Here is a 56148-nt window from a genome sequence, read left to right on the forward strand (position 1 = left end):
ATTCCTGGGGGCCGGTCTCACGGATTCAGGTTAATGTAAAACTTGGACTTTTAGTACCAGGCGCGCAGACCCATTACCAAGGCAGTTGTTGACTCATCATCATCGTAATTACGTTCGTAGCTAACCCCCACGTATGGGCTTAGCTCCCTCATCAGGTCGTAGCGCAGACGAAGACCGATCTCACTACTGTTAAAACCGCGGTCAATGTCGTACTCGGGAACATCCTGGAACGATGCTGAGAGCTCCAGTCGTGGTTGCAGGATCAATCGCTGAGTGAGTAGCATTTCATATTCGAATTCGGTGCTTGCGCTGACATCACCCTCGTCACTGACGAATAACGCAGTGTCGGTTTCCATCATCAAAGGTGCCAGCCCCTGAAAGCCAACGACCGCGAAGCGTCGATCAGGGTCCGGATTGAAGCTTTGACGCACGCCCGTCTGCAAGTTCCAGAACGGGCTTATCGCGCGACTATAGAGCAACTGGAGATCGCTGCTTTCGGTGTAATGACCCCCTGGTTTCTGCACACCCTACGCCGTTAATGCGGGGTGTGCTCGGGGTGCCACGTAGTCCAGAGACTGATGTGGCCGCTCTTCGTTGTAGTACCGGATCCAGCGATTGATCACGACCCTGGCTTGGCCCAGCGATTCGAAACGGTGAAGCCAGATGCACTCCTCCTTCAAGGATCGGAAAAAACGCTCGACAAGCCCGTTCTGTTCCGGTGTATACGGTGTCGTGAATTCCTGCGTGAGGCCATAGGCTTTCACCGTGCCCGTGTAGTGGCGACTGCTAAAGACGAGCCCGTTATCGGAGCGAAGTGCGAGTGGCTGCTGAACGCGCCCCAGTGCCCCCAGTCGATAAATCAATGCTTCTTCCAGGGCAGCCTCCGCTGTCTTGCTGCTGCCATTGTCCGATAATCGCCAACCGAGGATCTCACGCGTGCAACAGTCGATGATGACCGCCAGGCTGGCCCGCCGATCCTTACCGCACCACACGTGAGTGAGATCCGTGGCCCAACGCTCATCGGGTCGTGAGGTGATCGACGGCAAGCGTCTGGCGCGAGGTCGGAAGCCTTGCGGCCGCTTGCGCACCTGCCAGCCTTTGAGTTGCAGGATGCGCTGGATCGGCTTGCGGTTCTCGCCCAGTACACACGCTAGCCGGCGATAGCCGTAGCTCGGGAAGCGTTCCAGCGTCAGCTTCACCCGGGCCGTCAGATCCGTATTAACGACACGCTGCCGCGCCTTGGGCCGGTAATACAGACTGCGCCGAGGAAAACCCAGCCAGCGGCAAAGTTTGGCCAGTGAGACCACTTGGCCTTCCTGGGCCATTTCCGCCTGCAGCGACCTTACGAGTTCTCGTCCTCGTCGAGCAGGCGACGCCACTTTTTTAGTGCGTAGATCTGCAAGTGGGCCTCGCCCAGCGCCTCCTTGGTTTCCCGCAGGTCGGACTCGTATTGCTCGCGGATATCCTTGGGGCGGGCCTTGAACCCGTTTTCCATGTTGCGCTGGGCTTCATCGATCCAGCCTTCGACCTCGGAGACGGTGAGGTCATGCTGTCGCGCGACCTCCGCGACCGTGGTCTTGCCCTTGAAGATGTCCATGACGACGGACGCTTTGCGCTTCGCGGTCCACCGCTTGATGGGGGTATCGTCGCTCATTCTGTCCTCCTGATGACTGCACTATAGCCTGTGCAGCTCTGGAGGGGGTCACTTCAAGGTGACGGTTCCTTTCATCCCGGCTTCGTAATGACCGGGAAGGAAGCACGCGTACTCGATGACGTCGCCCTGCTCGGGTGCGGTCCAGATCAGTGTCTCGGTCTCGCCCGGCGCTATGGTGACGGCTGCGCTTTGGGTCTCACCGTGATCCATCATGCCGTTGTGATGATCGCCCATCATCTTATCGCTGCCTTCAGCGCCGTGATGGTCTCCGCCCTGTTGCATCATTTCTCGATGCATCTGCTGCATGCGGCCGCTGCCGATAGAAAATTCGTGGGGAATCATGGATACGTTTTCGATCCGAAAACGTACCGTCTTACCGGGTTCAATCTGCAGTTTGTCGGCGTCGAACCACATGCTTCCGGCCTGAATATCGATAGTTCGGCTGGGCGCGGGCTCACTTTGGTGTGACTGACCGTGGCCGGTATCTGCCAAGGCTGAGGCGCTGACGGCAGTCAAGGTGAAAAGCAAAAACAGGAATTTCATCAAAAAGCTCCGCTGTTATGAGAAAGGATATTTAAAAATGATGTTTTCGCCCGCTGATCGAGGCCGGCGGATACCAAAACCAGATTGCCGGGTGCCAGAATCAACCTGCCGATATCGGCAGGGTCATGAACACTTGAGTTTCGTTATCGTCGAACTGATGCACGTTCAAGGCCCGAGCCTGATCGCCGGGCATCCCCGGTGTGCCAGCCGGCATGCCGGGCAGGGCTATACCGCGAACGCTTGGACGTTCGGCAAAAAGCCGATCGAGCGCTGCGCCGGGGACATGGCCCTCGACAACGTAGCCCCCCATCTCGAGGGTGTGGCAGCTCCCGAGTCCATGAGGAAGGTCAAGGCGTTCTTTGATTTCGCCGAGGTTGGTGGTTTCCACGACTTTGACATCGACACCACGTTCCTTCAGATAATCGCCGTAAGCGGCACAGCAACCGCAGGAAGGGCTTTTATAGAGTGTCGCCTGGTCGGGCAGTGAAGCGTGGGCCACTTGGGCACCCAGCATGAATGTTGCGGATAACAACAATGCGATGTTTCTGCTTGGCATGACGAATCTCCGGAGCGTTCATGAGCCTTCGCCAACAGTAAACGTGGGTAAGCTGAAAAGAGGCTGAATGGATCCGCCAAAACGAGAAAAGTATCTTCACGGTGCCGAGCCAGGGTGTAACGTGATTTCGACCCGCAGCCCGCCCAGTCGTGAACGGCCATAGGTCACACGACCGCCGTAGCGTTCGGTGAGCTGTGACAGAATGGAGAGCCCCAGGCCGTGGCCACGATGTTGTTCATCAAGCCTGACGCCTCGCTGGCCCAGGCGCTCGAGCATGATATCCGGAACCCCCGGGCCATCATCCTCGAGCCTTAGGCAACAGGGCTTGGGAAGTAGCGTAAGCTCGACGCGTTGGCGCGCCCATTTACCGGCATTGTCGAGCACGATACCGAGCATCTCCATGCCGTCCTGACGCTCCAGCGGTATCCGGAAATCGACGACGGCGGTGTCATCGAGAACGAAGATGCGATCGGGGTAGAGGGTACGAAACATTTCCAGCATGGAAATGACTTCTGCCATGCCGGTATGTTGCTGTCCTGTAGACTGGCCGGCGATACGCGAATGGCGTAGTTCGCTCTCCAGTTTTTCATCGATGTCGTCGAGACGAGCCAGAATCTGCTTACGACGTTGATCATCCAGGGCTCGTTTTGAGCGAAGGGCTTGCATGACCGCCGTTAGTGGCGTCCTGATCGCGTGAGAAAGGTTGGCCAGTGACTCCCGCGAGCGCTGCTGACGACGTTCATGTTCGTCGAGAAGGGTATTGAGTTGAGCGATGGGGGCTTTCAGCTCGGAGACGGTTTTGATGTCCAGGCGGCGGCGCTCGCCGCGTTGCAGCTCGATGAGCTGGCGCGATAGCCGACCGAACGGGCGTAAAGCATGATTGACCGCGAACAGGTTGAGCAGTATCAACAGCAACAGCAGCACCATGGCCGCTGCACCGATCCACCAGTGAAGGCGTGTCAGTCCTCGCTCGATGCCGGCGAAGTCTTCGCCGACCGTCAATGTGGCGGGTTCGCCGGCAAGCATCAATCCGGTTCGCCACAGCAGCAGTCGATGATCGCGCCACTGCAAGAGTTGCGCGCCTTCTGTATCCCCGGTCGGCAATGTCTCGAGCGCATCGTGAGTCGCGTAGACACGGCCGTTGGTCCGCAACTGATAGAAGTGGTGAAAGGTTTCGGCGGGGCTGGAATCAGGTGGCAGCGACAGGGCACTCGGGCCCTCGAGGCGCAATCGGCGCACGACCAGTTCGGATTCCTGCTGTAAGCGATCGGCGAGAAAATTCCGTGCCAACTGGTCCAGCAGCAGTCCGTGCAGTACCCAGGTACTCCCGACGACGATCAGCGCCGCAATGCCCAGGCTACCCAGCAACCGGAGGCGTAGGCTTCGCCGGCTAAACCGAGACAAGCATGTACCCCTCACCACGGCGCGTCACGATGCGCTCACGTCCGAGCCGATGACGTAGTCTGCCGATATAGACCTCGACGAGATTGGGAGTCGCAGCATCCTGCTCGAGCGCGTAGAGTTGTTCGAGCAAGTGTCGCTTGGAGTGAACGCGATCAGGGTGGCGCATCAGGTAGCGCAGAAGCCGAAATTCGGTGGAGGTGAGTGTTTGCCACTCCTGGTGATCCAGACTGAACTGCTGGCGTGCCTCATCGAGCCGAAGATTGTTGATCTCCAGAAGGGAGGAAAAATGACTACCTCGACGACGCAACAAGGCCTCCAGGCGCGCCAGCAACTCTTCCTCATGATAAGGCTTGGTGAGGTAGTCGTCGGCGCCGGCGCGAAGCCCTTCGACCTTATCCATCCAGCTATCTCTTGCGGTCAGAATCAGTATCGGCACAGACCACTTAGCGTCCCGCCAGTCGGAGAGGAGACTCAGCCCGGAGCCGTCCGGCAAACCAAGGTCCAGAATGACCAGCGTGTACTCCTCGCTAGCCGAGAGCGCAGACGCCGATCGGCTACTAGGTGAAATGTCGGTGCGGTAGCCAGCATCATCCAGAAGCTCTGCCAAACTTTCCGCCAACAGCTCATCATCTTCTACCAGTAATATTCTCATGGCTCATCGAGAGACTGAATCTGTTTGCCGAAGATACAGCCGGTTCCTGAATGGTTCCTGAAAATCCGGAAGGCGCCGGATATCGTGATTTATCCCAATTCGGTGTTCATTCAACTGACGCCTCCCCGAAGCCACATCTCAGGCATTTCGATCGACCGTTTTTTGCGTGACGGTGGCAGGATCATCGCTTCACCTGGAATGCCACGGTGCCACAGGGTAAGCCCCACAAAGAGCACAATACATGCAAAGAATGCCGCCATAACGTCATCCAGCACGATACCCAAGCCGCCACCGATGGCTTCGCTATAGCCAATGGGCAATAGCTTAGTGACATCGAACAGCCGATATAACACGAACGCCACTTCCATCGTCCAGGCACGGCGCGCCACCGTGATTCCGAGCATGGCGATCGGAAACGCCAGGTACTCATCGGCGACGATCTGGGAGAGATCTCCGCCGCCGAGCCAGATTGAAGCCCAATGACAAATTGGCACTGCCGTGACCAGCAGTACCGACAGAATGACAACCCGGCGTTGCGGCGAGTGATGTGTCAGCCACCAGGCCAACGGCACACCGATCAGCGACCCGATTGTCCCCGGTGCCCAGGATATCCATCCCAGGCCAAAGCCGGTCGCTACCAGCAAGACCGCATTCTCTATCAACATCTGTCTAATCCATGAGAGGAGGGGGTTGGCTTGCGATCAGGAGCAAGACTTGCTAAAACGAAAGTCGATATCGATCTTCGTTTTCGGTAGACCGGAAGTCAATACAATGAAGCATCATCACTTGCTCGTGGGCCTGGTCAGACTACACGTCCTTCACCATGCCGCCGAGCATGAAATCAACGGACAATGGATGATCGATGAGCTGGCGCGTCACGGCTATCGACTGAGCCCCGGCACTCTTTATCCCATGCTGCACTCGATGGAGAACAGGGGATACCTGATCTCCCGCGAAGCGCATCAGGGTAGCGTTCGCCGTAAGTTCTATCGCGCGACCGATCTAGGTCGAGAAGGGCTTGAAACGGCCAAACGCCAGCTGAGAGAGCTGACCGGCGAGGCCTTAAAAGACGACAGTCCCTTGTAAGAGAGCCATGGCAAGGAGCCCGGATGGAGAATCAGACACCACGCCCTGCCGGACTTATTAGAGAGGTCTTCGCGGCCTTTCTGTTGCTGGGCTTGACTTCCTTTGGTGGTCCCATCGCTCACCTGGGTTACTTTCGCAGCGAGTTCTTCCGCATGACCCGATGCCGCTGGCTGCGTGACGGCCGACTCTGCCTCGCACCTTGGCTATTGTTGACCTACTTTATCCAGGGAGCTAAATGAGGACGCTTATTCAGTTTGCGTTCAGGTCAGCCGCCTACCCTTCGATAAAGGGCTGGTTATCAGCGAAGGGACTGGGACCCGCGGTCATTGTCTCTGGCCCAGGTTCGTTTGAATCAGCGACGCGAGGGATCCGCATGGAGCTGTTCGCTCTTCTCATCATTCTGATCGTGGTACTGGGCGCCGGGCTGCTGGTGCAGTGGCTGCCCATGCGTCACCAGCCTCGGCCCAGCTGGTCCCAGCGCGTGCCGTTTCTGGGCGGGGGGACGCCCGACAGTCACGCCTGGAGCCGCTACCACATTCGCTACTACTCCATGACGCTGCTGTTGATCGCCTTCGAGATGGAGATGATGTTCATGTACCCGTGGGCGGTCGTGTTCGTCGAGAATGGCATGAAGGCGATGATGGAGATGGGCATGTTTCTCGCCATCCTGTCGGTGGGCATCGTCTATGCCTGGCGTGAGGGGGTGTTCAAGTGGCAGTGAGCTGGCTGCACAAGTTCGCCGCGCGTGGCCGCGTTCCCGTGTTTCCCGTGCTGGGCAAGCAGGGTGATGGCGCGCTGCGGCATCTCGCGCTTTCTCCGCAAATCGAACTGGTCGATTCGCCGCGCCACGCCAGTGTGTTGCTGGTGGCGGGGGAGATTCCGGCCGACCGCTTCGAGCCCCTGCGTCGGGTGCATGACCAATTGCCATACCCTTTCACGACGCTGTGGTTTCGCAGCGAACCCTGGCCTCATCTGGAACGCGTGACCCGTATCGACGATCTCGACGACCTGCCCGGCGCACTGGTCACGGCGCATCGCGAATTGATGGAAGGCTGCCGCGGCAGTACCCATCGTCTCCTGCCGGATGAGCCGCCCAACCCCTGGGAAGGCGAGGGCGACTTTGGCCAGGGCGGCGAAGGCATGATGGGCGGGGTGCCCTACGGGCGGCCCATGGCCATGAACATGGCAGACGACATCCGCGACGGGTTGACGCTGGATTCACTGACGTTCCGGCTGGGGCCGTTCTTTTGCGCGTTTCCGCCCGGCATGGCGGCGGAGATCACCCTGCAGGGGGATCTCGTGCAGACATGGCAAACGCAGTTGGCGCCGTATCCACAGCCTCTCGACGAGGTCTTTTTCGACGCGCTCGAGCGCCCCGTCCCCATTGCGGAGGTCGAGCTTGCCCGGGGCCGCCATCATCTGCAGCGGCTGTTTCATGCGTTACACCTGGCGGGCCTGGAAGGCGTGAGCCTGCGGGCCTTGCGCCTGGCGCATGGATTGTCGACGTCGAGCACCCTCGATGGATTGCGCCGCGCGCTATCACGTAGTGGCTTCTTTCGACTGACTGCGGGCGGCGGCGTGCTCGGCCCCGAGCAGGCACGCATGGTCGGCGGGCCCGCCGCCCGAGCTGCCGGAATGGCTGATGATCTGCGCTCGGAGGATGCCGGCTATCGACGGCTGGGGTTCTCTCCCGTCTGCCAGGCCGAAGGCGATACCCATGCTCGCTGGCGGCAGCTTCTGGACGAAATCGACCAATCCCTCCATCTGGCCCGTCTGGCCGAACGCGACAGGGTACACACGGAGCGGACAGGCAGCGTCGAGACACCGCGTGGCCCCTGGTCGGCGCGGCGGCCGGCGGATGCGAGCGCGCTCTTCGACGAGCTGTTACCCGGGCTGGAGTGGGGCGATGCCCTGGCGGCGGTCGCCAGTCTGGATGTCGCGGGGTTGACCGATCAACCTGTAGGCACACGGCCATCCGGAGAGTCCCGGGCGGCAGAGGGAGGCACCGGAAGCGATGTTTAGTGAGCTATTTCTGCCGGTTCTCATGGTGATCTTCATGCTGGTTATCGGCGGTTATGCCGTCGCCGTGCTCGATCGCCTGGTTGCCAGTGCGCTTGGCACTCCTCAGGCCGGGCGTGTCTGGCTGGCGCCGATGTCACGCGGCGCCTGGTTGCTGACCCAGCACGCCAATGCCACCGAAGCGCCGGATTGGCGGGCCTGGCGGCTGGCACCGGCCCTGTATCTGGCGTTGGCGGCGAGCGGGCTGGCGGTGGTGCCATGGTCGGCCTCGCTGGTCGCCACGGACCTGGTCACCAGCGTGGTGCTGTGGGGCAGCGTGGAAGCGCTGGCGACCGTCGTCATCTTCTTGCATGGCTGGTCGGCGAATTCGTTACTGGCCTTGATCGGCGGGTACCGCTATGTGGCGCTGGGGCTCTCCTACATCCTGATCAGCATGTTCGTGCTGATCGGCGTGGCATTGCCGGCCGAATCGCTGCAGTTCACCCAGGTGGTGGCTTCGCAGGAAGGCCTGTGGAATGTCATCCGCCAGCCACTGGGACTGCCGCTGTTTCTCATCGTCGGCCTGGGCATGACCTTCTGGGGGCCGCTGAATCTGGCCGATTCGACGGATCTTGCCGGCGGCACGGCCTCGGAGATCTCGGGGCCGCCACGGCTGGTCTGGGACATGGCCCGGGCGGGCATGCTGGTCGCGTTCAGCGGCGTGGCAGCGACTGTCTTCCTGGGGGGCTGGCTGGGGCCCTGGCTGCCCGGCCCGGTATGGATGTCCCTCAAGATGCTGGCGGTATTGAGCGTGCTGCTGTTGCTCGGGCGGCTACTGCCGCGACTGGCGCCGGAGCGCTGCGTCACCTTGATGTGGGTCGTGTTGCTGCCGCTGTCGTTCATCGATCTGGTGTGGGCCGGGATAGGAGCGCTGTTGTGATGGAGAGCATGAATCACGGCCTCGGTGTCGATATCGCGTTTCTGCTGCTGGCCACGCTGGCGGTGGTCACCGGGTGGCGCGTGTTTCGCACCGATTCGATGGTACGGGCCTCCTTCTTTCTGCTGGTGTCGTTCATCGCCGTGGGCGTGATCATGATCCTGTTGGCGGCGGAATACCTGGGCGTCGCCATGTTCTTCATGATGGCCGTGGAAATGACGGTCATGGCGCTGTTCATGGTCATGTTCATGATGAACCCGGCCGGCCTGAATCCCATGAACATGGTTCACCAGGAACGTATCGCCATCGGGGCCGGCGTCGCCGGTTTCCTGGTACTGGGCGCCATGGCTCTGTTGGCGACCTTTCCCGACCAGCCGGTGCCGGCAAGCCTCGATCCCGTCAGGTCACTGGGCAACGAAATGCTCGGTGACTCGATGCTGATTTTCGAATCGGCGGGTCTCGTGCTGCTGACCACCATGATCGGCGTGGTGGTGCTGTCGAGCCATCGCGGGCGCTATGGCGCGGCGGCGGAGGGCTCGATGCCGCCGGGGCTGGAACCGGGCGGCGACCCGGCAGGCAAGCCCGAGGAGGACGAAGAGGGCGAGGGTGGGCATCACCATCATCACCATCACCACTGAGCGGGACAGACAGGCAGGGAGGCTTGCATGACACTCACCACACTTTTGCTATTGGCAGCGGCACTGATCGGTATCGGGATCTATGGTGCGCTTTCCCAGCAGTCGTTCGTGATGCTGATGATGGGACTGGAGCTGATCCTCAACGGGGTCATGCTGGCGGCGGTGGCGTTCTGGGCCTTCAGCGGGGCCGGGGCGCCGGAAGGGCAATTGCTGACGATCATCGTCATGGCGGTGATGGCCATCGAGATGGCGATGGGATTTGCCCTGGTGGTCGCGGTCTTCCGCGGTAAGCAGGCCGACGTGACCGAATCGCTGACCGGGCTGAAGCACTGATGCTGTGGTTCGTTCCTCTCTTGCCCTTGCTGGCTGCCCCTGTCATCTATGGGCTCGGCAAGCGTTGGCTGGGCGACGACAGGGGCCGTGCCGCGCTGGCGCTGGCGGGGGTGGCGATCACGGTCGCTACCTTGCTGCTCGCGAGCGTTGCGGTCACGGCGGACTGGGGCGGCACCTATCGCTGGAGTTCCCTGATCGTCCTGTCGATCGGGATGACGCCCGCGAGCGCCGTGTTCGCCATCGTCGTGCCACTGATCGCCGCGCCGATCATCGTCTACAGCGCCTACCATGAAGCATCGTCTGTCAGTGACGGGGGGACGGCGCGCTCGCCCGTCGGATTGGTGGCGCTGCTGACGGCGTTCGTCGGGGCGATGGAGCTGCTCGTCCTGGCCGAGGATTTCGTCACCCTGCTGATCGCGTGGGAACTGGTCGGGGCATGTTCGTGGGCGTTGATCGCCCATGAGTGGCAGAAGACTGGCAACCTGAGGGATGCCGCCTGGGCGTTCCTGGTGACTCGCTTCGGGGATCTGGGGTTGTACATTGCCGCGGCAGCGGTGTTTGCCGGCACGGGTTCGTTTGCCTTTGACGAACTGTCCCGGCTCGATGGGTGGCTGCTGGACGTGTTCGTTGCCGGCGCCGTACTGGCCGCTGCCGCGAAATCCGCCCAGGTGCCGTTCTCTCCCTGGCTGTTTGCCGCCATGTCCGGGCCGACACCGGTGTCGGCATTGCTCCATGCGGCGACCATGGTCGCGGCGGGGATCTACCTGGTGATTCGGCTGCATACGGAGTTGTCCGCCGTTGCCTGGTTCGGACCGGTCGCGATCGCATTAGGCTTGGCCACCGCCCTGTCAGGGGGCATCGTGGCCTGTCTTCAGGGCCATGCCAAGAAGCTGCTGGCCGCCTCGACGTCGGCCCAGTATGGCCTGATGTGGCTGGCGGCAGGGGCGGGCTTCCCCGGTATCGCCCTGGTGCACTTCGTCACGCATGCATTCACGAAAGCGGCCCTGTTTCTGGCTGCCGGCATCGCCGAGCGCCATGTCGGCAGCTACTCGCTGAATGCGATGCGCCTGGGCCGCCTGCTCCCGGGCGTCGCAGCAGCCGCCATGGTGGCCAGCTTGGCGCTGGCGGGCGTCGTTCCGCTGAGTGCGGCGTGGAGCAAGGAGAAGATCGTCACGGCCGCCGGCCATCAGGCGTCCTGGCTGGCCGTGATCGCCGCCGTGGCGGGAGGCCTCAGCGCGTTGTATGCCACACGCTTTCAGCTGCTGGCATTCGGGCGGGGGCGGCATGACCACACGAGCGCGGCTTCCTCCCGGTCCGGGCACTCCCGGGCGGAGGGCATCTCGCTCTACCTGCTGGCGGCAGGCACGCTGGCGCTGTCGCTCCTCTGGTGGCCCGGTGTTGGAAATAGTCTCGCTGATTTGTTGTCTGTGCACTTTCCCAAGACCAGGCTGTGGGAACTCATCCTGTCGCTACTGCTGGTGGCGCTGGGCGTGGGCCTCGGCACCTGGGCGGTGCGTCGTGAGATGGCGGGGGCGGGCCGACATGGCGCCATGAGAGCCAGCATGGCGGACTGGCTGGGCCTGCCCACGTTGACGGCGCGAGGTGCGGATGCCGTGATGATGTTCAGCCATGGCCTGGCACGTTTCGACGATCGCGCTGTGGATGCCGGGATCCGTGGCAGTGCCCGCTTCGGTGTGTGGCTGGCCAGGCTGGGAGAACGGCGTGGCGAAGGCGCGTTCGATGGCGCCACGAGCCAGCTCGCGAAGGGCGTCGACTGGGCGGGGCAAGTGGCACGCCGGGCGCACACCGGGCAGATGCATCACTACTACACCGGTATCGCGGCAGGACTCGCCGCGATCCTGATCATCCTGAGCATAGGAGCGCTCCTTTGATTTTGACTGCAGCCTTGGGGCTTCCCATGCTGGGGGCCCTCGCACTCGCCGTTTCAAGCCGTTGGACCGAGACCACGGCTCGTCGATTTGTCATTGCGGTCTCGGTGTTGCCGGTGCTGTTGCTGGCTTGGGCATGGCGACAGTTCGATCCGCAAGGTGCGCTATTCCAGTTCGTCGAGGAGGTACCCTGGGTACCCAGCCTAGGCATGGGCTACAGGTTGGGCGTGGATGGCATTGCGCTGGCTGTCGCGACGATGAGCGCCCTGGTTTTCTCGGCGAGTATCGCCTACCCCGTGGACACGAAGCATCAGCCTCGCCAGTACTACGCCTGGATGCTCTTCCTGCAGTCCGTGTCACTGGGTGTCTTCCTGGCGCTGGATCTGCTGCTCTTCTATGTCTTCTTCGATCTGAGCCTGGTGGGGATGTTCTTCCTGATCGGCCGCTGGGGGCATGGCCAGGCGCAGCTCGCCGCGTTCAAGTTCTTTCTATACACCTTCTTTGGCTCGCTATTGCTGCTGCTGGCGATCATCGGGCTTTACCTGTCGGTCGAACCGCATACCTTCGACATGCGTGTGCTTATCGAACAGCAGCCACTGGCCGGTACCGGGCTCTACGCCGGGCTGGTATTTCTGGCACTGATGCTGGGCTTTGCGATCAAGACGCCGATGGTGCCCGTGCATACCTGGCTGCCGCAGGCGCATGTCGATGCACCGGGGCCGGTCTCGGCAATATTGGCGGGTGTGCTGCTCAAGATGGGCACCTACGGGATCATCCGCATTCCGTTCGCCATGATGGCGGAGACGTTCGCTCGCTATGCCCTGGTCATCGCCGTGCTCGCCGTCGTTTCGATACTCTACGGCGCCCTGGTCGCGCTCGCACAGCGTAATCTCAAGCGACGCATCGCCTACACCTCGATCAACCACATGGGCTACACGGTACTGGGGATCGCCGTAGCCGCCGCGGTGCTAAGCGATGACACTGTCGCCCGGCAAATAGCGCTGACCGGGGCAACGGTGCAAATGGTCGCGCATGGTCTGATCACTGGCACGCTATTCCTGATCTGTGGCTCATTCTGGCAGCGCACCGAGGAGTACGACCTGGACAGCTACGGTGGATTGCTTCGTCAGGCTCCGTGGTTGACCGCTTTCGCCGTGCTCGCATCGTTTGCCAGTCTGGGCCTGCCTGGCCTGGCCGGCTTCGTGGCGGAATTCCATATCTTTGTCGGCACCTTTGGTGTCTATCCATGGCTCGCCGTCATCGGCGTGCTGGGCATCCTGGTGACGGCAGCATTGTTCCTGCAGATGCTGCAGAAGGTGTTCTTCGGGGCGATGCCGGAGCGCTGGGCGCAGTTCGAGGATCTGCGTCCCCTCGAGTGGGGCGTGCTCGCGGTGTTGTCGGCAGGCTTCGTGATCATCGGCGTGGCGCCGGCGTTTCTGCTGACACTGGTCGAGGCATCGGCGAAGCTGTTGATGGGAGGCCGCTGATGCCTATCGGTGACGTATTGCCGGAAATCAGCCTGACGCTGGGCGCCGTGGCGATCGTCCTGTTCGCCAGCTTCGTCCGTCAGCGGCAGCATCACTGGGCAGCTGTGCTGGCCCTGCTCGCTATCGGTCTCGGTGCGGGGCTGACCGTCGCGCAATGGGGCGGGGCGCCGCGGCTGACGTTTTCCGGTGTCTGGGCCCTGGATGGCGTGGCGCTCGCCAGCAAGCTGGTCGTGCTGGGCGCCGGAGCGCTGGTCGTCGCGATGTCGCCGGAATGGATGCGGACCGATCGCCGCCATGGCGAGTACTACGCGCTGGTGCTGTTCGCTCTGCTGGGCGTCATCATGATGGCCTCGGCCAGCGACACCATGGAGCTGGTGTTGGGCGTACTGCTGTCCTCGGTGGCGAGTTACCCGCTGGCCGCCTATCACCGTGGATGGGCGCCCGCGCTGGAAGCCGGCATGAAGTATTTCCTGATCGGCGCCTTGACCAATACGTTGCTGACGATCGGGGTGGTGGTGCTGTTCGGCCTGACCGGCAGTACCGGGTATCCGGACATCACCCAGGCGCTTGTCACGGACAGCGATCGCCTGGCGCTGACCATTGCCACGGCCTGCGTCGTGCTGGGCCTGACCTTCAAGCTGGCGGCGTTTCCGGCTCACGCCTGGATGCCGGACGTGGCGCAGGGCTCGCCAGTACCGGCGGCGGCCTTCTTGACTGTCATTCCCAAGGTCGGTGCCGCAGTGGCGCTGGCCCGTTTCGTCTCCCTGCTGCCGCCGGACGTCGCCTGGCGGGCGATCGTGGCATTGATCTCCGTCGCCACCATGACGCTGGGTAACGTGGCCGCGTTGCGACAGACGGACGTGCGCCGCCTGCTGGGCTGGTCATCGGTTTCCCAGTCCGGCTATGCCCTGATGGCCATCGTGGTGCTGGGTGTCAGCGATCAGGCCCTGCCGGCACTGGTGTTCTTCCTGGCGAGCTATGCCACGGCCAACCTGGCTGCCTTCGCCGTGGTCACGCACCTGCGGGGACGTACCGCACTGGACGATTACCGGGGGCTGGCCCGGCACGCACCGATCGCGGCCATGATACTGATCGTGTCGCTGTTGTCCCTGGTGGGCATCCCGCCGCTGGTGGGATTCTTCGGCAAGCTGATGCTGTTTCGCGTCACGATCGAGGGCGGTTACGCCTGGCTGGCGCTCGTGGCGGTGATCAACACCGTCGTCTCGCTGTTCTACTACCTGCGCATCGTCGCGCCGATGATGTTCGGCAGCGCCCGATCTACCGTGCATGTGCTTTCAGGTCCCTGGGCAAGCTTCACAATGATCGTAGCTGGTCTACTGTTAATCGTCGGGGGGCTTGGTGCGGAAGCGCTCTCGCTGTTTACAGGATCGATACGCTTTGCCCTGTAGGCCCCGGCGGGCCTGGCCCGCCGGATCCACGTCAATGGAGTGATACTGAGAAAGGAGTCGTCCATGTCACCCGCTCAAGGTTCGACGATCGAAACGCCGGACAACCTGCATACCAAGGAGTGGCTGCGCACGTACCAGCGGATCCGTGCCGCCACCGAGGCCATCTGTGCGCCTCTGCACAAGGAAGACTACATGGTGCAGAGCATGCCGGACGTCAGCCCGCCGAAATGGCACATCGCTCATGTCAGCTGGTTCTTCGAAGCCTTCATCCTGAAACCGTTCCTGCCCGCCTACCAGACCCTCGACCCCGCGTACGATCACCTCTTCAACTCCTATTACGTGACCCACGGCACGCCGTTCCCCCGGCCCGAACGCGGCATGATCTCGCGGCCGACCGTGGACGATGTCTATCGCTATCGCGCGCACATCGACCGGGCCATGGAAGCGCTGCTCAGCGATCCACCTCAGGAACATCTCCAGGAGATTCTCCGACGTCTCGAGCTGGGCCTGCCGCACGAGCAGCAGCATCAGGAGCTGCTGCTGATGGATATCAAGCACATCCTGGCCCAGAACCCGTTGTGCCCGGCCTACCGGGACGACCTGGCGCCGACGCCCGCGCATGACGTCGCTGCGCTCGGCTGGCATGCCTACCCGGCCGGCGTCCGGTACATCGGCCATGACGACACCGAGGAGGGTTTTGCCTATGACAACGAGATGGGGCGCCACCGCCAGTTCGTCGAGGCATTCCAGATCGCCGACCGTCCGGTGACCAACGGCGAGTTCCTCGCGTTCATGCAGGCGGGGGGATACGACAAGCCCGAGCACTGGCTGTCGGACGGCTGGGCCACGGTCAAGGCCGAAGACTGGCAGGCGCCGCTCTACTGGGTCGAACGCGACGGTGTCTGGCACCACTACACCCTGGGCGGCCTGGTACCGGTCGACATGAACGCACCGGTGTGCCATGTCAGCTTCTTTGAGGCCGATGCCTATGCGCAGTGGGCCGGCGCCCGCCTGCCCACCGAGGCCGAGTGGGAGACGGTGGCCCATGATGCCGTCATTCAGGACGACTTCGGGCAGGGGAACTTAGTCGGGCAGGGGAACTTAGTCGAGCAGGGGAACTTCGTCGAGCAGGACCATCTGCAGCCGGTCGCCGCCGCCGGGACCACCGGCGCGCCGAGCCAGATGTTCGGCGATGTCTGGGAGTGGACGGGCAGCGCCTATCGCCCCTATCCGGGGTTTCGCAAGTTGCCGGGCAGCCTGGGGGAATACAACGGCAAGTTCATGTCCGGCCAGATGGTGTTGCGAGGCGGCTGCTGTGCGACGCCGGCCGATCATATCCGCGCCACCTATCGCAACTTCTTCCCGCCTCATGCCCGCTGGGCATTTTCCGGTTTCCGTCTTGCCAAGGGAGCCTCTGAGTAACGCCGTATTACCCAGCGGAATAATCAATCAGAGATTCCAAGGAGAGCTGATCATGACCCTGGCCGTACGATTCCATGACATGCATACGACCCCTGCCAAGACGTCGCTTCGCGACGAGATCTTGACGGGATTCAGCGCCGACCAGAAGTTCGCCTCGCCAAAGTTCTTCTACGATCAGCGGGGCTCCGAGCTGTTCGATCGGATCTGCGCACAGCCGGAGTATTATCCGACACGAACCGAGGAGTCGATCCTGGCTGACGCCGCCGAGGACATCGCAAGCATCGCCGGGAATGACGCGACGTTGATCGAACTCGGCAGCGGGGCAAGCCGCAAGGTTCGGCTGCTTCTGGAAGCCATGCGACCGTCGAGCTATCTCGGCATCGATATCTCCCGGGACTTCCTGCTCGAAAGCACGCGCCGTCTGGCTGCCGACTATCCATGGCTCGAGGTGCACGCCGCCTGTGCCGACTTCTCTTGCAACATGGCCTTGCCGGAGGGGCTGTGCTGCGAACGGCCGGTCGGCTTCTTCCCGGGATCGAGCATCGGCAACTTCGACCCGCAGGCCGCCGAGGATTTCCTGCGCGGCTTGCACTCCCTGCTGCCCGTTGGCAGCGGGTTGCTGATAGGTGTCGACCTGATCAAGGACAAGACGACACTCGAAGCCGCCTACAACGATGCGGCAGGCGTGACGGCAGCTTTCAACCTGAACTTGCTGGATCGCCTGCGCGAGGAGCTGAACACCGAAATCGACCCCGGGCATTTTGCCCATCGGGCCTTCTTCAACGAGGCGCAATCCCGCATCGAGATGCACTTGGTCAGCCAGTTACCCCAGGTCGTTGCGATCGAGGGCGAGCGCTTCCATTTCCTGGAGGGCGAGACGATCCATACCGAAAACTCCTACAAGTACACGGTCGAAGGCTTTCAGGCACTGACGGAGCGCGCGGGATTCAAGGCGCGCGCCTGCTGGACCGACGATGAGGACCTGTTTAGCGTCCACTATCTGGAGCGCTGCTGAGTCGTACTGCTGGCGAGACAGGGCGGGCAGCCCGAGGGAGCATGAGCTGTCGGCTCGTTTACGATGAGCAACAAAATCCTACGGATACTTAGGCTAGATCATTATCCCTAATCATAATTTGGCTTTATCCTGTCGTCTTCCATTGGATGGATGCTCGCCAGGAATTCAGACAGGAATGCTCTGATGCCATGGATTCACGGAGTTTGCGAGACCGTGATAGCCAAGCACCTATGGTCGTGCTTACTGAGGGCCCCGGCGCTTGCGCCTGGACCCTCTTTCATTTTTCGTTGCTCTCCCGTTCTGCCGCTCTCCTTCATTCCGCGCCCGCCTGCACGATTCCACCATGCTTCTGCTCTTCGTTGATGGCTCGGCAGCCAATGCTATCTGGCGGTCACGGATAGCAGGTGCCTCGGTTATATCCAGATGGCATAGAGAGAATTTTGCGTCGACTTTTATATTTCAAAATGATCTAACGTTATATCTAATTTGGCGTTACTCTAGGGACATGTCTTCCTAAAGGAGTCGCCATGAACACTTTCGCTCTCTCCCGCGGTGATAGGGAACGCGGCCGGCCCGCTGTCGCTGGTTTCTTCGACCCTCGTACCTTCAGTATCCAGTACGTCGTCAGCGATCCCGCCACGCGGCGCTGTGCGATTATCGACCCTGTGCTTGATTACGACGAGAAGTCCGGCGCCACCGCGACTCATCATGCCGACGAGCTGCTGGCGTATATCGAGCGCGAAGGGCTCGAGGTCGAATGGATTCTGGATACCCACCCGCACGCGGATCACTTTTCCGCCGCACGCTATCTGCACGAGAAAACCGGCGCGCCCACCGCCATCGGCCGGCCGGTGACCCAGGTGCAGGCGCTGTGGAAGGCGATCTACAACTGGCCGGACCTGAGGGATGACGGCAGCCAGTGGGATCATCTGTTCGACGAAGGAGATACCTTCAAGCTGGGCGAGATCGATTGTCGCGTGATGCACTCGCCGGGGCATACGCTGGCCTCGATCACCTACGTGATCGGCGATGCCGCCTTCGTTCACGACACCCTGTTCCAGCCCGATTTCGGCACCGCCCGCGCCGACTTCCCCGGCGGTGACGCCCATCAGCTATGGCATTCGATCCAGGCGATCCTCGTGCTGCCCGACGAGACGCGCCTGTTCACCGGCCACGACTACATGCCCGACGGCCGCGAGCCGCAGTGGGAAAGCACCGTGCGCGAGCAGCGCGAGCATAACAAGCACCGGCTCGGCGAGAGCAGCGAGGCCGAGTACGTCGAGCTGCGCAACCGCCGCGACAGCGAATTGCCGATGCCGAAGCTGATCCTGCACGCGTTGCAGGTCAATATTCTCGGCGGACGTCTCCCCGAGCCGGAGAATAACGGCAAGCGCTATCTGAAGATTCCTCTCAATGCGCTGGAAGGCGCCGCGTGGGAGTGAGGGGAACCTCAGATCACTGCACGGTTCGGACAACGAGGCCGACGAGTCATGAATCAGCAGCACAGAGCCGGGCTGGCACGCTGGCTTCCGATCCTCGACTGGGGGCGGCGCTACAACGGCGAGTTGCTGGGCGAGGATCTGCTGGCGGCCACCATCGTGGCGCTGATGCTGATCCCGCAGGCGCTGGCCTACGCCATGCTGGCGGGGCTCCCGCCGGTAGTGGGGCTGTATGCGAGCCTCGTGCCGCTGGTCGTCTATACCCTGCTGGGGAGTAGCGCGACGCTCTCGGTCGGCCCGATGGCGGTCGTGTCGTTGATGACGGCATCGGCGCTGTCGCAAGTTGCCGAATCGGGCTCGTCGGATTACATCGCCGCGGCCCTGGTGCTGGCGCTGCTCTCCGGGGCCATTCTCCTGATCATGGGGCTCTGCCGGCTGGGTTTTCTGGTCAACTTCCTGAGCCACCCGGTGATGACGGGATTCGTCAGCGCCTCGGGCGTGCTGATCGCGGCGAGTCAGCTCAAGCAGCTGCTCGGTGTCGAGCTCTCAGGTTCGACGCTGCCGGCGCTGTTGTCCCGGCTACCTTCGGCGCTGGGCGATGTCAGCCTGCCGACAGTGGTCATCGGGCTGGGGTCGCTCCTGCTGCTGTGGCTGATACGGCGGTGGGGCAAGCCCGCGCTGGAACGCTGCCGCGTGCCGGCCAGGGCGGCGGGCGTGCTGGTCAAGCTGGCGCCCATCGCCACCATCGTGCTGGCGGCGCTGGTGGCCAGTGCGGCGGGGTGGTTGGGCCGCGACGTGGCCGTCATCGGCGAGATTCCCGCCGGGCTGCCACCGCTGACCCTGCCCGACTGGGAGCCGGAGCTGTGGCGTTCGCTGATCGGCTTGGCAGTACTGATCAGCATCGTCGGCTACGTGGAATCGGTCTCGGTGGCCCAGGCGCTGGCGGTGCGCCGTGGCGAGCGCGTCGATCCGGACCAGGAACTGATCGGGCTCGGCGGGGCCAATCTGGCGGCGGCTTTCACCGGCGGCATGCCGATCACCGGCGGCTTCTCCCGCTCCGTGGTCAACTTCGATGCCGGCGCCCGTACCCCGGCCTCCAGCGCCTTCACCGCCGTGGGCATCGCGCTGGCCATGCTGTTCCTGTCGCCGTGGCTGCGGGAGCTGCCGATGGCGACGCTGGCGGCGACCATCGTCATCGCCACCGTCTCGCTGATCGATCTGGCGGCGTTCAGGCGCGTCTGGCGCTATGCTCGCGGCGAGGGCATCGCGATGTCGGCGACCGCGCTGGCGACGCTGATGCTGGGCGTGGACGTGGGCATCCTGGTCGGCGTCGCCATGTCGCTGGCGCTGCATCTGTATGGCACCAGTCGGCCGCACAGCGCGGAAGTCGGCCGCATTCCCGGCACCGAGCATTTTCGCAACGTCCGCCGCCATGCCGTGGAGACCGACGCTGGTGTCGCCATTCTGCGCGTCGACGAGAGTCTCTATTTCGCCAACGTTCGCCATCTGGAAGACCTGGTCACGGCGGTGGTCAATCGCGATCCGCCGCCAAGGGATCTGGTGCTGGCCTGCCAGGCGATCAACGTCATCGACGCGACGGCGCTGGAGAGTCTCGAGGCGCTCAATCGGCGCCTGCGGGAGCGGCACATCGGACTGCATCTGGCCGAGGTGAAAGGGCCGGTGATGGACCGATTGAGGCGTACCGAGCTGCTCGAGACGCTCAATGGCCGCGTCTTCCTGAGCACCTTCGATGCCTGGTGCGAACTGCATGGCCGCGGGACGGCACCATTGAGCCACCCGTGTATCGAATCGCCGGCACCCGGTCATTCGGTGACCGCCGGTTGAAGACATCAGCGTTACCACCAAGCAAGACGAGGAAATCATGGATATCAAATCACTTGATAGTCGATTGAGCGTCACGGCGCAGCCCCGGCTCGATGAGCTCGAGCAACTCGCTGCCCAGGGGTTTGGCACGATTCTCTCCAACCGCCCACGGGGCGAAAGCGAGGACCAGCCGGACCCTGATGACCTGAAAGCCAAGGCGCAATCCTTGGGCATGGCCTGGCATGAGATTCCGGTCAAGCCGGGTGAATACTCCCAGGCCGATATCGAGAACTTCGCCCATGTCTTGAACAGCGCCCCTGGCCGCGTGCTTGGCTTCTGCCGTTCGGGCAAGCGCGTGGCGCATCTCTGGGCCCTGTCACAGTCGGCGCATCGCCCCGTACCGGAACTCATCGAGGCTGCCCGAGCCGCCGGTTACGATCTTGAGCCCCTGCGCGAGCGCCTCGAGCAGCAGGCAAGCCAGGCGCACTCAGGGCACTAAGCACGCCCGAGACCGGCAAGCACGCGATGCCAGACAGGGCCGTTCACCATTTTTTCGAAAAGCCACATTTTCTTGAAAAACCACATTTTCTTGAAAAGCCAATGGCTTCATGGAGCTACACATGGATATAGGGGCAAGTCTTTCAGGGTTGGTGGGCGGCATCCTTATTGGCCTGTCTGCCATCTGGCTGATGGGGTCACTGGGCCGTATTGCCGGCATCAGTGGCATTCTCTCGGGGCTTCTGCTGGAGCGCCCCCGGGGCGATTCAGCCTGGCGGCTGGCTTTCCTGCTGGGCCTGGTTAGCGGCCCTATGGTGCTCATGCTGCTGGGCGGGGAACTCGGCAATGTGGCCGGAGCCCCTGACGAGGTCATCGGCACGCCGGCGGGCGGTGTCGGGTCAATGGTGATCGCGGGTCTCCTGGTCGGCGTAGGTACAGGCATCGGCAGTGGCTGTACCAGTGGTCATGGCGTGTGTGGCCTGGCCCGGCTATCTCCCCGCTCGCTGGTCGCCACCCTGACTTTCCTGGGAGTCGCCATGGTGACCGTCTTTATCATGCGTCATGTGCTTGGGGGATGAACATGAAAACGCTCATGGGATATATCGCTGGGCTCCTGTTCGGGCTAGGCCTGGCGATCGGCGGCATGACCGACCCAGCCCGCGTCCTCGACTTCCTGGATATCCTTGGCGACTGGGATCCGACGCTAATGTTTGTCCTGGGTGGCGCCGTGGTCACCACCTTCATCGGTTATCGGCTTGTATTGCGCCGCTCACAACCGTTGTTCGCCCCGGCCTTTCAAGTACCTACCAGACGGGATCTGGACGGAAAGCTGATCGGCGGGGCGGCCCTGTTCGGCGTCGGTTGGGGGTTATCCGGCTACTGCCCCGGACCGGCGTTCGCCTCGTTCGCCGGGCTGAGCGCGCCCCTCATGGCCATGCTGGTTGCGATGGTGGTAGGCTGGTGGCTGGCCCGAGTTGTCTCGCGCGGAGAAAGGAAAAATGCTTACAGACCTCAGCAATAAGCTCAGCAATAAGCTCAACACAACGCGATAGTCCCACCCACCCAAATAGGGAGCATAACATGCACTCTACTTCACGATTTATGACTGCTGCCTTGGTTGCCATGCTGGGGAGTTCCTTGGCCGGTACAAGTGCACTGGCGGCGGAGATGTCCTTCAAGACGCCCGTGATCGACGGCGTGGGCCAGATTCGCTCCCAACCTGCACAGGACCTGACTTACCAACCAGACGTTGACAAGGACTACAAGGCGGTCTTCAACCTGACCCGAGCTGCCAGCGAGCCGGATCAGATCAGCCACGGACTGCAACAAGTCGCGAGAGCCGTGAACCTTTACGCCGAGGCTAATGTGCCTCTGGAGCGGCTGGACTTCGTTGTCGTCATCTCGGGTAAAGCAACGCCCATCGTCCTCGACAACGAGCATTACCGGGCGAAGTTCGGTGTAGACAACCCTAACCTGCCAGTCATCGAGCAGCTGTCCAAAGTGGGCGTCGACGTCGCCGTATGTAGCCAAGCCTTGGCCATACTTGGCTATCCTGACAGCGGCGTTGATGAGCATGTAAGGCTGGCGCTGTCAGCGCTAACAACCGTAATCGAACTGCAACAGGAAGGTTATGCCCTTGTTCCGTTGTGATTGAAGCAATGTTTGCAAGCCGCGCTCGCGACTATGCTTTGCGCAGCGAAATCACAAGGCGAACACAAGGGCAAAGCAAAAGCGACTGTGGCAGAGCGTTCTCTCCCCGGCTTATGCCGGGGAGTTGCCTGCTCAGTCTCGATAGTCATGCTGGACAAGTGGCTGTGTGGGGGCAGGCCTCCCAACCTGAATTAGACAGCTCACGGTGTCATCGTTGCTTTTGAGTGCAAGATCTGAATTGACCGAGGACTAAGCAATGCACGAAATGATGGGAGGAGGAATGGCGTGGGGATCGGGATTGTTATGGTGGTTGACCGCCATTTTCCTGATTCTCGCCATTGCCGTTGCCTTAAAATATCTCTTCAAGAAATGAGGCGAATGGGCTGGTTGGGCCTGCTTGTCTTGCCATTCGTGCTGCAGGGCGGCGCTTATAGATTGGTTCCAAGTTTTAAGAGCGGGGGATTAATGCTGACTTTAGCGGGGTGGGCTACGCCACCATGGTGCTGGTGATGACGGCCACTCCGCTGGCCATGGGCGTCGTTCTACCGGAACTTATTGATACCAGTTCACCAGGCTTTTGTCGGCAATGACTCGTTATCGACCCCTGCACGCCACGTGACGAAGCATGGGCTGGATGATGAAAGCCTGGTCCGGTGTCGATGTTTCTTTTTTTGGCGCGAGATTGAGTTGCAAGTGACAGCTGTGTTGGCTCGACACATGCCCCTGTTTTCTCGCGTTATTTCCAGGAGCGACAATTTATGAAGTTGACGCGCCGGTCTTTTCTGACTGCGACAGCCCTAGCAGGAGGCGTTGCGTTGGCTGGCCCATTCGCATGGCGGCTGGCAAACGCCACCGAGCCCAGGGAACTGAAGATTCCCGAGCTAATCGATGCCCGCAATCACGGCCAAGCGGTTTCACTGAGGGTACAACCCGGAAAGACATCGTTTTTCCCTGGGCGAGAAAGCGAAACGCTTGGCTATAACGGGAGCTATCTTGGCCCGACGCTGCGTGTCCACCGTGGCGATGACGTGGAGGTCGCTGTTACCAACGCGCTTAGCGAAGATACCACCGTTCATTGGCACGGCCTGCTGATTCCCGGCGAGCTTGATGGAGGCCCTCACCAGACGATACCCACCGGGGCCACCTGGCAACCCGTGCTCCCCATCCGTCAGCCTGCGGCAACCCTCTGGTATCACTCGCATGCCCATGGTCGCACGGCGGAGCAGGTCTATGCCGGGCTGGCCGGCCTCATGATCGTCACCGATGACGAGGAAAAGGCCCTGGGGCTGCCTTCGGAGTATGGTGTCGATGATATCCCCTTGATAGTGCAGGACCGCCAATTCGAGGACGGCTCCCTCGTGCTTCCGCAGGGCATGATGACGATGATGCACGGACGCCGAGGCGACACCTTGATGGTAAACGGAACGATCAATCCGTTTGCTCGGGTTCCACGTCGGCTGGTTCGTCTTCGGCTGGTCAATGGCGCCAATGCCAGGTTCTTCGATCTGGCATTCACGGATGGCCGACCATTTCACTGGATGGCTTCCGAAGGCGGCTTGCTTGAGAGGCCGGTCGAGTTGCGCTCGCTACGCCTGGCGCCCGGCGAGCGCGCCGAAATCCTCGTTGACTTCTCTGATGGCCGGCCCGTTACCCTGGCAACCGGGCCGGACAGCAATGTCCCGATGATGCGCATGATGGCACGTACAGCCGACTTGATCGGGGTTGGAAGAGATGCCGTCGTCAGATTCGAGCCTCAGGGAGCGGAAACCTCCGTCGCCAAGGTGCCCGAGCAGCTGTTGACCCATGAGCGCCTCGATGCATCGACGGCCATACGGCGACGCCGTTTCGAAATGACCATGGGCATGGGCATGGGCATGGGCATGGGCATGGGAAGCATGATGGGCGGCGGATCGGGAGGATTCGGCATCAATGGGCGCTCGTTCGACATGGGGCGGGTCGATGAACGCGTCGCCCTCGGGGACACCGAAATCTGGGAAGTCTCCGGCGCGATGATGGCACATCCGTTCCACATTCATGGTGTGCACTTTACCGTTCTGAGCCGAAACGGCTCGCCCCCGGATATCCGAGACCAAGGGCTGAGGGACACGATCGTGGCCCAGGAACCCGTCGAGTTGCTCGTGAAATTTTCACAGCCGGCGGAAACCGCTCCCTTCATGTACCACTGTCATATCCTCGAACACGAGGATAACGGGATGATGGGCCAGTTCTCTGTCAGTTAAACCAATTGGCTCAGGGCTGCCCGATACTGGGCGGCTTATGGGTCTCGGCTGGTAGCGCCGTACCTTGTGATGATGCCTGGTATGGGGGCGGGGGTTGCCGCCTCCGGAACGAAGCATCCCAATGTCGAACGAATCAAGAGTGTCGTGGGTCACTCCGTGTTCGGCCTCGGCATGTATCTGACGGCGGTTGGCTTCAATGCACTGTAGAAATGAGAGATGGTTGCCATGTACGTGAATGCCGATTTTGCACAGCGAGCCTCTATCACGTCCGAGCAGTACCAGTGGGTGGCCTCGCCCCAGGGTGGCGTCGAACGGATGATGCTCGATCGACTGGGCGCCGAGAAGGCCCGCGCCACCAGCTTGGTGCGCTATGCGCCCGGCTCACGTTTTCCGCCCCATGAGCACCCCGGCGGTGAAGAGATCCTGGTGCTCTCCGGTACCTTCTCCGACGAGATGGGCAACTATCCCGCCGGCTGGTACCTGCGCAATCCGCCGGGCTCATCCCATCAGCCCTTCAGCCGCGAGGGGGCCACCATCTTCGTCAAGCTATGGCAGATGCCGCCTGATGAGACGCGGCAGGTCCGCGTCGATACCGGTGACCCCGCCGCCTGGCGGCGCGAGGAGGAGGGGCGCGAGGTCTGCCCGCTGTTCTCCAGCGCCGGCGAGCGGGTTTGCCTGCAGCGCCTGGCGCCAAGGCAGGTCCTGCCCCTGGAGACCGCCCGGGGCGCCGAGCTGCTAGTGCTGTCGGGTGAGATGCGCCTCGACGGCCAGGCTTATCGCGAGGGGAGCTGGGTGCGCCTGCCCGTGGGGGAGTCGCCGGAGATCGCCGCCGGCGACGCGGGGGTTACCTGCTACCTCAAGGCCGGTCACCTAGCCACCGTGACCGAGGCGAGGTAGGCATGCAGACGACGCGCTTTGCCATCGTCGGCGGTGGTCTCGGCGGCCTCTACGCCGCCTTCCTGCTGGAGCGGTTGGGCATTCGCGACTACATGCTGCTGGAAGCGCGGGACCGCCTGGGTGGCCGGATCGCCTCGGCATCCTGGCACTCGGCTTTGGGGTCGGCCGGAGCCAACGATATCGATCGCTTCGACCTAGGCCCGGCCTGGTTCTGGCCTGACTTTCAGCCGCAGCTTGACCGGCTGATACGAGACCTTGGCCTGGCGCGCTTCGAGCAGCATGACGCTGGCGACATGCTGATAGAGCGCTCCCCCCATGGTCAGCCGATGCGGATACCCGGCGTCGCCAATGTGCCGGCCTCGATGCGTCTTGTCGGCAGCATGAGCTCGCTGACCGAGGCCCTGCATCGTCGTCTGGACGATACGCGACTTTTCACCGGCCAAGCGGTGCGACGAATGCGTATCGACGGAGCGTTTGTCGAGCTGGAAAGCCTCGATGCCAGCGGGCACGCCACTCGCTGGCGTGCCGAGCATGTGCTGCTGGGGATACCGCCGCGCCTTATCCAAGAGGCCATCACATTCACGCCGCCCCTTCCGCCAACACTCCACCGACAGTGGCGCGATACGGCCACCTGGATGGCGCCGCACGCCAAGTACCTGGTGCTCTTCGAGGCGCCGTTTTGGCGTGAGCAGGGCCTGTCTGGTGAAGCGCGCAGTGCGGGTGGCCCCTTGGGCGAGATCCATGATGCTTCCGTGCCCGGCGGACACGCCGCACTGTTCGGCTTCTTTGGTGTGCCGGCCAAGGCCCGCGGAAGCGTGCCCGAAATGACGCTACGCGCCCACTGCCGTGAACAGCTCGTGCGCCTGTTCGGCCCTGAAGCGGCATCCCCCAGCCGGGAGATCATCAAGGACTGGGCGCGGGAGCCCTACACGACCACCGCCGGTGACCTGGAAGGCGATGGCCAGCATGTCGCCGCTCCTGCCGCCACACCGGCATCCGGCCCCTGGCAAGGCCGCCTGAGAGGTATCGCCAGCGAATGGTCAGCGCAGTTTCCCGGCTATGTCGCCGGCGCCATCGAGGCGGCGAGCCTCGGCGTGCAGGCAATCGCTGCTCCTGATAAGGAGTGAGCCATGAAGATGACGTATCGTGCCATGCAAGTCTCCGGCCTCGGCCTGCTGTACGGCGGAGTCTCGCTTCCGACAACGAACAGCAGGCCGGCTGGCGACAAAGCAGACAACCTGCACTTGGATGTGGGTATCGTGGGGTCGGCCTCCGGCGCATCTAGAGCAGTTCATTCGGGAGCGGGAACATGGAGCCGGCTACTCGCAACACGAGTATTGCGTAAGCGATTCACTGAACAAGGGAGTACTGAGTGATGCGGAACATGATCGTCATAGGGCTCCTGGCCGCCAGTTCTGTCGCGGCCATGGCCGAAGAGCGCAAGCTAACCATCCTGCACACGAACGATTTTCATGGCCGGCTGGAGCCGTTCGAGGTCGCCCCCGGCAACGCCACCGCACAGACTGGCGATCCGGGCCGGGCGTGGGTCGAATTCGGACATCGTGGCACGATCGGAGGATTCGCCTACCTTGCTGCCGAAGTAAAGAGATTCCGAGAAACGGCCGGTGCCGACCGTGTTCTCCTTCTGGATGCCGGAGATACGTTCAGCGACAGTTATGTTGGCAATGAGACTCGCGGCGCGGCATCGATCAAACTCATGAACACAATCGGCTATGATTTCATGGCTCTGGGGAATCATGATTTCGATTACGGGCTGGAACGGTCGCGCGAGCTTCAAGCACTAGCGGAATTTCCGGTGCGCGCCGCCAACGTTCTCGAAGAGGGCGCTCCGGTCTTCGGTCGCCCGTGGGAAGTCTTCGTGCTCGATGGCGTCCGGGTTGCGGTCCTCGGTCTCGGTTACCACAACACCGATCAGACAAGCGGTTTTGACAATATCGAGGGGTTGACGTTCACGGACGGGATTGAAGCCACGCGTGAAGTTCTCCCGGAACTGCGGGAGGCCGCCGACATCGTCGTCGTGATTTCGCATCAAGGCACGAAGACAGATCGACTGCTCGCCTCCAAGGTCGACGGGATCGACGTGATCGTGGGCGGCCATTCCCACGACAAGCTGGAGCCGCCAGAGAAAATCGGAGACACCTGGGTCGTCCAGGCTTTGTCCGACGCCGCGATGCTTGGAGAAACTCGCCTGATCGTCGACGAGTCGGGTAGCTTGGTTCGTGTCGAAGGCGCTGTTCATTCGCTCTGGAACGATCGTATAGAGCCGGATCCCACAGTGGGGAAAATGCTTGCAGAGCTTACACAACCCTTCGATGCAAAGCGCGACGAGGTGCTGACAACAAGCACCGATCGGATCGGACGGCAATACCGCAGTGAAAGTCCGTTCGACGTTTTGGTCGGTGATATCCTCAGGGAGCGCACCGGCGCTGATATCGCGATGATGCCTGGCGTTGGCTACGGGCTCTCCTTCGCCCCGGGCCCCGTGACACGCGATGCGCTCTATACGCTGATTCCGCACCCTGCAAAGATGGTGACGCTGGAGATGAGCGGAGCGGATATCGTTGCTGTTTTGGAGCAAAGCGCCACGAACCAGAATCCGGCCGATCCGCAGGACACTGTCGGCGGTCTCGTCCAGACCTCAAACCTCGCCTGGACGGCCGATCTGGGCCGTCCGGTCTGCGATCGCGTCAGTGACGTGACGATGGGCGGCGATCCGATCCGGCCAGACGCATGGTACAAGATCGCAACCAATTCGGGCATGGCGAATGGCCTGCATCGCTACGATTTTGCGGGAGCGCGCAACAAAGTCGTCCACGACATAACGGTCACACGAGTTGTCGAGGAGGCGTTCGCGGACAGAGATGTGATCTCGGCTCCGCAGCCGACAGGCGTCCGAATCATACCTCCTGCGGAGAACCACCCTTAAGGCAGGCTCAAGAGCGGAAGCACAGATATCGTTCTGTTCTTGTCAATTCTCATCTTGGTTAGCTGACTGGTTCGTCGAGGTGTATACACCCGTCGCTTCCCCTTTAGCCCGCTAGAGCCTGTTATTAACCCGTACATTTTCTGATCACCCTGCTGCTGCCAGGGCCTTGAGCGAGGTTGGCAGCAGCAGGCAGACAAAGGCAATGAAGTGATAGCACCAGCCGGCCACACAGCGCGGAGGTGGGTCGCATTCCCGGCACCGAGCATTTTCGCAACGTCCGCCGCCACGCCGTGGAAACCGATGCCGGGGTCGCCATTCTGCGCGTCGACGAGAGTCTCTATTTCGCCAACGTCCGCCACCTGGAAGACCTGGTCACGGCAGTGGTCTCTCGCGATCCCCGCCTCGGGATCTGGTACTAGCCTGCCAGGCGATCAATGTCATCGACGCCACGGCGCTGGAGAGTCTCGAGGGGCTCAATCGGCGTCTGCGAGACAAGCGTATCGGGCTGCACCTGGCCGAAGTGAAAGGGCCGGTGATGGATCGACTAAGACGTACCGAACTGCTCGAAACGCTCAATGGCCGCGTCTTCCTGAGCACCTTCGATGCCTGGTGTGAGCTGCATGGCCGCGGCTCGGCTCCGCTGAGCCATCCCTGCATCGAATCACCGATACCCGGTCATTCGGTGACCGCCGGTTGAAGACATCAGCGTTACCGCCAAGGAAACGCTGAATAAATCGGCGAGCAGAGTGAAGCGCAAGGCGCACGGAACACAGAAGGCGAGACATAACATGTCGTTAGGCGAGTCTTCGAGTACCGCGCAACGCAGCGATTCGCCTGCGCAGACATTTATGCAGTGTTTCCCTAACCGAGCAAGACGAGGAAATCATGGATATAAAATCACTTAATGTTCGATTGAGCGTCACGGCGCAGCCCCGGCTCGATGAGCTCGAGCAACTCGCTGCCCAAGGGTTTGGCATGATTCTCTCCAACCGCCCACGGGGCGAGAGCGAGGACTAGCCGGATCCTGATGCTCTGAAAGGCAAGGCAGAATCTTTGGGTATGGTCTGGCATCAGGTCCCGGTCAAACCGGGTGAATATTCTCAGGCTGATATCGAGGAGTTCGAGTACATCCTGAGTAACTCTCATGGACCCATTCTTGGTTTCTGTCGCTCGGGTAAGCGCGTGGCGCATCTTTGGGCTCTGTCACAGGCAGCGCATCGCCCCGTCCCTGAGCTCATTGAGGCTGCACAATCCGCCGGTTATGATCTTGAGCCCCTGCGTGAGCGTCTCGAGCAGCAGGCAAGCCAGGCGGTCCGAAGGAGCTGATCAGTATGTGACGTCGGCGCGGCCGAGCATTCGGCAACAGCCGGTTGACGACACTGGCAAGGGACACGAGATGGAAACGATGAGTGCGTTGCAGGGGTTGCTGGGTGGGGTCCTGATCGGACTTTCTGCCACCCTGTTGATGGGGTTATTAGGGCGAATTGCCGGGGTCGGCGGGATTCTCTCCGGGCTGCTTTTCGAACGTGGTGGGGATAGGCCCTGGCGCTTAGCGTTTCTGCTGGGCATCGTCTCGGGGCCGGGGTTATTGATTCTGTCCGGCCTGGACTGGAGCAATGTGGCAGGCGACAGCGGGGCGGTGGTCGGTGCCCCGGCAAGTGGGCTGGCGGCGATGTTGATCGCCGGCCTGCTGGTCGGGCTGGGCACCGGTCTGGGTAGCGGTTGCACCAGCGGGCACGGGGTCTGCGGGCTGGCGCGGCTTTCGCCTCGGTCGATGGCCGCGACGCTCGTCTTCGTGCTGGTCGCCATGCTGACGGTGTTCGTCTCGCGGCACATGCTGGGGGGCTCGGTATGAAAGCGCTGGCGGGGTATCTGGCCGGGCTGCTGTTCGGGCTCGGTCTGGCGGTCAGCGGCATGACCGATCCGGCACGGGTCATCGGCTTCCTCGACGTGGCCGGCGCTTGGGATCCGACCCTGATCTTCGTGCTGGGTGGCGCCGTCGTCACCACTTTCATCGGTTATCGATTGGTCTGGCGGCGGCAGGCGCCGGTGCTGGACGTGCGCTTTCAGCTACCCACGCGCCGCGATCTCGACGGCCGGCTGCTGGGCGGTGCGGCGCTTTTCGGCATCGGCTGGGGGCTGACCGGTTACTGCCCGGGGCCGGCGGTCGCCTCGCTGCCGGGGCTGAGCTGGCCGCTGGCGCTGTTCCTGATCGCCATGGTGGCTGGGTGGTGGCTGGCCCGTCGGTTCTCGCCCGCTCACTGAGGGGCGAACTCATCCTGGCCTCATCGGCGCCTGCCAGACTGCGGCGGGCATGAGCGGGTGTGAGGCAACGGACGATAAAGCGGGGAGAGAGAAATGCGCGTGCTGCTCGTCGAGGATGATGCCCCGGTGGCGGCAGGCATCGAAGCGGGGCTGGCGCTGAGCGACTTCGTCGTCGATATCGTGACCACGCTGGACGGCGCACGCGGGGCGTTGTCCGCGATCGACTACGATGCCGCGGTGCTCGATCGCCGTTTGCCCGACGGCGATGGTCTGACGCTGTTGCAACAGTGGCGTCGTGCGGGTATTGCCATGCCAGTACTGATGCTGACGGCGAGAGACGCCGTTGCCAGTCGTGTCGAAGGGCTTCAGGGCGGGGCCGACGATTATCTGGTCAAACCGTTCGATCTGGATGAGTTGACGGCAAGGCTGCAGGCGCTGTTGCGCCGCAGCGCCGGGCAGGTCGACCGCTCCCTTCGCCACGGGCGCCTGGCGCTGGACCCCGTCGCTCGCAGCGTGACGTTGGATGGCGCACCGGTGGCGCTGGTGCGTCGCGAGCTGATGCTGCTGGAGGCGCTGATGCGCGCGCGTGGGCGGATCCTGAGCGCCGACCAGTTGAAGGACCGCCTTTACGGCATCGATGACGAGATCGAGAGCAACGCCCTCAACGTGCATATCTACCAGTTGCGTCGCAAGCTGGGACGCGAAGTGATCGAGACGGTCCGGGGCGTCGGCTACCGTCTCGGCGCGTTTCCCGCCGACGAGCGATTTCATGGCGACATACCCTCATGAGCCTTCGGCTGCGTCTCGTCGCCACGCTCGGGATCACGCTGATGCTGCTGTGGGGGCTGACGGCGGCGTGGTCGATGCGCGATCTCTCGAGCCAGCTCGAACGTTCGCTGGATCAGCGTCTGGCTCAGTCGGCGCGAATGGTGGCCGGCCTGCTCGATCGCGTGCCGGCGGCGGCCTGGGATGGAGAAGTGGGCGAGACGTCGACCATCCCTGCGCTCGAGGGCGTCGCCTGCCGCGTATCGTCGCTGCGCGGGCAGGTGGTGGCGGGTACGCACCCTGAAATGAACGATGTTCTCGCAGTCGATGACGAAGGCTACAGCTACCGCGATCACAACGGCCAGCGCTGGCGCGTCTATACCCTGGTCGACGACGACAGGCGAATCACCGTGGCGGATCGCCTGCGGGAGCGGGAGTCGTTGCTGGCCCAGGTACGCCGTGCGGCGTTCTATCCCTTTCTACTCGCTTCGATCGGCAGTCTGATCGCGCTGTGGTGGGGCGTGACCCGGGGTCTGTCGCCGCTGTCGAGGCTGCAGCGGCGCCTGATGTCACGCGATCACGACGATCTCTCGGCACTGCCGATCCGCGGTTTGCCGGGGGAAATTCGCCCACTGATCGATGGATTCAACACCCTGCTTGCGCGCACCCGGCGCATGCTGGAGTTGGAGCAGCGCTTTACCGACGATGCCGCGCATGAGCTGCGCACGCCGCTGACCGCGATTCGGACCCATCTTCAGATCGCGCGACGCGTCGACGGCGATCCCCACCAACAGGCGATGCAGCAGGCGGAGGCGGGGGTGGCGCGGCTGACGAAGACGCTCGACCAGTTGCTGTTGTTGGCACGCATGGAAAGCGAGGAGGTCGCGCAGGGGAGTGTCGACCCCACGCGGCTGGGAGAGGCCCTGGAGGCCGCGATGGTGGAGACCGGCAGTCGTGAACGGTGCCACTGGCGCGCATCAGTCGACCGACTTCATGTCGCGCTATCCGGGGAGTTGCTGGTGATTGCGCTGCGCAATCTGCTCGAGAATGCCATGCGGCACGGTTTGCCTGACACCCCGATCGAGATTGAAGCGCAGCGGATGAACGGCTTGGCCGTGATCGACATCGTCAACCAGGGCGAAACCATTCCGCCCGAGCAGATCGCCCGCCTGACGGAGCGTTTTCATCGCGGCAATCATCCGCAGGGCAGCGGCCTGGGGTTATCCATCGTCGAGACGATCGCCACCCGGGCCGGCGGGAGCCTGCGGCTCGCCTCCGGCGACGGTATCGGGCTGCGCGTCACCCTCTCGCTGCCCCTGGCCTGATTCGCCAGAGGCATATGAGCAAGGATGGGTGAGCAGGAGGTGGATAAGCAGGGGTGGACAGGAAAGCTCAGGGCGAGTCGCTACCCATGATGGAGTGCAGCTTGTCCGGGGTGGGCGCGCCCATGACCTTGTGCACCTCGCCATCGTCGTCCTGATAGAAAATCACCGGTGTGGCATAGAGCTGGGCGTCGCGCATCACTTGCGTATTGTCGGCGACCCACTGCTCGCTCTGATCGGTTCCCTCGCTGTCCGGCATGGCGCCGGTGCGATAGTGTTCGGCGATCGCGGCGCTGGGATCGTCTGCAGCTAGAATCGCGGCGGCTTTCTCGGGGCTGTCCGCCTTCAGAATCCCCACCATCAGGTGACGAATCTGGACATCACCGTTTTCGACCCAAGGCTGAGCGTCCTGCCAGAACTTGCGGCAGTAGGGGCAGTTGGGATCGCTGAAGGTGTAGACCACTCGCGATGCATCGGTATCTCCCTCGCGAACCCAGTGATGATCCGCCATCGTCTTCCATAGCTCGGCATTCTTGGGCCCATCAACGAGCTGTGCCAGCGGCTCGGCGGAGACATCTCTGCCTTGGGAGTCGATCAGCGTGCCGACGACGGCATGCTCGCCGTCCGGCGTCAGATAGGCCGCAACGGACTGACCGCGCACGCTGGCGGCGTAACCCTTGAGCCCGCCGGGGGCATCGAATTCACCATGAATGGTGAGGCCCTGCTGCTCGAGTGTCTGAATCGGCGCGGGCCAGTCGTCGGCGGCGGCGGGCAGGCTTGCCGCCAGGGCAATACCGGCGGCCAATGGCAGCGCGAGCCGTAGTGGCATCATTCGGGGGGCGCGATTGTGCATCGTTATCGTCTCCATCTTTGAAGGTTGAGTGAAGCTTAGTGATTGAAAGTCGAAGAATTGAAAACTCAGGGTTCGAAACGCTCGAGACTGCGATCGAGCGTGGCACGGGAAAGCTCACCGAAGTGGGTATCGACGAGCTGGCCGTCGGCGTCGTAGTAGAGGGTGGTCGGCATGGCCATGGCCCCCACTTCCCGACCGAAGGTCATGTCCGGATCGCGATAGAGATGATCGAGCGAGAGGGACTCTCGTTGCAGAAACGTCTCGACGGCGTCGACGCTCTCGCCCTGGTTGACGAATACGAACGACACGTCGTCCCGCGCCTGCTGGGCCTGTTCCAGCATCGGCATCTCGCGACGACAGGGCGGACACCAGCTCGCCCAGAGATTGACCACCATGGGCCGGTCGGCTTCCTGCAGCACGGCGGGCAGGGCCACCGGTGACCCATCGAGAGCCGCCAACGGGATCGAGGGCAGGCTCGCGCCGCGGGGCGCCATCAGCGCCAGGGTGCCGGCCGTCATCGACCACGCCAATGCACCCGCTAGCACCGCTGTACCCAACGGGCGGCGCATGGCCGGCTGCCGCCAGAAACGCCAGGCCAGATAGACGAAAGCGATAGCCAGCCCCGCCAGCGGCTCGAACCCGCGATCCCGGATGTCGAGCCAGGACCAGAACGTGTCGTAGCTCTGCCAGTAGCGGGCCACGAAAACGACACGTGCGCCGATCACGCCGATCAGCAACGCATTGAACAGCAGATCGCCGACGCTGACCTGTCGACGACGGCCCACCCAGGCACCCACGATCAGGGCGACGATCATGGCCAGGGCCAGCAGAAGCTGCCCCAGACTCACGCCCAGGGGTCCCAGGGCGATACTGCGATCGAGCGGATTCATGGTCAGCCCTCCGTGGATTCGTTGGTGCGCTGTCTGGCCTGCGCATAGCGGTCGAGAAAGGCCTCGGCATCCAGTTCACCGATGATGCGGGCGCTGCGCTGCTCCTGACCGTCGGGACCGAACCACATCAGGGTCGGCGGACCGACGACACCGAAGTGCTGCATGATCGCCTGATCCTCGGCGTCGTAATCCGTGACGTCGATACTCAGCCGCTGCACGTCCTGGAGCGCATTCTTGACGGTCGGGTCGCTGAACACTTCCTGTTCGATGACCTCGCAGGAGACGCACCAGTCCGCAGTGAATTCGACCAGTGTCATCTGGCCGCCGTTGGCGGTTGCCTGGATACGGCGTTCGAGCGTCGCCAGATCCTTTACATCGTCGAACGCGATAGGCCCGGACCCGCTGGCGTCCTGGGAGGTCGCTGCCACACCGCTCGGGACGTAGACCGACAGTGGCCGCCACGGATCCCTGGCGCCACCGGCGGCACCGATCAGGATCAACGCGCTCCACAGACCGATGATGGCGGCACCGGCGGTGGCGAACTGGGGCAGAATGCCGCCCGTGCCGGTGCCACGCGCCATGGCGACGAGGGAGATCGCGGCGCCCAGGCCCAGCGCGCCCCACAGGCCAAGAACGAGGGCATCCGAGAGGATTCGGGCGACGAACCAGATCGCCATGCCCAGCAGCACGAAGCCGAACAGTGCCTTGACGCGCGTCATCCAGGCGCCGGGCCTAGGCAGCAACTGGCTGCCGGCCGTGCCGATCAGTACCAGCGGGGCGCCCATGCCGAGGCCCAACGCGAGCAGCGCCGCGCCGCCAAGCCACGGATTGCCGGTTTCGGCGATGAAGAGCAGGGCGCCGGCGAGAGGAGCGGTCATGCAGGGGCCGACCAGCAGGGCGGAGAGCACCCCCATGACGGCAGCGCCCTTGAGTCGGCCGCCGCGCTGTTTCGACAGCCCCGCATCCAGGCGTTGACGCAGCGCTCGCGGTAGTTCGAGCTCGAAGGCGCCGAACATGGCGAGCGCCAGCACCACGAACAGCACCGAGAAGATGCCGATGAACCAGACATTCTGGAACAGCATCTGCAGGTTGGCGCCGGCCATGGCCGCGGCGACACCCAGTATCGCGTAGGTCGCGGCCATGGGCAGGATGTAGGCGAGGGAGAGCACGAAGCCGGCGGCACGCGGACTCTCCCCGCTGCGACGTTGGCCGACGATCAGGCTGGAGAGAATGGGGATCATCGGCAGCACGCAAGGCGTGAAGGTCAACAGCAGGCCCAAGCCGAAGAAGGCTGCCAGCGTCCAGACCCAGTTGCCGCCGGCGAGCTGCGCCGCCAGCTGCTGATCTTCCGCCATCTCCGCGTCTGTCTGGGTCTGAGTGGTGGGGCTCGGTGCGGCAGACGATGGCGTGGCAGATGACGCGTTCGGCGTAGAGGTCGTAGCATCCGTTCGCGGCGCGTTCGCGTCCGTGGTGCCGCTCCCCGAGGTACCGGAGGCGGATTCCAGCTCGAAACTCCGCTGCTGGGGCGGATAGCAGAGGCCGGCATCGGCGCAACCCTGCCAATGAAGGGTGAGGGTATCGGCTTCCCCTGGCTGCGTGGTCATGCTCAACGCATGACGGTAGATCTCGGAACGACCGAAGTACTCGTCCTCGATTGTCTCCCCCTCGGGGATATCGAGTGACAGTTCGCGCTCGTTGGCCTGAGCGGAGAAGCTGTGGCGATAGAGGTAGTAACCGGGCTCGATCTGCCAGTTGATCTCCAGGTTGTTGCCGTCTTGCACCAGCGTCGGTTTGAAGGCCTGATCCGGCGGCAGGAAGTCGCCCTGTTGTCCGAACGGATCCTGCGCCACAGCCAGCGTGGCAACGCCGAGCATTGCCAGCATCATAATCCACCGTACTAGCCTGGACTGCATCAACTCCTCCTTCGCTCCTGCCCGCATCGACTGCGCTCCTGATTCGATGCCGCTAGGTTGGCTTATGGGGATGAGCTGAAAATGAATCCTCCCTATTCCTTTACTGCAACGCCGGTCTCGAAGCCTAAAAATCGATATCCATCCAGCGAAATCATTTTGGAAGGTTGATTCAATTTAAATGACGAATTTGTTTTTAATTGCCGTCCCAATAGGCCGTTCATTCCTGTCCAGCCAAACCTTTGTGTTAGGTAATCAACGAGATAGGGCGATATTGGATATATATGTCATCAAAACTTGTTCGAAGTCTTGAAAGTCACTACACCTTGAATGGCTGTTGAATACAGTCCCGGTATAGTGATTGTCGATCAATGGGCGATAGTCAAAGCGCCAAAGGAGACGAGATGGACTTCGGAAAATATCAATCCTGCATCGAGAGTTGTAATGTCTGTGCAGCTTACTGCGATGCCTGCTCTGTTGCCTGCCTGAAAGAAGACGACGTGAAAATGATGGCGGAATGTATCCGTCTGGACAGGCAGTGCGCACAGATCTGCCGTTTGGCGGCCTCCCTCATGGCGCAGGGTAGCGAATATGCCAGCCAGATCTGCAGACTCTGTGCAGATATCTGCAAGGCGTGTGGCGACGAGTGCGCCAAGCATGATGCCGAGCATTGCCAGGAGTGTGCCAAGGCTTGCCACCGCTGCGCCGAAGCGTGTGAAGCCATGGCGTAACCAGCAGGAAGCAAGACGAAGAAGCAAGACGAAAAAGCACCTCCCTGTGAACGACCCGATATCCACCCGGATATCGGGTCGTTTCATGAGCGCCCGTTGCTGCACTTGACCCACGTTAATCCGTTATTCCGAAGGCGCGTGGCGAGTTATTCGACGCCATCTACGCTCAAGGAGATTTGTCGCGTACGAGTCCACTCATTCGTTCATTCATGCAGGATGCCTGCGTGTATGACTCGTACTGTTTCGACACCCGACTCTGAAAATATCAGGAGGCATGATGAAAGCCGTCGTCTTTCACGCTATCGGTGATATTCGCGTCGATGACGTTCCCGAGCCGCAACTTCAGGAACCGACCGATGCCATCATTCGGCTGACCACCTCTGCACTATGCGGCACCGACCTGCACTTCGTTCGCGGTTCCTTCACACCGATGCAAGCCGGCACCATTCTCGGACACGAAGGCGTCGGTATCGTCGAGCAACTCGGCGACGACGTGCGCAATCTCGCTATCGGCGACCGGGTCGTCGTCTCCTCGACCATCGGCTGCGGCAACTGCTCCTACTGCCGCGCCGGTTACTACGCCCAATGCGACGTCGCCAACCCCAACGGCAAGCAGGCCGGCACCTCGTTCTTCGGCGGACCGGCGCCGACCGGACCCTTCAACGGCCTGCAGGCCGAGAAGGCGCGCATTCCGTTCGCCACCACCGTGCTGACCAAGCTGCCCGACGAAGTCAGCGACGAACAGGCGATCGTGATATCGGACATTCTGCCGACTGCCTACTTCGGCGCCGATCTCGCCGAGATCAAGGATGGCAACAGTGTCGCGGTGTTCGGCTGCGGCCCGGTGGGGCTGTGCGCCATCGTCAGCGCCAAGCTGTTCGGCGCCGGCCGGGTCTTCGCCATCGACTCCAAGCCGGATCGTCTCGACAAGGCGCGCAAGCTGGGCGCGGAGTGCATCAACTTCGATCGGGAAGATCCGGTCGAGACGCTGCAGCGTCTGACCGGCGGGATCGGTCCGGATCGTGCCATCGATGCGGTGGGGATCGATGCCGAGCACGCCCACGATGCCCACGCCGGCGACAAGAGCGACATCGAGACCGAGGAGCAGGAGTCGCGTGCCAACGCCCCGGAAACGAATCCCGACGGTGACAACTGGCATCCCGGCGATGCGCCGAGTCAGGCGCTGCAGTGGGCGGTTCGCAGTCTGGCCAAGGCCGGCACGCTGTCGATCATCGGCGTCTACCCGCCGGATTTCCGCCAGTTCCCGATCGGCATGGCGATGAATCGCAACCTGACGCTGAAGATGGGCAACTGCAACCACAGCAAGTACATCCCCAAGCTGGTCGACATGACCCGGACGGGGCTGATCGACCCGGCGGAGATCCTCAGCCAGGCCACGCCGATCTCCGACGTGCTCGAAGCCTACGAGGCATTCGATCGTCGCGAGGAAGGCTGGATCAAGGTCGAGCTCGAGCCGCAGGCGGATTGACGCTCATTCGATCTGGGCGCGCCCATAGGGAGGAAGCATGCAGGAGCATCGGTTCGAGGTCGCGGTCATCGGTGCCGGTAGCGCGGGACTGGCGGCTTGGCAGGCTGCCAGCAACCACACCGATAGCGTGGCGCTGATCGAAGGCGGAACCTCCGGCACGACCTGCGCCCGGGTGGGTTGCATGCCCAGCAAACTGCTGACTGCAGCAGCCAATGCGGCGCATCAGGTTCGTCATGTCGCGCCGTTTGGCGTACGGCTCGACGGCGAAGTGCGCGTGGATGGCGAAGCGGTGATGACGCGCGTCCGCCAGGAGCGGGATCGGTTCGTGGGCCATGTGCTGGAGTCGATGGATTCCATTCCCGAGTCGTGCCGATATCAGGGGTTGGCCCGTTTTGAAGACTCCCATACGCTGCTCATCGGTGATGACGTTCGGCTTACCGCAGAGAGAGTCGTCATTGCCACCGGATCGCGGCCGGTCATTCCCGAGCCATTCGAGATTGCCGGGGATCGGCTGGTGACCAGCGATACCTTGTTCGAATGGCGGACGCTGCCCGAATCAGTGGCAGTGTTCGGCCCGGGGACCACCGGGCTGGAACTGGCCCAGGCGCTAGCGAGACTCGGCGTGCGAGTGCGCCTGTTCGGTCAGCACGGCAGTCTGGGCGTGCTGACCGATGACAAGGTGATCGCCCAATGCGAGCGCTTGTTCAACGAGGAGTTCTATCTCGATACGCGCGGCGATGCGGAAATCGTCGAGCGCCATGGCGATCAGGTGAGGGTGCGCTTTACCGATCGCCGATCCAACGAATCCATGACCGAATCTTTCGATCACGCGCTGATCGCGACGGGGCGCAAGCCCAATGTCGATAGGCTCGAGTTGCCCCGCGCCGGGCTGGCGCTGGACGAGCGGGGCATGCCGGAGGTCGATCGCCATACGCTGCGCTGTCGCAACGGGGACGGGGCGTTCGGCCATATCTACATGGCTGGCGATGTCGACAACGATACGCCGGTCCTGCACGAGGCGACGGACGAAGGCAAGATCGCCGGCGACAACGCCGGCCGCGGGAAAGGCGTCTACGCTGCGCCGCGCCGTTCCCCGCTGAGCATCGCGTTCTGCGAGCCGCAGATGGCCCGCGTCGGGCCCGGGCATGCCGCGCTGGCGGAGCAGCACGGCGACAGGCTGAGCGTCAGCGAATTCTCCTACGAGAACCAGGGCCGGGCTCGCATCATGGCGGCCAATCGGGGCTATCTGCGCCTCTACGGCGAATATGGCAGTGGTCGTTTTCTCGGCGCCGAGCTCTGCGCGCCCGCGGGCGAACATCTGGCGCACCTGCTTGCCTGGGCGCATCAGCAGGCGTTGTCCGTGCCGGAAATGTTGGGAATGCCGTTTTATCACCCGACGCTGGAAGAGGGGCTTCAGACCGCGCTACGCGAGCTGAGCGCTCGGCTGCTGCTGAAACCGGCGATGGTGAATCAATGTATGGAGTGTGGCCCCGGCGCCTAGCGGCTGCCGGGAGAGACCTGGGCTGACCGATAATCGTCAGGCGCCAGGCCTAATCACATCTATTCGTTGCTCCAACCGACAGGCCCGCAGCTCGGAAGTTGGACACGCCGTCGCGGCGCTGTCGGATCGACCGAAGTGTCTTCGCGTCCGCGAATCAGGCCCTGAGTTCACGCTCCAGCTGGGGCATCACCTCGAACAGGTCACCGACCAGGCCGTAGTCGGCGACCTTGAAGATCGGTGCTTCCTCGTCGTTGTTGATCGCCACGATCACGCGGGAATCCTTCATGCCCGCCAAGTGCTGGATCGCACCGCTGATGCCCACGGCGATATAGAGATCCGGCGCGACCACCTTGCCGGTCTGGCCGACCTGCATGTCGTTGGAGACGTAACCCGCATCCACCGCCGCGCGGGAGGCGCCGATGGCGGCGTCGAGCTGCGCCGCCACGCCTTCGAGCAGCTTGAAGTTTTCGACGCTGCCGAGCCCGCGTCCGCCGGAGACGACGACTCGCGCACTGCCCAGCTCCGGCCCCTGGTTCGTTGCGCGTGCGTCGCTGACGAAAGTGGAAAGGTCGTTGTCGACGACAGTGTCGAGCGCCTGGATCTGGGCGTTGCCGCCCGAGCCGACCGCATCGAAGGCGCTGGTGCGTACGGTGATGACCTTGAGCGGCGCGCCGTTACGCACCGTGGCGATGGCGCCGCCGGCGTAGATCGGACGTTTGAACGTCTCGGCGGATTCGACACCGATGATGTCCGACACTTGGGGCACGCCCTTGAGCGCTGCCACGCGGGGCAAGACGTTCTTGCCGGTCGTGGAAGACCCCGCCAGCAAGTGGGTGTAGTTCGCGACCAGCGTGTCGAGCAGTGTGGCCATCGGCTCCGCCAACTGATGGGCATAGACGGTGTGGTCCGCTGTCAGTACCGCGCGCACGCCATCCAGACGTGCGGCGGCTTCGGCCACGGCGCCGATGCCTTCTCCCGCGACGAGAATATCGATTTCCCCGCCGATCTGGCGGGCCGCCTCGACCACGTGGGCGGTGGCCTCGGCTAGGGTGTCGTCTTGATGCTCAGCAACGATCAGGATGCTCATGCGGTCAGCTCCTTTAAGGACGTGTTCCGGGACTCGTTTCCAGGGTTTGTCTGGTGCTTTTTCAAAGGTCTTTGTTCAAAGCACTTTGTTCAAAGCACTTTGGCTTCGTGCTTCAGCTTTTCCACCAGCTCGCTGACCGAGCCGACCTTGACGCCGCCGTTGCGCTCGGCAGGCGTTTCGACCCGCTCGAGCGTGAGATGGCGATCGATTTCCACCCCGAGCGATTCGAGAGAGCGCGTGTCGATGGGCTTTTTCTTGGCCTTCATGATGTCAGGGAGGCGAGCATGACGAGGCTCGTTCAGGCGCAGGTCCGTGGTGATCACCGTCGGTAGACGCAACGCTAGCGTCTCATGGCCGCCGTCGACTTCGCGGGTCACCGTGACGTGCTCGTCGTCGACGGCCAGCTCGGAGGCGAAGGTGCCTTGGCCCATGCCGGTCAGCGCCGCCAGCATCTGACCGGTCTGGTTGTTGTCGCTGTCGATCGCCTGCTTGCCGAGAATTACCAGCCCCGGCTGTTCCTCCTCGACGATCTTCTCCATGACGCGAGCGACGTCCAGCGAGTCGACGCGTTCCTCGCTCTCGATATGCAGAGCCCGGTCGACGCCGAGCGCCATCGCCGTGCGCAACTGCTCTTGGGCGCCTTTCGGCCCGACGCTCACCGCGACGATCTCGGTAGCGATACCTTTTTCCTTCAGTCGGATCGCCTCTTCCACGGCGATCTCGCAGAACGGATTCATGGCCATCTTGGTATGGGTCAGGTCGACATCGGTGTTATCCGGCCGCACCCGTACCTGAACGTTGTAATCAATGACGCGCTTGACGCCGACGAGAACCTTCATGCGTGAACCTCCTGTTCAGGCCCGTGGAGTTCGGACTGCATCTCGTTGAATTGACGCAGGACCGGAGAGATCGGTGCCGCCGTGACGAGCGAGACGAGCACGATGGCGACCAGCGAGAAGACGAAGCCGGGTGCAATTTCGTAGAGATCGAAAAGGCCGCCCGAGATTCGTGACCAGACAATGACGGTGATACCACCGACGACGATGCCTGCCAGCGCGCCCCACTGGTTCATGCGCTTCCAGTAAAGCGAGAGAATCAGCGTCGGGCCGAAGCAAGCGCCGAAGCCAGCCCAGGCATAGGAAACCAGATCCAGGACATCGGAATCGGGAACCAGCGCCAGCATCAACGCCACTGCCGAGACGCCGAGTACAGCCAGGCGGCCGACCATCAACAGTTCCTTCTGAGAGGCGTGCTTGCGGAAGGTCGCCTTGTAGATATCGTCGGCGATGGTCGAGGAGCAGATCAGCAGCTGCGAATCCGCCGTGGACATGACCGCTGCCAGAATGGCGGTCAATAGAACGCCGGCGATGACCGGGTTGAACAACATGTCGACCATGAACATGAATATGCGCTCCTGGTCGGCAAGTCCGTCGGCGAAGAAGCCGTGGCCCAATACACCGATCGACAGCGCGCAAATCAGGCCGATTCCGGTCCAGGAAACTGCTACGCGGCGGGCGAAAGGAATGTTGCGGTGGTCATCGATACCGGCAAAGCGCGCCAGTGCGTGAGGCTGGCCGAAGTAACCCAATCCCCAGGCGAGCGAACTGGCGATGGCGATCCAGGTCAGCTGTTCGCCGCTGGCGGCATCGGTGAACCACTGAAGAATATGAGGGGATTCGTTCTGGACCGACGCGATGGAAGCTTCGATACCGCCGAGCTCCATGATCGCGGCGATCGGCACTGCGACCAGGGCGAACAGCATCATGATGCCCTGCAGCACGTCAGTCCAGGAGACCGCCAGGTAGCCGCCGAAGAAGGTATAGGAGATGATCGCCAGCATGCCGATCACCACGGCAAGCTCGTAGTTCATGCCGAAAACGGTATTGAGCAACTTGCCGCCGGCCACGAGTCCCGAACTGGTATAGAAGAGATAAAAGACGATGATGAACAGCGAGGCAACCAGGCGTAATACCTTGGTGTGCTGCTGGAATCGCTCGGCGAGAAACTCAGGGATCGTCAACGAATTGTTCGCCACGAAGCTGTAGACGCGCAGGCGCTGGGCGACGATCAACCAGTTCAGCAACGAGCCGGTGAGCAGTCCGGCGGCGACCCAGAACGAGGAAAGACCTGAAAGATAAGCGGCGCCGGGCATGGCCACCATCAGCCAGCCGGACATTTCCGAAGCACCGGTGGAAATGGCGGTAGCGAAGGGGCCGAGAGAACGGCCACCCAGCACGTAATCGGAGAAGTCCGAGGATCGCTTCCACGCCACGTAACCGATAATCAACATGACGATGAAATAGACCATGAAGGTGGTAACGACCACCGCATTATTATTGTCCAGCATGACGCGGTCTCCTTTTCAGGGCATTGGCTTTTTCAGGGCACAAGCAGGCCCGGCAACGGTTGAACGTTGCTAAATCGTTGTTGGCAGAGGGTTTTTCAGGGGTGGTTATACCCCAAAAGCGTTACTGCCCGGACGGACGACCACCGGCGCCATCGAGCCTGCAATGCGCAGGGATTCGGGCATTCGCGAATGGCGTCGTCGATGGCGGTTCAGCGTGGTTCGCCGGGTCTTGGGGTGAAATTGTCGCGAGGTTCATGAGGATTCCTTGTCATTGTTGATATTGGGGTTGGGTGATCTTCGATCAGTCGAGTTCCGGCTTTCGAGGCGAATCGGCCTGGTCCAGGGTGGCCATGTGGGCTGCCTCCAGCCCGTCGTGAACCGCTCGTTGAAAACCTCCCTGGATCATGGCGTTGAGCCCTTCCGTGGTGACGCCGCCGTAATCCAGAAAGCGCTTCACGATCTCCGCTGGCGGCGTTGCTTCCTCGAGCATCAGTTGCAAGCTGCCGGAAAGGTTGTGCAGCACGCCGCGACGGGCAATCGCTTCGGGGATGCCTTGCGCTATGGCATGGCCGATCAGGGCGTCGGCCAGCAGGGCGGGGAAGGCCGGCCCGCTGCCGGTGAGTGCCGTCAGGTAGTCGATCTGGGCCTCATCGTCGAGTTCGTCGCTGGAACCGCAGGTCGAGAACAGCCGCTGAACCCAATCCCGTTCGGCGCGGGAAACCGCCGGGGTCGCGCACCACGGCGTGTACGAGCGACCGATGGCGGCGACGGCGTTGGGCATGGCGCGCACGATACGCTCGCTCCCCGTGGCCTGGGTCAAGGTGGCGATCGAGACCTTGGCCATCAACGAGATGACCAGCCGGTTCTCGAGCGCCAGATCCAGCTCGGCAAACTGCTCGGGCCTGACCGACACCACGACGATGTCCGCGCTTTCGAGCAGCGCCCCGGCGCTGTCGACGCACGTGACACCGGGCCATTCGCCGTAGCGATAGCCGCTACGGCTGGCCGTCACCACGAGCTGCTGGGGAGCGATCAGCCCGCTTGCCAGTGCGGCGCGGCCCAGCGCGCTGCCGAGCCAGCCGTTACCACCGATGATGCCGAGCGTCGGTGCCTGTTGCATGGGTCATCTCCTGTTGAACAGCAGCCAGTTCCTCCGGGGGGAACTGGGTCGTATGGCGTGAGGCGAAACGCTCGAGATCGGCGGGGGTACACGATTGCCCGGTAAAGATGTTGACGTACTGCGCCACGCGACTGATCCGGGTGTCCCGGGTCTCCTGGGTATGCATCGAGATATAGCCGATCTGCAGCAGGTAAACGGTTCTGGCCCGCGTGTCGGCCTCCAGCGCGTCGTAACCATAACGGATGAACATTGCCCGCAGCGCTTCGAGACGCTGCTCGTCGGCGCGGCGGACCCGCTCGGCCACGGCGTCATCCTGCAGGCTCCAGCTTCTGACGGCGTACTCGAACTCCGAATCGAAGATGCCGGCGTCGAACCAGCAATCGAAGACGTTCAGCGTGGCCTCGACGATCGACGAGGCGTATTTCTCGCTGTGAAGAATCAGCGCGCGGGTGTTTTGGCTTTCCCAGCGATCGAGCAGCGCCGTGAGAATCTCTTCGCGATCCTTGAACAGCCAGTAGAAGCTCGTCCGCGATGTCTTCAGTTTCTTCGCCAGCGGCACGATCTTGACGGCGCCGACACCGGCGTTGATCAGCAGGTCGTAAGCGGCATTGAGCCAGGCCGTCCGGTTATCGCTGGAGTGATCGTCTTTCACTGAAAATTCCTTTCCTTGAGGCAAGGAAGTGATGTTATCAGGCCGCGTTAGACCTTTTGTGTACACCACTGTCATGCCAGTTGACAAAGGTGTACAGCGGCGAATAGCGTTGTGTCAACCCCATAACAACAAGGGAGTCTCACCGTGCAAAACGATCCGCTACTGCAACCGCTGCAACTCAAGCACCTGACGCTGAAGAACCGGGTCATGCTGACCTCGCACGAGCCCGCGTATCCGGAAGACGGCATGCCCAAGGAGCTGTATCGGGCCTATCACGTCGAACGCGCCAAGGCCGGCGTGGCACTGACCATGACGGCGGGATCGGCAGCGGTATCGAGAGACAGCCCGCCGGTCTTCAACAACATTCTTGCCTACAAGGATGAAGTGGTGCCGTGGATGCGTGAGCTGACCGATGCCTGCCACGAACATGGCACGGCGGTGATGATCCAGTTGACGCACCTGGGGCGGCGGACCCGCTGGGACAAGGGCGATTGGCTGCCTGCGGTCTCGGCATCGAATCACCGCGAGGCCTCCCATCGCGCTTATCCCAAGAAGGCGGAACTCTGGGATATCGAGCGATTGATCCAGGATTACACCGATGCCGCCGAGCGCATGTACGCCGCCGGTCTGGATGGTCTCGAGATCCAGGCCTACGGCCACCTGATGGATCAGTTCTGGTCACCGCTGACCAATGAGCTCGATGCACCCTACGGCGGCAGCCTGGAAAATCGCCTGCGCTTGACCTTCGAAGTGCTCGCAAGCATCCGCAAGCGGGTGGGGGAGAAGTTCCTGCTGGGGGTGCGTTATACCGGCGACGAGTGCCTGCCGGGTGGCTTCGATGCGCGCGACGGCATGGAGATCTCGCACCGGTTGAAGGACAGCGGCCTGGTGGATTTCCTCAATGTGGTGAAGGGCCATATCGATACCGATCCAGGGCTCACGGACGTGATCCCGATCCAGGGCATGCCCAGCGCTCCGCATCTGGATTTCGCTGGCGATATCAAGCGTGAAGTCGACTTTCCCACCTTCCATGGCGCCAAGATCCAGGATGTCGCCACGGCACGCCACGCGATCGCCTCCGGCAAGGTGGACATGATCGGCATGACGCGTGCCCACATGGCCGACCCGCATCTGATGAAGAAGGTCATCGAAGGGCGCGAAGAGGAGATCCGCCCCTGCGTCGGCGCCAACTACTGTCTCGATCGCATCTACCAGGGCGGGGCAGCCTACTGCATCCACAACGCGGCGACCGGCCGCGAGACCACCATGCCGCATACCATTCCACCGGCCGACACCCGGCGGAAGGTCGTGGTGATCGGCACCGGGCCTGGCGGCTTGGAGGCTGCGCGGGTCGCCGCCGAGCGCGGGCATGAGGTGGTGGTGTTCGAAGCCGCCGATGCGCCCGGCGGTCAGATCCGCCTGACGGCACAGAGCGAACGGCGCCGCGAGATGATGGGCATCATCGACTGGCGTTACGAGCGCTGCCAGGCCATGGGCGTCACTTTCCATTTCAACGTCTTCGCGGAGCAGGACGAAGTGCTGGCCGAATCGCCGGATGCCGTCATCGTGGCCACCGGCGGCCTGCCCAACGAACAGTCGCTGGCGGAAGGCAACGAGCTGGCGGTGACGGGCTGGGACATCCTCTCGGGACACGTCAAGCCGGGCAGCAATGTGCTCGTCTACGATGACGCCGGTGATCACACGGCCTTGCAGGCGGCAGAGATCGCCGCTGCGGCAGGCGGCAAGGTGGAGTACATGACCGCCGACCGGGCGCTGGCGCCGGAGGTCATGGCCATGAACCTGGTGCCGTACATGCGTTCCCTGCAGGTGCGAGACGTCACCTTCACGCCCACTTTCCGGCTGACCGGCATTCGCCGCGACGGCGGCGATCTGGTGGCCTCGGTCAGCAGTGACTACACCCAGGTCGAGAAGGAGAGACGCGTCGATCAGGTGATCGTGAACTTCGGCACCCTGCCCATGGCGGATCTCTACGAGGAGTTGAAGCCGTTGTCGAGCAACCAGGGCGCGGTGGATTACGACAACCTGATTGCCGGCAGCCCGCAATCGTTCAATACCAACCCGGATGGCAAGTTCCAGCTGTTCAGGATCGGTGATGCGGTTTCCCACAGAAATACGCACGCGGCGATCTACGACGCCCTTCGGCTGGTCAAGGACCTTTGATACGCAGCGCCGTTGCCTGCGCCGAGAGGCGGCAACGGCGTTCGGCAGCGTTACGGATAGGCGTTATGGTCAGATAAGGGTGTAAACAATGCCATTCAAAAGAACAATCCATGCCATCGATACCCACGCTGGCGAACCCATGCGCGTCATCACGGGGGCGTTCCCAACGTCCCCGGCAAGACGGTGTATGAAAAGATGGTCTGGCTGCGGGAAAACGACGATCAGCTGCGTCAACTGATGCTGCGTGAACCGCGTGGTTATCCGCCTCTCTGCTGCAACATCATCGTTCCGCCCTGCCATCCCGACGCCGATGCCGGCTACGTCATCATGGAGCAGGTCGAATATCCCGTCATGTCCGGCGGCAACACCATATCCGTGGCAACCGTGCTGCTCGAGATGGGCATGCTGCCGATGGCGGAGCCGGTCACGGAGCTCGTCCTGGAAGCGCCGGCCGGCCTGATTCGCATCAGCGCCGAGTGCCGGAACGGCAAGGTCAAAAGCGTCACCTTCAAGAACGTTCCGGCGTTCGCGGCCTACCTGGATGCACAAATCGACGTGCCGCATCTGGGCAAGGTGACGGTGGATGTCGGGTGGGGAGGCATGTTCTATGTCATTGCCGACGTCCGTCAGTTTCCCGGCGTCCAGCTCATACCCGAGCAGGGCGCGGAAATCGCCCGGATCTCGGCCATGATCCGGCAGGCCGCCATCGAGCAGCTACCGGTCGAGCACCCGGACTACCCGGGAATCGGGATCACCATATCGCAGCTCTCCGGGCCGGCAAGCGGTGCCGACGCGGATTGGCGGAACGCGGTCACTGTGGCCTCCGGCGATCTCGATTGGGACGAGCCCAGCACTTGGACGGGCGCTATCGACCGGTGTCCATGCGGCACGGGGACCTGCGCCAAGATGGCCGTTCTTCATGCCAAGGGAGAGCTTCCGTTGAATCAGGATTTTCGTCATCAGGGCATCCTGGGCAATGTGTTCACCGGACGGCTGGTCGAGGAAACGAGGGTTGGCGACAGGCAGGCGGTCATACCCACCATCACCGGCACCAGCTGGATCTACGGCATGAATACCTACGTGCTGGACCATGACGATCCCTTTCCGGAAGGGTTCAGCGTTCAGGACATCTGGGCCTGAAAGCGCTCTGCCGTCGAGAATCCGTTCGCACAATCACACCGGAGTCAATTTCCTTGGATCAGCAGACACTTTCCGCGCCCGAGGCGCAAAACCTGGCCGAGCAGGCCTGTCTCGCCGCGGGCGCCAACCAGGCCACGGCACGTTCTCTGGCAAAAGCGACGATATCGGCCGCGCTGTTTGGGCGCCCCGGCGTCGGCTTCCCGCACTTGCTGGATTATCTCGCCAGTTTTCGCGCGGGTCGCATCAATGGCAATGCCGAGCCGAAACCCGCCTCGCCCCTGCCCGCCATCATCCACTCGAATGCGGATGGCGGCATCGCGCAGCTCGGCTTCGATCTGGCGGCACCGACGATCATCGAAAGAACCCGGGAGCTGGGCGTTGCGCTCTTCACCCAGGGCAACAGCTACACGACCGGTGAGCTGGGCTATTACGTTCGCCGTCTCGCCCTGGACGGGCTGATCGCCTTTGCCGTGTCCAACAGCCCGGCCGTGGTGGCGGGTTCGCCCGGCGGCAAGGTCGTGTTCGGCACCAATCCGATGGCGTTCGCCGCCCCGCTGAGTGACGCGACCGCGCCGCTGGTCATCGATCAGGCCTCCAGTGCCACGGCCTTCGTCAACCTCGCCAAGGCCGCGGAAGAGGGGCGCGAGATTCCTGCCGGCTGGGCCATCGACGAGACGGGCAGCGCGACCACCGATGCGGCCGCCGGTCTGCGCGGCGCACTTTTGGCATTCGGCGGAGCGAAAGGCGCGAACGTGGCGTTGATGGTCGAGTGCCTCGCCGCCGGCTTGTCCGGCGCATCCTGGTCGCTCGACATGCCGGACTTCCAGAATGGAGATCGCGTCATCGATGCCGGGCTGACGATCGTTGCGATCCAGCCCACGGTCCTCGACGCGGACTTTTCCGCTCGCTTGAGCCAGCAGCTCGATCGCATCGCCGAGCGCGGTGCCTACGTGCCCGGCCGTCGCCCGGTGCAAAGCGGCGTTTCGGAAGCCGATCGGGTCACGATCGACACGGCGGTACTCGACGCTATCCGCCGCTTCCTGTGAGTCGCGGGCAAGCTCGCTGATATCGTCGCGGCTGGCCGGCAGGTTGGTGGCGCGGCCGGCGCGTTCGGTGCTAAGGTCTGGCTGTGGGAGATGGCATTCCTCCCGAGCGGCTTTCTCATTCTCGTTCGCTCGAACCACCGTCTATCGGTTAATGATGCCTGCGGGCGCTTCGGTCGAGGCGTGTCGGCAGGTGTCTGTCTTTCCTTCCTCGCTGGCGCGGCTCCTCGATCGGATCATTGATGAAACCTTGATGTATCGAGGACGCTAGGTATGTGGTTGTCCGTACTGTCGATCGGGGCCGGTGCCGCGATCGGTGCGAATCTGCGATGGCTGTTGGGTGTCTGGCTCAACGCCCTGTTTCCGGCGATTCCGCCCGGCACGCTGGTGGCGAACCTGCTGGGGGCGTGGCTGATAGGCATCGGCGTCGCGTTTTTCTCGCATCTTCCCTCCCTGTCGCCGGAACTCCGCCTGTTCGTGATCACCGGCTTCCTGGGTGCGCTGACCACGTTCTCCACCTTCTCCGCCGAGATGTTCGGCAACATCCAGGTGGGGCGTTACGGCATGGCGCTGCTGGGTATCGGCATTCACGTGCTGGGCTCGCTCGCCATGACCGGACTGGGCTTTCTGACCTACGGCGTCATCCAGAACCTGCTGGGAGGATCGCAACAATGAATAGGCTAAAAAGCGGTTACGAGGTGATATTCATCGTGCCCGAGTCTCGTCGTCACGAGGGGAAACGGGTCTACGACTGGGTCACCGAGACGGCGAAAAGCCTGGATATCGGCCGGATGACCAGGCGTAGCGATGTCGAGGGAATGGGGGAGGACGGCAAGCTGCACTCCGCCCATTTCTTCGATCTGGCGGATCAGCCCGTCGAGCTGATGTACGCGATGGACGAGGAAAAAGCGGAACGCTTCGTCGCCGCCGTCGAGGAGACCGGCGCCCCGGTCTTCTGCATCTGCCGGCCGGTCTACTTCGGCCAGTTGAACGACGAGTCGAACGCCAGGAACGGCTGAAGCCGAAAGCAATGAGTGGTGAGTGGCTCCCGAGGAGCCACTACCGTTCGGCATCCATCCGGCGGCTTTGCCGTATTCTGATATGTCCTATATTCTGGACATATGGAAACTACCGCTGTCACTGCCAGTTTTGCCGCCTTGTCCCAGCAGACTCGCCTCGAGGCATTTCGGCTGCTCGTCCGCCATGAGCCCGAGGGGCTTCCCGCCGGCGAGATCGCGCGCCAGCTCTCGGTGCCGCACAACACGATGTCGGCCCATCTTGCGGTGCTGGCGCGGGCCGGCTGGGTCGTCTCGCAACGCCAGAGCCGTTCGATCATCTATCGCGCCGATCTCTCGCACATGAAAGAGACGATCCAGTTCCTGGTGCGCGACTGCTGTGCCGGGCATCCGGAGGTCTGCGAGCCGCTGATGAACGCGCTGGGGCAATGCCATCCCGAAAGCAAGGAGACATGAGGTCGTCATGAAGCCGTTGATCTACCACAACCCCGAGTGCGGTACGTCCCGCAACACGCTGGCGATGATCGAAGCCTCCGGCGAGACGCCGGACATCGTCGAATATCTGAAGACGCCGCCCACATGCGAGCGGCTGGTCGAGCTGATCTCGATGATGGCGATCACCCCGCGCGAGCTGCTGCGCCGCAAGGGGACGCCGTTCGAGGAGCTTGGCCTCGATGATCCGGCCCTGGGCGATGACCAGTTGATCGACGCGATGATGGCGCACCCGATCCTGATCAATCGGCCGATCGTGGTCACCGACAAGGGCGCCAGGCTGTGCCGGCCTTCGGAGCGCGTGCTGGGGCTGCTGGCCAACCCGGTCGCCACGTTCACCAAGGAAGACGGCGAAGTCGTGCACGCCGAGGAGACGGGGCATGAATGACAGGGGCAAGAGTGATATGAATGATTCGGTCGATGCCGACGACCTGCCCAATATCGATCCGGCGAAACTGCAGCCGATCGATGTCGAGGCGTTAGTCGGTAGCGATGCGCCGCGTCACCCGCCGAAGATCCTGGTGCTCTACGGTTCGCTGCGCGAGCGCTCCTTCTCGCGGCTGGCCTCCGAGGAAGCGGGCCGGCTGCTGCGCTGGTACGGCTGCGAGGTGCGCACTTTCAACCCTTCCGGCCTGCCGCTGCCGGACGATGCCGAGGCGGAACATCCCAAGGTGCAGGAGCTGCGTGAGCTCGCCGAGTGGTGCGACGGCATGCTGTGGGTCAGCCCGGAGCGCCACGGTGCCATGACCGGCATCATGAAGGCCCAGATCGACTGGATCCCGCTGTCGCTGGGCGGCGTTCGACCCACCCAGGGCAAGACGCTGGCGGTGATGGAAGTCTCCGGCGGCAGCCAGAGCTTCAACGCCGTCAATCAGCTGCGGATCCTGGGGCGCTGGATGCGGATGATCACGATCCCCAACCAGTCCTCCGTGCCCAAGGCGTTCAACGAGTTCGACGAAGCCGGACGCATGAAGCCGTCGCCGCTCTACATGCGAATCGTCGACGTCTGCGAGGAGCTCGTGAAGTTCACCTGGCTGACACGGGGCCGCTCGGCCTATCTCACCGATCGCTATTCCGAGCGGGTCGAGAGTGCCGAAGAACTCTCTCGCCGCGTCAATCAAAGCACTCACTAAAAGTACTCGCTAAAGAGCACTCGCTAAAAAGTACTCATTAAAAAGCACTCACTGAACTCAAGGTCATTCGATGCTGGCACTGGCTATTTTCGTCGTCACCCTGATCCTGGTGATCTGGCAGCCCAAGGGGCTTGGCATTGGCTGGAGCGCGCTGGGCGGCGCGCTGGTGGCGCTGCTCGCAGGCGTCGTGCAGCTGTCCGACGTCGGCGTGGTATGGGATATCGTCTGGGACGCGACGTTCACCTTCGTCGCGCTGATCGTCATCTCGCTGATTCTCGACGAGGCGGGATTCTTCGCCTGGGCGGCGCTGCACGTGGCGCGCTGGGGCAACGGCCGGGGGCATCTGCTGTTTCCGCTGGTCGTGGTGCTCGGCGCGGTAATCGCGGCGTTCTTCGCCAACGATGGCGCGGCGCTGCTGCTGACGCCGATCGTGATCGCGATCCTGCTGCGGCTGGACTTCTCGCCGCCGGCGGCGCTGGCGTTCATCATCGCCACCGGTTTCGTCGCCGATACCACCAGCCTGCCGCTGGTAATCTCCAACCTGGTCAATATCGTCAGCGCCAACTACTTCGATATCGGCTTCGACCGCTATGCGGCTGTCATGGTGCCGGTCAACCTGGTGTCGCTGGCGGCGACGCTGGCCGTGCTCTGGATCGCCTTCGGCCGACGGATTCCCAGACGTTACTCGGTCGAGGAACTCGACGCGCCGCGCTCGGCGATCAAGGATCTCCTGATCTTTCGCGCCGCGTTTCCGCTGCTGGCGGTGCTGCTCGTCGCCTATTTCGTCACCGCACCGCTGGGTATTCCCATCGCCTTCGTGACCGGCGCGGCGGCGATCGTGCTGATGGCGATCGCCGGTCGCTGGTGGCAGGGCGGCAAGGGCGCCGCCGTTTCGGTGACCGCGGCGCTGAAGGGCGCGCCGTGGCAGATCGTGCTGTTCTCGATCGGCATGTATCTGGTGGTCTACGGGCTGGGCAACGCGGGCCTGACCGACTACGGCGCGCGGGCGCTGCAGTGGCTTGCCGGGCAGGGTGACTTCGTCGCCACCATCGGCACCGGGTTTCTCTCCGCCATCGTCGCATCAATAATGAACAACATGCCGTCGACGCTGGTCGGGGCGCTGGCCATCGATCAGGCACAGGTGCCGGCGGTGACTCAGGAGCTGATGGTCTATGCCAACGTGATCGGCAACGATCTGGGGCCGAAATTCACTCCCATCGGCAGCCTGGCGACGCTTCTGTGGCTGCACGTGCTGGCCGGCAAGGGCTACAGGATCGGCTGGGGGCAGTACATGAAGGTCGGCCTGCTGATCACCCCGCCGGTGCTGCTGGCGACCCTGGTGGCGTTGGCGTTGTGGTTGCCGGCCCTGCCGGCGGCCTGAACTCGGCAGCCCCACGAGAGCCGGCAGCCGTACGAGAACCGACAATCGGTCGAGAGGCACTGCATGAACATTCTGGTATTTCTGGGCTCGACGAGACAGAGCCAGCCACCGAAACCGCCGCGCCTGGGAAGCCGGGTGGCGGCGGCGCTAGTTGCGCACTTCCGGGAGGCGTATCCGGACGACGAGATCGAGCTGATCGATCCGCTGGATTACGACCTCGGCGACGTGTTCAAGCCGCACTTCGCCTACGCTTCCGGCCGGGCGCCCGAGCCGCTGGACGCGCTGGCCGACAGGATCCGCGAGGCCGGCGCCTACGTGATGGTGAGCCCCGAGTACAACCACAGCCTTAGCCCGGCGCTGGCGCACCTGCTCAACCACTTCGGCAGTTCGCTCTACGCTTACAAGCCGAGCCTGATCGTGACCTACTCGGCGGGGCAGTGGGGCGGCGTCCGTGCCGCCGTGGGCATGCGTACCTTCCTTTCCGAGCTGGGCTGCCTGCCGGTGTCGGCGATGGTCCACGTGCCGCACGCGGCGGAAGTGCTGGATGACGAAGGGCGGTATCGCGCCCGGCTGAGTCGACGAAATCCCGACAGACTCGACAGCGCGCCCCTGCGGGAGCGGTCATGATTCCCGCCTTGCGTTGCCGTTCAGTGAATCGGCTCGGCGTCGTCCGACTCGGTCGACTCCGCGGGCAGGCCCAGGGCGATGACGGCGCTGGCCAGTACCAGGCCGGCAGAAACCCAGAGACAGGCCTGGAGTCCGTACGCCTGATACAGCCAGCCGGAGAGTACCGTGCCGATCAGCCGCCCCATGGCATTGGCCATGTAGTAGAAGCCCACGTCCATCGACACGCCTTCAGCGCGTGCGAAACGCACGATCAGATAGCTGTGCCAGCTGGAGTTGATGGCAAATACCACGCCGAACAGCAGCAGGCCGGCCACCAGCCAGAAGACGTCGGCATCGAGTGGCAGCAATGCCAATAGTGCAGGCAGCGAGGCCAGCGCGAGCGCCCAGCCGGCGGTGATGCCTCTGGCGCCCCCCTGTACGAGCCGGGTGATCTTCGGCGCCTGGGTCTGCACGCCGCCATAGCCGACCACCCAACCGGCGAGCATGGCGCCGACGGCCCAGTAGCCCCAGCCGTGCTGGTCGTAGAGATACACCGGCAGTGCCACCACGAACCAGACGTCACGGGATGCGAACAGGCACAGCCTGGCCGCGGAAAGCACGTTCACCGCTCGGGAGGTGGAAAAGACCTCGCGAAACCTTGGCTTGGATTTCGTCCTGCCCAGGTCGGCGCGCAGCCGCCACAGCGAGAGCAGCAGCACCCCGGCCAGCATCACCAGCATCAGAGCGATGGCGCCCTGGAAACCGACCAGCGTCAGCAGCAGGCCGCCCAGGAAGAAGCCGATGCCCTTGAGTGCGTTCTTCGAGCCGGTCAGCAGCGCTATCCAGCGGTAAAGGGCGCTTTGCGCCGACTGGCTGTTGCTGGGCACCAGCACCTTGACCGCGCTCTTGGCGCTCATCTTGTTGAGATCCTTGGCGATCCCCGAGAGCGCCTGCGCAGCCATCACCCATACCACGGTCAACATCGACGCGGGCACCAGCAGCATGCCCAGGGCGACGATCTGCAGGCCTAGGCCCACGTTCATCGTCCGGTTGAGCCCGAGCCTGGCACCGAGCCAGCCGCCGACGAAATTGGTCGCGACGCCGAAGGCCTCGTAGAAGAGAAACAGCATCGCCACTTCGAGCGGCGAGTAGCCTAGCTGGTGGAAATGCAGCACCACCAGCATGCGCAGGGCGCCGTCGGTCAGCGTGAACGCCCAGTAGTTGCCGGTCACCAGCAGGTACTGGCGGACTTCGAAGGGTAGCGATCTCAACCGCTCGACAGATGACATGATCGACCTCGCCTACGCTCGCCCGACCTTGAGTGCCAGCTCGACGGTGCGGTTGGTGTAGCCCCACTCGTTGTCGTACCAGGCGTAGATCTTCACCTGGCTGCCGTTGACCACCAGGGTCGAGAGCGCATCGACGATGGCGCTGCGCGGGTCCGTGCGGTAGTCCACCGACACCAGCGGGCGGGTCTCGAAGCCCAGGATGCGTGCCAGGGCGCCCGTCGAGGCGTCCCTCAGCGCCTCGTTCACCTCCTCGGCCGTGGTCTCGCGTTCCACCTCGAACACCATGTCGGTGAGCGAAGCATTGGCCAGCGGCACGCGAACGGCATGGCCGTTGAGCTTGCCCGTCAGCTCGGGGAAGATCTCGGTGATCGCCTTGGCGGATCCGGTCGTGGTGGGGATCAGGCTCATGCCGCTGGC

The 56148-nt window shown here is 62.7% G+C and carries 59 protein-coding genes, 2 pseudogenes and 1 riboswitch (1 of these 62 only partly in view); of the genes and pseudogenes, 43 read left to right on the forward strand and 18 right to left on the reverse strand.

The annotated features are described in order from the left end of the window. Positions 1-50: 50 nt before the first annotated feature. The 8 genes from CCD76_RS12885 to CCD76_RS12920 form a co-directional block, all read right to left on the reverse strand. Positions 51-524: a copper resistance protein B gene (locus CCD76_RS12885; protein WP_087719873.1), complete on the reverse strand. Its 474-nt coding sequence runs from the start codon at positions 522-524 to the stop codon at positions 51-53. Between the two features lie 3 nt (positions 525-527). Continuing rightward, positions 528-1325 carry an IS3 family transposase gene (locus CCD76_RS12890; protein WP_087719874.1) on the reverse strand — a complete coding sequence of 266 codons (798 nt, stop codon included), beginning with the start codon at positions 1323-1325 and terminating at the stop codon, positions 528-530. 17 nt (positions 1326-1342) lie between these two features. Further along, a complete protein-coding gene (locus tag CCD76_RS12895; protein WP_035410216.1) occupies positions 1343-1654 on the reverse strand; it encodes a DUF1153 domain-containing protein in 312 nt (103 codons plus the stop codon). A gap of 48 nt (positions 1655-1702) precedes the next feature. Continuing rightward, a complete protein-coding gene (locus tag CCD76_RS12900) occupies positions 1703-2197 on the reverse strand; it encodes a cupredoxin domain-containing protein (protein WP_087719875.1) in 495 nt (164 codons plus the stop codon). A gap of 100 nt (positions 2198-2297) precedes the next feature. Beyond that, positions 2298-2753 carry a DUF411 domain-containing protein gene (locus CCD76_RS12905; protein WP_081919659.1) on the reverse strand — a complete coding sequence of 152 codons (456 nt, stop codon included), beginning with the start codon at positions 2751-2753 and terminating at the stop codon, positions 2298-2300. Positions 2754-2849: 96 nt separating this feature from the next. Further along, positions 2850-4157 carry a sensor histidine kinase gene (locus CCD76_RS12910; protein ID WP_143543288.1) on the reverse strand — a complete coding sequence of 436 codons (1308 nt, stop codon included), beginning with the start codon at positions 4155-4157 and terminating at the stop codon, positions 2850-2852. Next, complete coding sequence (locus tag CCD76_RS12915) at positions 4144-4809, reverse strand: response regulator (RefSeq protein WP_087719877.1); 666 nt, start codon at positions 4807-4809, stop codon at positions 4144-4146. The genes CCD76_RS12910 and CCD76_RS12915 overlap by 14 nt, the downstream gene beginning before the upstream one ends. Before the next feature lie 110 nt (positions 4810-4919). Further along, entirely contained in the window at positions 4920-5474 is a 555-nt protein-coding gene (locus CCD76_RS12920; RefSeq protein ID WP_087719878.1) for a phosphatidylglycerophosphatase A family protein, read from the reverse strand. A 49-nt stretch (positions 5475-5523) separates the two neighbouring features. Here CCD76_RS12920 and CCD76_RS12925 point away from each other — a divergent pair, with 49 nt between their 5' ends. The 30 genes and pseudogenes from CCD76_RS12925 (at position 5524) to CCD76_RS13065 (ending at position 32873) form a co-directional block, all read left to right on the forward strand. After that, entirely contained in the window at positions 5524-5895 is a 372-nt protein-coding gene (locus CCD76_RS12925) for a PadR family transcriptional regulator (protein WP_256961300.1), read from the forward strand. Positions 5896-5918: 23 nt separating this feature from the next. Then, a pseudogene (locus CCD76_RS20205) lies at positions 5919-6074 on the forward strand (chromate transporter); the annotation flags it as partial. A gap of 194 nt (positions 6075-6268) precedes the next feature. Continuing rightward, complete coding sequence (locus CCD76_RS12935; protein WP_087719881.1) at positions 6269-6616, forward strand: NADH-quinone oxidoreductase subunit A; 348 nt, start codon at positions 6269-6271, stop codon at positions 6614-6616. After that, positions 6607-7917, forward strand: a complete 1311-nt coding sequence (locus tag CCD76_RS12940; RefSeq protein ID WP_143543289.1) for a hypothetical protein — start codon at positions 6607-6609, stop codon at positions 7915-7917. The genes CCD76_RS12935 and CCD76_RS12940 overlap by 10 nt, the downstream gene beginning before the upstream one ends. Beyond that, positions 7910-8833: an NADH-quinone oxidoreductase subunit H gene (locus CCD76_RS12945; protein ID WP_087719883.1), complete on the forward strand. Its 924-nt coding sequence runs from the start codon at positions 7910-7912 to the stop codon at positions 8831-8833. The genes CCD76_RS12940 and CCD76_RS12945 overlap by 8 nt, the downstream gene beginning before the upstream one ends. Further along, positions 8833-9468 carry an NADH-quinone oxidoreductase subunit J gene (locus CCD76_RS12950; RefSeq protein WP_256961301.1) on the forward strand — a complete coding sequence of 212 codons (636 nt, stop codon included), beginning with the start codon at positions 8833-8835 and terminating at the stop codon, positions 9466-9468. Before CCD76_RS12945 ends, CCD76_RS12950 begins: the two co-directional genes overlap by 1 nt. A 27-nt stretch (positions 9469-9495) precedes the next feature. Further along, positions 9496-9801 carry an NADH-quinone oxidoreductase subunit NuoK gene (gene nuoK, locus CCD76_RS12955; RefSeq protein WP_087719884.1) on the forward strand — a complete coding sequence of 102 codons (306 nt, stop codon included), beginning with the start codon at positions 9496-9498 and terminating at the stop codon, positions 9799-9801. Then, entirely contained in the window at positions 9801-11693 is a 1893-nt protein-coding gene (locus tag CCD76_RS12960) for an NADH-quinone oxidoreductase subunit 5 family protein (RefSeq protein ID WP_087719885.1), read from the forward strand. Before nuoK ends, CCD76_RS12960 begins: the two co-directional genes overlap by 1 nt. Beyond that, on the forward strand, positions 11690-13177 hold the full coding sequence (locus CCD76_RS12965) for a complex I subunit 4 family protein (protein WP_087719886.1): 1488 nt from the start codon (positions 11690-11692) through the stop codon (positions 13175-13177). The genes CCD76_RS12960 and CCD76_RS12965 overlap by 4 nt, the downstream gene beginning before the upstream one ends. Next, positions 13177-14586, forward strand: a complete 1410-nt coding sequence (locus CCD76_RS12970) for an NADH-quinone oxidoreductase subunit N (RefSeq protein WP_087719887.1) — start codon at positions 13177-13179, stop codon at positions 14584-14586. The genes CCD76_RS12965 and CCD76_RS12970 overlap by 1 nt, the downstream gene beginning before the upstream one ends. 63 nt (positions 14587-14649) lie before the next feature. After that, complete coding sequence (egtB, locus tag CCD76_RS12975; RefSeq protein ID WP_087719888.1) at positions 14650-16008, forward strand: ergothioneine biosynthesis protein EgtB; 1359 nt, start codon at positions 14650-14652, stop codon at positions 16006-16008. A 52-nt stretch (positions 16009-16060) separates the two neighbouring features. Beyond that, on the forward strand, positions 16061-17023 hold the full coding sequence (gene egtD, locus CCD76_RS12980) for an L-histidine N(alpha)-methyltransferase (RefSeq protein WP_087719889.1): 963 nt from the start codon (positions 16061-16063) through the stop codon (positions 17021-17023). Positions 17024-17550: 527 nt separating this feature from the next. Next, the gene (locus CCD76_RS12985; protein WP_087719890.1) at positions 17551-18465 is read left to right on the forward strand and encodes an MBL fold metallo-hydrolase; all 915 of its coding nucleotides are present in this window, start codon (positions 17551-17553) and stop codon (positions 18463-18465) included. A gap of 48 nt (positions 18466-18513) precedes the next feature. Continuing rightward, positions 18514-20307, forward strand: a complete 1794-nt coding sequence (locus tag CCD76_RS12990) for a SulP family inorganic anion transporter (protein ID WP_087719891.1) — start codon at positions 18514-18516, stop codon at positions 20305-20307. 37 nt (positions 20308-20344) lie between these two features. Beyond that, positions 20345-20785, forward strand: coding sequence for a TIGR01244 family sulfur transferase (locus tag CCD76_RS12995; protein ID WP_087719892.1), 441 nt, complete (start codon positions 20345-20347; stop codon positions 20783-20785). Positions 20786-20906: 121 nt separating this feature from the next. Then, positions 20907-21362: a YeeE/YedE family protein gene (locus CCD76_RS13000; protein ID WP_087719893.1), complete on the forward strand. Its 456-nt coding sequence runs from the start codon at positions 20907-20909 to the stop codon at positions 21360-21362. Positions 21363-21364: 2 nt separating this feature from the next. Further along, on the forward strand, positions 21365-21805 hold the full coding sequence (locus tag CCD76_RS13005) for a DUF6691 family protein (RefSeq protein ID WP_373419421.1): 441 nt from the start codon (positions 21365-21367) through the stop codon (positions 21803-21805). A gap of 59 nt (positions 21806-21864) precedes the next feature. Continuing rightward, positions 21865-22434 carry a DsrE family protein gene (locus CCD76_RS13010; RefSeq protein ID WP_218777033.1) on the forward strand — a complete coding sequence of 190 codons (570 nt, stop codon included), beginning with the start codon at positions 21865-21867 and terminating at the stop codon, positions 22432-22434. Between the two features lie 758 nt (positions 22435-23192). Next, positions 23193-24674: a multicopper oxidase domain-containing protein gene (locus CCD76_RS13015; RefSeq protein WP_087719894.1), complete on the forward strand. Its 1482-nt coding sequence runs from the start codon at positions 23193-23195 to the stop codon at positions 24672-24674. Between the two features lie 48 nt (positions 24675-24722). Next, entirely contained in the window at positions 24723-24881 is a 159-nt protein-coding gene (locus CCD76_RS13020) for a DUF2938 domain-containing protein (RefSeq protein ID WP_256961308.1), read from the forward strand. A gap of 18 nt (positions 24882-24899) precedes the next feature. Continuing rightward, positions 24900-25571, forward strand: a complete 672-nt coding sequence (locus CCD76_RS13025; RefSeq protein WP_087719896.1) for a cupin domain-containing protein — start codon at positions 24900-24902, stop codon at positions 25569-25571. Positions 25572-25573: 2 nt separating this feature from the next. Further along, the gene (locus CCD76_RS13030) at positions 25574-26698 is read left to right on the forward strand and encodes a flavin monoamine oxidase family protein (RefSeq protein ID WP_087719897.1); all 1125 of its coding nucleotides are present in this window, start codon (positions 25574-25576) and stop codon (positions 26696-26698) included. A 248-nt stretch (positions 26699-26946) separates the two neighbouring features. Then, on the forward strand, positions 26947-28518 hold the full coding sequence (locus tag CCD76_RS13035) for a bifunctional metallophosphatase/5'-nucleotidase (RefSeq protein ID WP_087719898.1): 1572 nt from the start codon (positions 26947-26949) through the stop codon (positions 28516-28518). Positions 28519-28733: 215 nt separating this feature from the next. Beyond that, positions 28734-29215: pseudogene (locus tag CCD76_RS13040) on the forward strand (STAS domain-containing protein); the annotation flags it as partial. Between the two features lie 188 nt (positions 29216-29403). Beyond that, positions 29404-29535, forward strand: a complete 132-nt coding sequence (locus CCD76_RS20655; protein ID WP_373419422.1) for a hypothetical protein — start codon at positions 29404-29406, stop codon at positions 29533-29535. Positions 29536-29550: 15 nt separating this feature from the next. After that, positions 29551-29844: a beta-lactamase hydrolase domain-containing protein gene (locus tag CCD76_RS13045; protein WP_373419424.1), complete on the forward strand. Its 294-nt coding sequence runs from the start codon at positions 29551-29553 to the stop codon at positions 29842-29844. A 70-nt stretch (positions 29845-29914) separates the two neighbouring features. Then, on the forward strand, positions 29915-30373 hold the full coding sequence (locus CCD76_RS13050) for a YeeE/YedE family protein (protein ID WP_087719941.1): 459 nt from the start codon (positions 29915-29917) through the stop codon (positions 30371-30373). Continuing rightward, positions 30370-30783 (forward strand): DUF6691 family protein, encoded by a 414-nt coding sequence (locus tag CCD76_RS13055; RefSeq protein WP_087719899.1) that lies wholly within the window; start codon positions 30370-30372, stop codon positions 30781-30783. Before CCD76_RS13050 ends, CCD76_RS13055 begins: the two co-directional genes overlap by 4 nt. 93 nt (positions 30784-30876) lie before the next feature. Beyond that, positions 30877-31572 carry a response regulator gene (locus CCD76_RS13060; RefSeq protein ID WP_087719900.1) on the forward strand — a complete coding sequence of 232 codons (696 nt, stop codon included), beginning with the start codon at positions 30877-30879 and terminating at the stop codon, positions 31570-31572. Then, positions 31569-32873, forward strand: coding sequence for an ATP-binding protein (locus CCD76_RS13065; RefSeq protein WP_087719901.1), 1305 nt, complete (start codon positions 31569-31571; stop codon positions 32871-32873). The genes CCD76_RS13060 and CCD76_RS13065 overlap by 4 nt, the downstream gene beginning before the upstream one ends. Before the next feature lie 67 nt (positions 32874-32940). Here the strand turns inward: CCD76_RS13065 and dsbG are convergent, their stop codons facing one another. The 3 genes from dsbG to dsbD all read right to left on the reverse strand — a co-directional run bounded on the left by dsbG (position 32941) and on the right by dsbD (position 36526). After that, positions 32941-33723: a thiol:disulfide interchange protein DsbG gene (gene dsbG / locus CCD76_RS13070; RefSeq protein ID WP_256961302.1), complete on the reverse strand. Its 783-nt coding sequence runs from the start codon at positions 33721-33723 to the stop codon at positions 32941-32943. A 65-nt stretch (positions 33724-33788) separates the two neighbouring features. Beyond that, positions 33789-34613 carry a prolipoprotein diacylglyceryl transferase family protein gene (locus CCD76_RS13075; RefSeq protein ID WP_087719902.1) on the reverse strand — a complete coding sequence of 275 codons (825 nt, stop codon included), beginning with the start codon at positions 34611-34613 and terminating at the stop codon, positions 33789-33791. A 2-nt stretch (positions 34614-34615) separates the two neighbouring features. After that, positions 34616-36526, reverse strand: a complete 1911-nt coding sequence (gene dsbD / locus CCD76_RS13080; protein WP_256961303.1) for a protein-disulfide reductase DsbD — start codon at positions 36524-36526, stop codon at positions 34616-34618. A gap of 506 nt (positions 36527-37032) precedes the next feature. On the opposite strand from dsbD, the gene CCD76_RS13085 reads away from it, so the two are divergent. The 3 genes from CCD76_RS13085 (at position 37033) to CCD76_RS13095 (ending at position 40244) form a co-directional block, all read left to right on the forward strand. After that, on the forward strand, positions 37033-37254 hold the full coding sequence (locus tag CCD76_RS13085; protein WP_306298807.1) for a four-helix bundle copper-binding protein: 222 nt from the start codon (positions 37033-37035) through the stop codon (positions 37252-37254). A gap of 277 nt (positions 37255-37531) precedes the next feature. Continuing rightward, a complete protein-coding gene (locus tag CCD76_RS13090; RefSeq protein WP_087719905.1) occupies positions 37532-38743 on the forward strand; it encodes a zinc-dependent alcohol dehydrogenase in 1212 nt (403 codons plus the stop codon). 37 nt (positions 38744-38780) lie between these two features. Next, the gene (locus CCD76_RS13095; RefSeq protein WP_087719906.1) at positions 38781-40244 is read left to right on the forward strand and encodes a dihydrolipoyl dehydrogenase; all 1464 of its coding nucleotides are present in this window, start codon (positions 38781-38783) and stop codon (positions 40242-40244) included. A gap of 154 nt (positions 40245-40398) precedes the next feature. On the opposite strand, the gene CCD76_RS13100 is transcribed toward CCD76_RS13095, so the two are convergent. The 5 genes from CCD76_RS13100 to CCD76_RS13120 all read right to left on the reverse strand — a co-directional run bounded on the left by CCD76_RS13100 (position 40399) and on the right by CCD76_RS13120 (position 45450). Next, positions 40399-41331, reverse strand: coding sequence for an electron transfer flavoprotein subunit alpha/FixB family protein (locus CCD76_RS13100; RefSeq protein WP_087719907.1), 933 nt, complete (start codon positions 41329-41331; stop codon positions 40399-40401). A gap of 89 nt (positions 41332-41420) precedes the next feature. After that, positions 41421-42170, reverse strand: a complete 750-nt coding sequence (locus CCD76_RS13105) for an electron transfer flavoprotein subunit beta/FixA family protein (RefSeq protein WP_087719908.1) — start codon at positions 42168-42170, stop codon at positions 41421-41423. Further along, the gene (gene putP, locus CCD76_RS13110; protein WP_087719909.1) at positions 42167-43678 is read right to left on the reverse strand and encodes a sodium/proline symporter PutP; all 1512 of its coding nucleotides are present in this window, start codon (positions 43676-43678) and stop codon (positions 42167-42169) included. The genes CCD76_RS13105 and putP overlap by 4 nt, the downstream gene beginning before the upstream one ends. 301 nt (positions 43679-43979) lie before the next feature. Continuing rightward, positions 43980-44798, reverse strand: a complete 819-nt coding sequence (locus CCD76_RS13115) for a pyrroline-5-carboxylate reductase family protein (protein ID WP_087719910.1) — start codon at positions 44796-44798, stop codon at positions 43980-43982. Beyond that, positions 44761-45450 (reverse strand): TetR/AcrR family transcriptional regulator, encoded by a 690-nt coding sequence (locus tag CCD76_RS13120; protein WP_256961304.1) that lies wholly within the window; start codon positions 45448-45450, stop codon positions 44761-44763. The genes CCD76_RS13115 and CCD76_RS13120 overlap by 38 nt, the downstream gene beginning before the upstream one ends. A gap of 144 nt (positions 45451-45594) precedes the next feature. Between CCD76_RS13120 and CCD76_RS13125 the strand changes: the two genes are divergently transcribed. From CCD76_RS13125 to CCD76_RS13170, 10 genes are all read left to right on the forward strand, one after another. Continuing rightward, positions 45595-47631, forward strand: coding sequence for an NADH:flavin oxidoreductase (locus CCD76_RS13125; RefSeq protein WP_087719912.1), 2037 nt, complete (start codon positions 45595-45597; stop codon positions 47629-47631). A gap of 183 nt (positions 47632-47814) precedes the next feature. Continuing rightward, positions 47815-48771, forward strand: a complete 957-nt coding sequence (locus CCD76_RS13130; protein ID WP_218777035.1) for a proline racemase family protein — start codon at positions 47815-47817, stop codon at positions 48769-48771. 53 nt (positions 48772-48824) lie between these two features. Continuing rightward, positions 48825-49817 (forward strand): Ldh family oxidoreductase, encoded by a 993-nt coding sequence (locus CCD76_RS13135; protein WP_087719913.1) that lies wholly within the window; start codon positions 48825-48827, stop codon positions 49815-49817. Between the two features lie 77 nt (positions 49818-49894). Next, a riboswitch (Fluoride riboswitch) is annotated at positions 49895-49985 on the forward strand. A 102-nt stretch (positions 49986-50087) separates the two neighbouring features. Beyond that, positions 50088-50489, forward strand: a complete 402-nt coding sequence (gene crcB / locus CCD76_RS13140; RefSeq protein ID WP_087719914.1) for a fluoride efflux transporter CrcB — start codon at positions 50088-50090, stop codon at positions 50487-50489. Continuing rightward, positions 50486-50833 (forward strand): DUF190 domain-containing protein, encoded by a 348-nt coding sequence (locus CCD76_RS13145; protein ID WP_087719915.1) that lies wholly within the window; start codon positions 50486-50488, stop codon positions 50831-50833. The genes crcB and CCD76_RS13145 overlap by 4 nt, the downstream gene beginning before the upstream one ends. A gap of 102 nt (positions 50834-50935) precedes the next feature. Next, positions 50936-51286, forward strand: a complete 351-nt coding sequence (locus CCD76_RS13150) for an ArsR/SmtB family transcription factor (protein ID WP_087719916.1) — start codon at positions 50936-50938, stop codon at positions 51284-51286. Between the two features lie 7 nt (positions 51287-51293). Beyond that, positions 51294-51710, forward strand: coding sequence for an arsenate reductase (glutaredoxin) (gene arsC, locus CCD76_RS13155; protein WP_087719917.1), 417 nt, complete (start codon positions 51294-51296; stop codon positions 51708-51710). Further along, positions 51703-52455 carry an arsenical resistance protein ArsH gene (gene arsH / locus CCD76_RS13160; RefSeq protein ID WP_256961305.1) on the forward strand — a complete coding sequence of 251 codons (753 nt, stop codon included), beginning with the start codon at positions 51703-51705 and terminating at the stop codon, positions 52453-52455. The genes arsC and arsH overlap by 8 nt, the downstream gene beginning before the upstream one ends. 70 nt (positions 52456-52525) lie before the next feature. Beyond that, complete coding sequence (locus CCD76_RS13165) at positions 52526-53836, forward strand: arsenic transporter (RefSeq protein ID WP_087719918.1); 1311 nt, start codon at positions 52526-52528, stop codon at positions 53834-53836. Between the two features lie 63 nt (positions 53837-53899). Next, positions 53900-54463: an NADPH-dependent FMN reductase gene (locus tag CCD76_RS13170; protein WP_087719919.1), complete on the forward strand. Its 564-nt coding sequence runs from the start codon at positions 53900-53902 to the stop codon at positions 54461-54463. Positions 54464-54483: 20 nt separating this feature from the next. On the opposite strand, the gene arsJ is transcribed toward CCD76_RS13170, so the two are convergent. After that, complete coding sequence (gene arsJ, locus CCD76_RS13175; RefSeq protein ID WP_087719920.1) at positions 54484-55731, reverse strand: organoarsenical effux MFS transporter ArsJ; 1248 nt, start codon at positions 55729-55731, stop codon at positions 54484-54486. A gap of 12 nt (positions 55732-55743) precedes the next feature. Next, a protein-coding gene (locus tag CCD76_RS13180) for an ArsJ-associated glyceraldehyde-3-phosphate dehydrogenase (RefSeq protein WP_087719921.1) crosses the window boundary here: on the reverse strand, positions 55744-56148 show its 3' end. Its footprint extends 612 nt past the window's final position; 405 of the gene's 1017 nt are visible here — the last part of the coding sequence; the start codon falls outside the window, past its right edge; its stop codon occupies positions 55744-55746.

This window comes from Salinicola salarius, from assembly GCF_002179555.1.
GTDB lineage: Bacteria > Pseudomonadota > Gammaproteobacteria > Pseudomonadales > Halomonadaceae > Salinicola > Salinicola salarius_A.

Excerpts from the sequence above, each read along its gene's own strand:
- CCD76_RS12890 (WP_087719874.1), bottom strand. The coding sequence starts at position 1,325 with ATGGCCCAGGAAGGCCAAGTGGTCTCACTGGCCAAACTTTGCCGCTGG.
- CCD76_RS12895 (WP_035410216.1), bottom strand. The coding sequence starts at position 1,654 with ATGAGCGACGATACCCCCATCAAGCGGTGGACCGCGAAGCGCAAAGCG.
- CCD76_RS12900 (WP_087719875.1), bottom strand. The coding sequence starts at position 2,197 with ATGAAATTCCTGTTTTTGCTTTTCACCTTGACTGCCGTCAGCGCCTCA.
- CCD76_RS12905 (WP_081919659.1), bottom strand. The coding sequence starts at position 2,753 with ATGCCAAGCAGAAACATCGCATTGTTGTTATCCGCAACATTCATGCTG.
- CCD76_RS12915 (WP_087719877.1), bottom strand. The coding sequence starts at position 4,809 with ATGAGAATATTACTGGTAGAAGATGATGAGCTGTTGGCGGAAAGTTTG.
- CCD76_RS12920 (WP_087719878.1), bottom strand. The coding sequence starts at position 5,474 with ATGTTGATAGAGAATGCGGTCTTGCTGGTAGCGACCGGCTTTGGCCTG.
- CCD76_RS12935 (WP_087719881.1), top strand. The coding sequence starts at position 6,269 with ATGGAGCTGTTCGCTCTTCTCATCATTCTGATCGTGGTACTGGGCGCC.
- CCD76_RS12945 (WP_087719883.1), top strand. The coding sequence starts at position 7,910 with ATGTTTAGTGAGCTATTTCTGCCGGTTCTCATGGTGATCTTCATGCTG.
- CCD76_RS12950 (WP_256961301.1), top strand. The coding sequence starts at position 8,833 with ATGGAGAGCATGAATCACGGCCTCGGTGTCGATATCGCGTTTCTGCTG.
- nuoK (WP_087719884.1), top strand. The coding sequence starts at position 9,496 with ATGACACTCACCACACTTTTGCTATTGGCAGCGGCACTGATCGGTATC.
- CCD76_RS12960 (WP_087719885.1), top strand. The coding sequence starts at position 9,801 with ATGCTGTGGTTCGTTCCTCTCTTGCCCTTGCTGGCTGCCCCTGTCATC.
- CCD76_RS12970 (WP_087719887.1), top strand. The coding sequence starts at position 13,177 with ATGCCTATCGGTGACGTATTGCCGGAAATCAGCCTGACGCTGGGCGCC.
- egtB (WP_087719888.1), top strand. The coding sequence starts at position 14,650 with ATGTCACCCGCTCAAGGTTCGACGATCGAAACGCCGGACAACCTGCAT.
- egtD (WP_087719889.1), top strand. The coding sequence starts at position 16,061 with ATGACCCTGGCCGTACGATTCCATGACATGCATACGACCCCTGCCAAG.
- CCD76_RS12985 (WP_087719890.1), top strand. The coding sequence starts at position 17,551 with ATGAACACTTTCGCTCTCTCCCGCGGTGATAGGGAACGCGGCCGGCCC.
- CCD76_RS12990 (WP_087719891.1), top strand. The coding sequence starts at position 18,514 with ATGAATCAGCAGCACAGAGCCGGGCTGGCACGCTGGCTTCCGATCCTC.
- CCD76_RS12995 (WP_087719892.1), top strand. The coding sequence starts at position 20,345 with ATGGATATCAAATCACTTGATAGTCGATTGAGCGTCACGGCGCAGCCC.
- CCD76_RS13000 (WP_087719893.1), top strand. The coding sequence starts at position 20,907 with ATGGATATAGGGGCAAGTCTTTCAGGGTTGGTGGGCGGCATCCTTATT.
- CCD76_RS13005 (WP_373419421.1), top strand. The coding sequence starts at position 21,365 with ATGAAAACGCTCATGGGATATATCGCTGGGCTCCTGTTCGGGCTAGGC.
- CCD76_RS13010 (WP_218777033.1), top strand. The coding sequence starts at position 21,865 with ATGCACTCTACTTCACGATTTATGACTGCTGCCTTGGTTGCCATGCTG.
- CCD76_RS13015 (WP_087719894.1), top strand. The coding sequence starts at position 23,193 with ATGAAGTTGACGCGCCGGTCTTTTCTGACTGCGACAGCCCTAGCAGGA.
- CCD76_RS13025 (WP_087719896.1), top strand. The coding sequence starts at position 24,900 with ATGTACGTGAATGCCGATTTTGCACAGCGAGCCTCTATCACGTCCGAG.
- CCD76_RS13030 (WP_087719897.1), top strand. The coding sequence starts at position 25,574 with ATGCAGACGACGCGCTTTGCCATCGTCGGCGGTGGTCTCGGCGGCCTC.
- CCD76_RS13035 (WP_087719898.1), top strand. The coding sequence starts at position 26,947 with ATGCGGAACATGATCGTCATAGGGCTCCTGGCCGCCAGTTCTGTCGCG.
- CCD76_RS20655 (WP_373419422.1), top strand. The coding sequence starts at position 29,404 with ATGGATATAAAATCACTTAATGTTCGATTGAGCGTCACGGCGCAGCCC.
- CCD76_RS13050 (WP_087719941.1), top strand. The coding sequence starts at position 29,915 with ATGGAAACGATGAGTGCGTTGCAGGGGTTGCTGGGTGGGGTCCTGATC.
- CCD76_RS13055 (WP_087719899.1), top strand. The coding sequence starts at position 30,370 with ATGAAAGCGCTGGCGGGGTATCTGGCCGGGCTGCTGTTCGGGCTCGGT.
- CCD76_RS13060 (WP_087719900.1), top strand. The coding sequence starts at position 30,877 with ATGCGCGTGCTGCTCGTCGAGGATGATGCCCCGGTGGCGGCAGGCATC.
- CCD76_RS13065 (WP_087719901.1), top strand. The coding sequence starts at position 31,569 with ATGAGCCTTCGGCTGCGTCTCGTCGCCACGCTCGGGATCACGCTGATG.
- dsbG (WP_256961302.1), bottom strand. The coding sequence starts at position 33,723 with ATGCACAATCGCGCCCCCCGAATGATGCCACTACGGCTCGCGCTGCCA.
- CCD76_RS13075 (WP_087719902.1), bottom strand. The coding sequence starts at position 34,613 with ATGAATCCGCTCGATCGCAGTATCGCCCTGGGACCCCTGGGCGTGAGT.
- dsbD (WP_256961303.1), bottom strand. The coding sequence starts at position 36,526 with ATGCAGTCCAGGCTAGTACGGTGGATTATGATGCTGGCAATGCTCGGC.
- CCD76_RS13085 (WP_306298807.1), top strand. The coding sequence starts at position 37,033 with ATGGCGGAATGTATCCGTCTGGACAGGCAGTGCGCACAGATCTGCCGT.
- CCD76_RS13090 (WP_087719905.1), top strand. The coding sequence starts at position 37,532 with ATGAAAGCCGTCGTCTTTCACGCTATCGGTGATATTCGCGTCGATGAC.
- CCD76_RS13095 (WP_087719906.1), top strand. The coding sequence starts at position 38,781 with ATGCAGGAGCATCGGTTCGAGGTCGCGGTCATCGGTGCCGGTAGCGCG.
- CCD76_RS13100 (WP_087719907.1), bottom strand. The coding sequence starts at position 41,331 with ATGAGCATCCTGATCGTTGCTGAGCATCAAGACGACACCCTAGCCGAG.
- CCD76_RS13105 (WP_087719908.1), bottom strand. The coding sequence starts at position 42,170 with ATGAAGGTTCTCGTCGGCGTCAAGCGCGTCATTGATTACAACGTTCAG.
- putP (WP_087719909.1), bottom strand. The coding sequence starts at position 43,678 with ATGCTGGACAATAATAATGCGGTGGTCGTTACCACCTTCATGGTCTAT.
- CCD76_RS13115 (WP_087719910.1), bottom strand. The coding sequence starts at position 44,798 with ATGCAACAGGCACCGACGCTCGGCATCATCGGTGGTAACGGCTGGCTC.
- crcB (WP_087719914.1), top strand. The coding sequence starts at position 50,088 with ATGTGGTTGTCCGTACTGTCGATCGGGGCCGGTGCCGCGATCGGTGCG.
- CCD76_RS13145 (WP_087719915.1), top strand. The coding sequence starts at position 50,486 with ATGAATAGGCTAAAAAGCGGTTACGAGGTGATATTCATCGTGCCCGAG.
- CCD76_RS13150 (WP_087719916.1), top strand. The coding sequence starts at position 50,936 with ATGGAAACTACCGCTGTCACTGCCAGTTTTGCCGCCTTGTCCCAGCAG.
- arsC (WP_087719917.1), top strand. The coding sequence starts at position 51,294 with ATGAAGCCGTTGATCTACCACAACCCCGAGTGCGGTACGTCCCGCAAC.
- arsH (WP_256961305.1), top strand. The coding sequence starts at position 51,703 with ATGAATGACAGGGGCAAGAGTGATATGAATGATTCGGTCGATGCCGAC.
- CCD76_RS13165 (WP_087719918.1), top strand. The coding sequence starts at position 52,526 with ATGCTGGCACTGGCTATTTTCGTCGTCACCCTGATCCTGGTGATCTGG.
- CCD76_RS13170 (WP_087719919.1), top strand. The coding sequence starts at position 53,900 with ATGAACATTCTGGTATTTCTGGGCTCGACGAGACAGAGCCAGCCACCG.
- arsJ (WP_087719920.1), bottom strand. The coding sequence starts at position 55,731 with ATGTCATCTGTCGAGCGGTTGAGATCGCTACCCTTCGAAGTCCGCCAG.